Here is a 57671-nt window from a genome sequence, read left to right as displayed (position 1 = left end):
GCGCCCGCCCCGCCCCGACCGCCGAGTACGGCGACCACCCGGGCGGCGGTGTCCTGCTGCGGCGCACACTCGGCGAACCGGTCGACGAGCCAGGGTTCCGCCGTGGGCAGGGTCGCGACGTGCTCCGCGCCGATCAGCTCGGCGACCTCCCAACCGGGGTCGGCCGCACCGGTGCGGCCGACCAGCACCAGCCGGGCCCGACGTGGCAACCGGGCCCGCAGGCAGGGTTGCGCCTGGTCACCCCCGACGAGCACCAACGGCGCCGGCGACCACCGGGACCGGGCCGCCGCCGGGTCGGCTGCCACCTCCACCTCCGTACCGCCGGCTGCGGCGAGCCGAAGGAGGTCGTCGAGGAGGTCGACGTCCGCAGTGACGACCAGCGGGAGTCGTCGGTGCGGCCGGACATCGGTACGGGGTGGCATCGCGGCCTCCAGCAGTCAGGCTCGGGGGTGCTACCGAGAGACTGCGCCGACGGGTGCTCCTCCCGCCGGCCTGACCGCCGTACCTGTGGACAACCGGAGCGCTTGTGGACAACGCCCGTTCCCCCAGTCGATCTGTTATGGGGACGACTACCGAATCGTCTGTCCGCGCAGCCCCCGGCCGTGATCACGATTGGCTGCGACAAAGGGGCCATTGACGCATGCAAAGATCACGTCTGGATAATCGTGGACCCGTGCCGCCCTTTCCGGGGGCTGCACCCGAGCGGAGATCGGCCCCTCATGACTCGTGCGGCAGGATCCGGACCACAGGAGACCGGCGGGCGGCGGTTCCGCTCGTCCTGGTGGGCGTACTCGCTGGTCGCGGCGATGGTGGGAGCGGTGACCGTCACGGTGGTCTGGGCGCTCGGCACCGCCACCGACCCCGTACCCCGGCCGGTGGCCGACCCGTCGGTGCCGGCGATCCCGCTGCCCACCTTCGTCGGCACGACACCGAGGCCGGCGGCGGACCCGGCACGGGCCACCACGACCGCCTCCGCGACCGCCTCCCCGACCTCCGCCTCCCCGTCACCGGGCACCCCGACGCCGTCCCGTGACCGGAGCGTCACCGCGAGCCGGCCCGGCCCGGCCCCGACCCGTTCCGCCACACCGGACGTCGTGGAACTGGCCCCACTTGCCGCCGAGGAGGAACGTGGCCTCCGCTCGGTCGACGGCGGAGCGGACACCACCGTCGAGTTCGTCAACCGGCGGACCGGACAGGTGACCGTCTACTGGCTGAACCACTGGGGGTACCGGGTGCGCGTCGAGCGGCTGTCACCGGGCGAGTCCCACCGGCGGGACACGCAGGTCGGTCACCCCTGGGTGGTGACCGACGGCGACGGCCGGGCGTTGGCCGTCTACCAGCCGGTCGCCGCGCCGGCCCGCGCCGTCGTCCGGTAGCGGGACGGGCGGTTACGCACCCGGCCCGCTCCCCCGTCACCGTGGACGGCCCGGGTCGGCGGGTTCCTCACCCCTCGGCCAGGACCTCACGCAGCCGGACGGCGAACCGCTCCGGTTCGCCGACGAAGCCGATGTGGTCGCCGGGGAACATGGTGGGTGCCACGCCCAGCCCTGCGGCGAGCGCCCGCGAGGTCCGGTCGCAGAGCTGACCGGTGGACTCCTCGCCGATGCCGACCACGATCCGGGGCGCGCCGGCGCGCAGGGCCGCCAGGTCGGGCTGCCAGCGGGTGGTGGGGATCAGCATGTGCGCGTACTGGAAGTGCTCGTCCGCCACCGTCTGCGGGTCGCGTTCCCCGGCGAACATCGCCTCGGTCACCTCCTCGGGCATCTGGATGTTCGCCACGGCCAGGAACTGCCGCCACGCGCCCACCGGGTCACCGGCCAGGTACGTGGCGACCATCTCCTCGGTACGGGCCCGCAGCTCCTCCCGGTCGTCGAGCAGCTCGTCGAGGGGAGGTTCGTGCGCGACGACGGTGTGCACCTGTCCGGAATGGGCCTGCGCGAGCGCCAGCGCGCTGACCGCGCCGCCGCTGGAGCCGAGGACCGCCGCCGGCCCGGCGTCGAGGTGGGCCAGCAGCCGGGACAGGTCGTCGGCGCGCATCTCGGGGGTCGAGTCCCGGTCGGGGTCGTCGACCGGGCTGCGGTGGATGCCCCGGGGGTCGGTGGTGAGCACGGTGTGGTCGACGGCGAGCAGGTCGGCCAGCGGCGCGAACGACGTGGCGTCCATCGGCGCGCCGACCAGCACCACCAGCGGGCCCCGGCCACGCACCTCGTAGTGCAGGGTGGCGTCGGGAAGGCGCAGGGTTCCGACGGTGGGTGAGGCGGTCGCGGTGCGGTTCATCAGGTCCTCCGGTCGCACGGGCTCGTTCGGTCGGTCGAAGGGGTGACTCCCGCCGTGGGGCAGAATCGTCGCTCGTGGGGAACATTTCTCGAACCGCCCCGGACCAACCTGCGGACATGCCGACCGGCCCGGCCCCGGAGTGGCCCACCGACGTAGCTCCGGACCTGCCCACCGGCGTGGCGACGGATCCGGCCCTGGACCGGGCGCGGACCGGGGACGACGAGGCGTTCAACCAGCTCGTCGCGCCCCTGCGCCGGGAACTGCACGCCCACTGCTACCGGATGCTCGGTTCGACCCACGACGCCGACGACGCCCTCCAGGACGCCCTGCTGCGCGCCTGGCGGGGACTGGCCCGCTTCGAGGGACGCAGTTCGCTGCGCTCGTGGCTGTACGCGGTGGTGACCCGCGTCTGCCTGGACGCGGTGGCGGCCCGGGGCCGACGGGCCCTGCCGGTGGACCTCGGGCCGGCCAGCGACCGCGCCGTCCTCGGTGACGCGCCGCTGGGTCGGGTCGCCTGGCTCGGTCCGTACCCGGATCGGGAGCTGGCGGACGGCCCGGCGCATCCGGACGCCCGCTGCGAGCAGCGGGAGGCCGTCGAACTCGCCTTCGTCGCCGCCCTCCAGTTCCTACCGGGCAACCAGCGGGCCGCGCTGCTGCTGTTCGAGGTGCTCGGTTTCTCGGCCGCCGAGATCGCCACCATGATGAACACCTCGACCACGTCGGTGAACTCGGCGCTCGCGCGCGCCCGCCGGCTCGTCGCGGACCGGGTCGGCCCGGCCAGCCAGCAGCACACGCTGCGGAAAATCGGTGACGCGCGGCTGCGGCAGATCGTCGACGGGTACGCCACGGCGTTGGAGAACGCCGACGCGGACGCCCTGGTCGCCCTGCTGACCGAGGACGTCACCTGGTCCATGCCGCCGCTGCCCGCCTGGTACGCGGGCATCCGGGCGGTCACCGACTTCGCGGTACGGGTGCCGCTGACCGGGTGCGGGACGTGGCGCCACCTGCCCACGCACGCCAACGGGCAGCCCGCCGTGGCGAGCTACCTCGACGCCGACGGCACCGGTACCCACCTCGCCTGGTCGATCAACGTGCTGACCCTGCGCGGCGACCGCGTCGCGGCGATCACCTCGTTCCTGGACCCCGGGGTCTTTCCCCACTTCGGCCTTCCGACCAGCCTGCCCTGATCCGGCAACTCGCCGGTCCCCGCCAGGAGGCAGTCCCGGCGGCCCCGGGCGGTCCCGGCGGCCCCAGCGGTCGAGCCGGTGTCCGCCCTCGTGCCCGGAGTGCCGGTCAGTCCGCCAGGTATCCGGTGGCGGGGTCGATGCCGGCGAGGAAGTCGCGGATGTTCTGCTCCATCTCGATCCGGCTCATCACGGGGTCGGCCGGTCCGGAGAGCGTGAAGCCGTACTCGTGCGGCCCGCTGAGCCAGTCGAAGTCGTACACGCCGGGCTCCTCGGCACGCGTACGAACCCGGAAGTCCTGCCCGTCGACAGTGAGCAGGACCGGCTCACCCTGGTACCTGATGGCCCCCAGGTGCTCGGGTACGAGGCCCGGCTCCGCAGCGTCCCACATGGTTGCTCCTCTGCACAGCCAACGGGACGGGCCGCCCCCTCCGGGCTCGGCTTTCGGCCGTCCAGGGGTCATTGTGCCGGCCAGCGGGCCGTCGCTGACCGATCGCCGACTTTCTGCTCCGGCTGCACCGCTTCCGGACATGTTTCCGCTGGCCGGAATCTGTGACCGATTCTCCCGGAACCTCACACCCCGCTGGTGAGTGGGAGTTGTGGAGAGGGGGGTGACGGTGTCCGACGATAATCTGATCTCCGAGTTGTACGCAGGCTGTTTCCGGCGGTTGGTCGTCCAGTTGTATGCGGTGAGCGGGGACGTCAATGAGGCCCAGGAGGCAGTCCAGGAGGCCTTCGTCAGGGCGCTGGTCGCGCCGCGGCGGTTTGCCCGCCTGGAGAACCCGGAAGCGTGGCTGCGGCGGGTGGCGGTGAACGTCGTCCGCAGCCGACACCGCCGGCGCCAGGTGCTGAACAGGCTGATGCGCCGGATCGGCCCCTCACCCGTTGTCGTCGACCGATCCCCGGAGCACCTCGCGCTGCTGGCCGCCCTGCGCGAGCTGCCGGAGGGTCAGCGGCACGCGCTGGCTCTCCACTACCTGGTCGACCTGCCGGTGACCGAGGTCGCAGCCACCCTCGGCGTCTCCGTCGGCACGGTCAAGTCCCGCCTGTCACGGGGACGGCAGGCGCTGGCGGAACTTCTCACCGACTCCGATCCCGACCCCGACGTCAACCCCGACCCCGACGTCAACCCCGACCCCGACGTCAACCCCGACCCCGACGTCAACGACTACGCGAACAACGGGAGAGCCGATGTCCGATCGTGAAATCACCGGGTTCGACGTCGACACGGTCGCCGCCGCCGTCCGACAGCCGCCTCTCGACGACCTCTGGTCGGCGGCCCGGGCCCGGCGGCGACGGCGTACCGGCGGGGTGGCACTGGCACTCGTGGTGGTCTTCGCCGGCATGGCGGCCCTGCCGCTGGCCGCTGGCCCGCACCGGGCCGACCAGGCCGGTCCGACCCCGCTTCCGGAGGCCCGGGTGCGTGGCACCCAGCTCTTCATGACCGGTCCGGACTCCGCCGTCGGCGTCGACCAGGTCGACAACGGGTGCACGCTGCGGTTCGCACTCACCCGGGACGGCGGCCGGACCTGGAGCGACCTGGACGCGGCCAGCTACCGGGCGGCGACCTGCCCTCCGCTGGACCCGGCGGGGTATCCCCCGGTCTCCATCCGAGAGTTCTCCGTCCTCGGCGAGCGCTCCTACCTGGTCCTCGAAGGTGAGACGCTGCGCCTCTCCACCGACTACGGCCGGACCTGGCGGGATGCGGAGCAGGCGATGGTGACGGTGTCCGCGTTCCCGCCGCAGGCCCGTGTCGTCTTCTGTCAGGAAGGGTGTGGCGCACTGCGCCAGCCACTCGCCGTGGATCCCTCGGCCGGAACGGTGTACCGGCTCAACGGAGAACCGCCCTCGCCCCATCCGCCGTTCAGCATCTACCCGAGTGCGGACGGGACGATCTGGGTGACCTACTGGCCAGGTGACCTCGGCATCATGGTCGTCGCTCGTAGCGTCGACCGGGGTGCCACGTGGAACACCTGGCGGCCGGCCAAGGGGGCAAACGTCATCGCGGTGGCCGGGGTCAGCGAGCGGGAGGCCTACCTGTTGATCGAGCCTCCGCCGCCGCCGGGCGCCCAGCCGATGGAGGTCACCGGTCCGTCCCAGCTGCTGCGCACCACGGACGGCGGAACGACCTGGACGGACGTCGGCACGGACCTGCCCGCGACACCGGTGAACAGGCCGTTCACCATCGGCTCGGACGGCAGCCTGCTGGTCGCCCAGACGGGAACCACGTCGCCGGCACTCGTCGCGTCCCTGCTGGTGAGCCGGGACGGTGGCCGGCACTTCACCAAGGGACGCGAGTACCACGGTGGCGACGGATCGGTGGGGGCCGCGCCCGGTCACGCCTGGCTCTACGGCCGGGACGACACGTCGGCGATCGGTCCGGACCACGTCATGACCACCACGGACGGGTTTACCTGGACCAGGTTCCCCCTTCCCGACTGAGCCGGACCGGGACAGGGTGATGCGGTTGTGCTGTGCTGTGGCCTGCAAGGGTGCGCCGACCTGGAAAAAGGGACGACCCCCGTCGGGGGGAGACGGGGGTCGTCGGGGAGTTCGGCTCCGGGGGGGATTGAGCCGAACTCACTCAGCGGTTACGGGGGGTGCAACCGCCGAGAGCCGGTGTTGTACAGATGTGAAAAGTCGTCGTAAGTACAAGCATGCCGTAGCAGACCTGCTCACGTCGAGTGGCGTAACCTCCACTCCCTGCGAAATTCCGCCCAGATGATGTGACCGTGGTCACTCTCATCCGTCGCTCGGGAAGCATGCGCACAGGTGAGTGAGGTTCGCCACCCCCGGACACCCGCCGACCCTAGACCATCGGGCTAGACTTTCGCGCCGTGGGCCGAGGTGCCGCTTTCTTCGATCTGGACAAGACCGTCATCGCCAAGTCAAGCGCCCTGGCGTTCGGTCGGCCGTTCTACCGCGATGGCCTGATCACCCGACGGGACGTGGTCAAGTCCGCCTACGCGCAGCTCATGTTCCGGCTCGGCGGCACCGACGAGCAGACCATGGCCCGCACCCGGGACTATCTGGCCACCCTCTGCAAGGGCTGGCAGGTGGAACAGGTCCGTCAGATCGTCGCGGAGACCCTCCACGAGCTGATCAACCCCTACGTGTACGCCGAGGCCGCCGCCCTCATCGAGGAGCACCAGGCCGCCGGCCGGGACGTCGTCCTGGTCTCCGCCTCCGGCGAGGAGATGGTCCGTCCGATCGGGGAGCTGCTCGGCGTCACCGACGTCATCGCCACCCGGATGACGGTGCAGGACGGCCGGTACAGCGGCGAGGTGGAGTTCTACGCCGCGGGCCCGAGCAAGGTCGACGCGGTCGGCGAGCTGGCCGCCGAGCGCGGCTACGACCTGACCGAGTCGTACGCGTACTCCGACTCGTACAGCGACCGGCCGCTCCTGGAGTGCGTCGGCCACCCCACCGTGGTGAACCCCGACCGCCAGCTGCGCCGACTGGCCACCGAGAACTCCTGGCCGGTGCTGGAGTTCCGGCACCCGATCCCGCTGGGTCGCCGCCTGCGGGAACGCCCGGCGGTGCCGGTGGCCGCCGCCGCGCTCGGCGTCGGCGTGGGGGTCGCCATCGGCATCGCCTGGTACGGCCGGCACCGCCGCACCCGCACCGCCCCGGTCGCCTGACCGCCCCACTTCCGCTCCACCCCGCACGCCCGGTACGGCCCGCGTACCGGGCGTCGTCGTGTCCGGACCCGTCAGCCGCCCACCGGGACCGCGCTCTTGTCCGGCTGCCCGATCTCCCGTCTGCCCCCGCGCTGCCGCCGCGATGGACCACTGGACGCTCTTGAGCGATCGCTCAAACGCCTCTACGCTTGATTTGAGCAGATGCTCAAACGAGAGGACGGGGTCATGACGGAGCAGGCACCACCACCGCGCCGGACTGCGGCGAACTGGATACTCGCCGGACTGATCGGGGCCTTCGGGTTGGTGGTCTTCACCATCGCCGTCCACGACGGGCGGGCGGACAGCGCCCTGCTCTTCGTGGCGCTGCCGGTCCTGCTCGCCGCAGCCCTGGCCCTGACCCCGGGGCGCACCTCGCACGGCCGGGTCTTCGTCACCACCACCATCGCCCTCCTGCTGGCGGCGGTGGCCCTGCACGAGGGCGCGATCTGCGTGGTGCTGGCCGCGCCCCTGGTCTACGCGGTGGCACACGGCGCGATGGCCCTGATCAACCTGGTCCGGCGCTCGTCCCGCACCTACTCCGTGATCCTGGTGCCGCTGCTGCTCGTGCCCGGCCTGGAGGGCAGCGGGATCGGGCCGAGGATCGCCCCGGAGCAGTCGATCGAGGTGGTCCGGGTGGTGGCGCTCCCCGCCGACGTGGTGGCCGCCGGCCTGGCGGCCGGTCCCCGCCCCGCCCCGGTCCGGTCACCGGCGTTGCGGCTGCTGGGAGTGCCCGTCCCCGGGCACGTCACCGGAGCCGGCCTCGAGCCGGGCGACCGGTGGACGTTCGGCTACCACGGCAGCGCGCACGGGCCGGGCGGCCACCTCGTCGCCGAGGTCGCGACCACCGCACCGGGACACCTGGCCTTCCGCTTCGTCGAGGACACCTCCATCACCGGACGCTGGTTCACCTGGCAGCGGGCCGACCTGCGCTGGCAGGCGGTGGACGCCGGCCACACCGAGGTCCGGCTCACCGTCGCATACCGGCGGGGGCTCGACCCGTCCTGGTACTTCGGGCCCCTCCAGGATGTCCTGCTCGACCAGGGCGGCGGGCACCTGCTCGACATGCTGGCGCTGCGGTGACCGCCGCCCGGTACCTCTGCCTGGGACTGCCCCTGCTGGCGGTGCTGGCCGCCGCCCGGTGGGACCGTGAGCGGAACGCCCGCGCGGCGGCGCTGCTGGCCTTCGTGGCCGCCTTCGTCGGCGTCGCCGCCCTGCACGAGCTGGCCCGGAAGACCGGCTGGTACGCCTTCGCGCCGGTGGACGGGGCTTACCGGGGGCTGCCGGTGGACCTGTGGATCGGCTGGGCGGCGCTCTGGGGACCGCTGCCGGTGCTCCTGCGCCGGGTGCTGCCACTGCCGGTCGCCCTCGGCCTGCTGGGCTGGCTGGACGTGGTGACCATGCCCGCCCTGGAACCGCTGCTGCACCTCGGGTCGCACTGGCTGGCCGGGGAGGCGGTCGGGCTGCTCGGTGTGGCGTTGCCGGCGCAGTTGCTCGGTCGCTGGAGCGCCGACCGGCGGCACCTGTCCGCCCGGGTCCTGCTCCAACTCGGCCTCTTCGGCGTCCTGCTGCTGTGGCTCCTGCCCACCCTGGCCTTCACCCTCGGCGGCGGTTCCTGGGCGCGGCTCGCCGGGCTGCCGACGTCCCTGCTGCTGCTCGCCGCGCAGGTGGCCCTGCTGGTCGCCACTCCGGCGTTGGCGGCGGTACGCGAGTTCGCGGCCCGGGGCGGCGGTACGCCGTACCCGTGGGATCCGCCGGGCCGGTTCGTCACCACCGGCCCGTACGCCTATCTCGCCAACCCGATGCAGTTGGGCGCGGTGTGCCTGATGGTGCTCACCGCCCTGGTCGCCGGCAGCGCCCCGCTGGCGGTGGGGGCGGCGCTGGCGGTGGCCTTCAGCGTCGCGGTGGCCGGGCCACACGAGGACCACGACCTCGACGGCCGGTACGGACAGCGCTGGCGGGACCACCGTCGTCGGGTCCGGCCCTGGTGGCCCCGGTGGCGGCCGTACCTCCCCGGCGAGCCTGCGGTGCTCTGGCTGGACGACGACTGCGGGCCGTGCGCGGCGGTCCGGCGGTTCCTCGACCGTCGCCGCCCGGTGAACCTCACGATCATGCCCGCCGCGCGGCACCCGGCGGGGGTGCTGTGGCGGGCCGGGTACACGGGCGGCGACGGTCACCGGGAACGGGGGGTGGCCGCTGTCGCCCGCGCGCTCGAGCACGTGCACCTCGGCTGGGCCTGGGTGGGCTGGGTCCTGCGGCTACCCGGGATCACCTGGCTGGCACAACTCGTGACCGATGCGATGATCGCACCGCCCCACCCGTCGCAGCCGCAGGGAGAGCGATGTCCGACACCAAACGCCGCCTCGTCGACGGGGCGATGGCGGCCATCCGCCAGCACGGCATCGCCGGGGTCTCCGCACGCACCATCGCCGCCGCCGCCGGGGTGAACCAGGCGCTGGTGTTCTACCACTTCGGCAGCGTGGACGAGCTGCTGGCGGCGGCCTGCCGGGCCGGCACCGCCGAGCGGGTCGCGAGCTGGTCGGCCCGGCTCGCCGAGGTGGGCAGCCTGCGCGAGCTGCTGGAGGTCGGGCGGGCCCTGCACGCGGAGGAACGGACGCTGGGCAACGTCTCGTTCCTGGCCCAGATGCTGGCCGGCGCCCAGAGCGACGAGCGGCTCGCCGCACCGACCGCCGCCGCACTCCAGCTCTGGGTGGACGTGATCGAGGCCGTCCTGCGCCGACTCCTGGCCGGTTCACCCTTCGCCGAGGTCGCCGACGTCGCCGGTCTCGCCCGCGCCGTGTCCGCGGCGTTCATCGGGCTGGAACTCTACGACGGGGTGGACAGCGCCGGCGCGGAACAGGCGATGGCCGCGCTCGACCAGCTCGGTGTGCTCATCGAGGTCGTGGACGAACTCGGCCCCGTCACCCGGCAGATCCTGCAACGGAAGGTCAACAGGGCCGCCCGCCGGCCGTGACGGGCCGGGGGTAGAGGCACCGACCCGGCGGAGCGGGCCGGTCAAAGGCGGCGAGGCGGACCGGGAACCGGCGAGGCGACGCCTCAGGAGGCGGCGAGGATCTCGTCGCCGATGAGGGTGAGCTGCGTGGCGGCCAGCTCGGTGGCGGTCATGTAGTGGCGCAGCCACGAGCGCAGCCCGTCCGGGGTGCCGGTGGCGAAGGCTCCGGCCGAGCCGACGTACTCGGGCTCCCTCTCCTGGTGCCCGACGTCCATCGCGACCAGGCCGCGAGGGTCGAACCCGGTGGACAGCAGCACCAGCCGGGCGGCGGCACGGGCCACCACCCCGGACGGTCCGGCGAACGGCCGTAGCGCCAGCAGTTCCCCGTGCACCACGGCGGCGAGCACCAGCGGCGGAACCCTGGTGCCCCCGGCGACCAGCCCGGCCAGGCCGTCCAGTCGGGCACCGACCACCGGATCGGCCACCGGTCGGCCCAGCTCCGCCTCGGCCACCACGTCCCGGGCGGCGAGGACGTGCAACCTCGCCAGCACCTGCCGGGGTGCCCTCGACCAACGCTCGGTCAACCCCGGCAGCGCCCCGGCCACCCGCAGCGCCCCCTGGAGCACGGGGTCGGTGACCGTGCCGGCGCGGACGGCCTCACGCTCGTGGGCGTACCCCTCGAGGGCGGCACTGGCCACCGCGGACCGCAGGCTCACCTCGGCGGCGACCTGGCCGCCGTGCCGGCGCAGCGCACGGTGCCGCATCGCCTGGTCGACATGGTCGCGGGCCCGCTCGACGGCGGGAGCGATGTCGGCGAGCGCGAGAAGCGGGGCGAGCGGATCGGAGGTCACCCCGTCACGCTAGCGACCGGGGCCGACCCCCCGACGACGGCCCGTCGTGATGCGTCCCCACCCCCGCTGGCCCAGCAGGGACCCCTCCTACCACGCGCACCCCTCGCTCGAGCCAGTGAGCGCGCGAGGTGGGCCGCTGGGCGCGTCGGACTGACGATCGTGGTCGCGGGGGCTGGCCGACGAAGTTAACCTCTCTGCAACGAGACGCAGGTCATCCGAGCGACGAGGAGTCACGCCCATGAGCGAGGCCTTGGCCAATTTGCTGAACGAGACGCGGCAGTTCCCGCCGCCGGCCACGCTCGCCGCGAACGCCAACGTCAAGGCCGACGCGTACGCCGAGGCGGAGGCCGACCGGCTCGGTTTCTGGGAGCGACAGGCCCGACGGCTGGCCTGGACGAAGGAGTGGGACCAGGTGCTCGACTGGTCCAACCCGCCGTTCGCGAAGTGGTTCGTCGGCGGCCAGTTGAACGTGGCGTACAACTGCCTGGACCGGCACGTCGAGGCGGGTCTGGGTGACCGGGTCGCCATCCACTGGGAGGGCGAGCCGGGCGACACGCGCACCATCACCTACGCCGAGCTGCACAAACTCACCTGCCAGGCGGCGAACGCGCTGACCGACCTGGGTGTGGTGGCCGGTGACCGGGTGGCGATCTACCTGCCGATGGTGCCGGAGGCGGCGGTCGCGATGCTGGCCTGCGCCCGGATCGGGGCGACGCACAGCGTGGTCTTCGGCGGTTTCTCCGCCGACGCGCTGACCAACCGGATCCAGGACGCCAGCGCCAAGGTGGTGATCACCGCCGACGGTGGTTTCCGCCGGGGCAAGCCGTCGGCGCTGAAGCCGACTGTGGACGAGGCCCTGACGAACTGCCCGTCGGTGGAGCACGTGCTGGTGGTCCGCCGTACCGGCGAGGAGGTCGCCTGGTCGGAGAAGGACCGCTGGTGGCACGAGACGGTGGAGACCGCGTCGACCGAGCACACCGCCCAGTCGTTCGACGCCGAGCACCCGCTGTTCATCCTCTACACCTCGGGCACCACCGCCCGCCCGAAGGGCATCCTGCACACCACCGGCGGCTACCTCACCCAGACGGCGTACACCACGCACGCGGTGTTCGACCTGAAGCCGGAGACGGACGTCTACTGGTGCACCGCCGACATCGGCTGGGTGACCGGGCACTCCTACATCGTGTACGGCCCGCTGGCCAACGGCGCGACCCAGGTGATGTACGAGGGCACCCCGGACACCCCGCACAAGGGCCGGTTCTGGGAGATTGTCGACCGGTACAAGGTGACCATCCTCTACACCGCGCCGACGCTGATCCGCACCATGATGAAGTGGGGCGAGGACATCCCGGCACAGGCCGACCTGTCGTCGCTGCGGCTGCTCGGCAGCGTGGGCGAGCCGATCAACCCGGAGGCGTGGATCTGGTACCGCCAGCACGTCGGCCGGGGTGAGCTGCCCATCGTCGACACCTGGTGGCAGACCGAGACCGGGGCGATGATGATCTCCCCGCTGCCGGGGGTGACCGAGGCCAAGCCGGGCAGCGCGATGGCCCCGCTGCCGGGGATCAGCGCGGACGTGGTGGACGACCAGGGCCAGTCGGTGCCGAACGGCGGTGGCGGCTACCTGGTGCTGCGCGAGCCGTGGCCGTCGATGCTGCGCACCATCTGGGGCGACGACAACCGGTTCATCGAGACGTACTGGTCGCGGTTCGAGGGCATGTACTTCGCCGGGGACGGCGCGAAGCGCGACGACGACGGGCACATCTGGCTGCTCGGCCGGGTGGACGACGTCATGCTGGTCTCCGGGCACAACATCTCCACCACCGAGGTCGAGTCGGCGCTGGTGTCGCACCCGTCGGTGGCGGAGGCGGCGGTGGTCGGCGCGACCGACCCGACGACCGGGCAGGCGATCGTCGCGTTCGCCATCCCGCGCGGCACCGTGGACACCTCCGGTGACGCGGGCCAGCAGCTCATCGCGGACCTGCGCAACCACGTGGCCCGCACCCTGGGCCCGATCGCCAAGCCCCGGCAGATCATGCTGGTGGCGGAGCTGCCGAAGACCCGGTCCGGCAAGATCATGCGCCGGCTGCTGCGGGACGTGGCGGAGAACCGTTCCCTCGGCGACGTGACCACGCTCCAGGACTCCTCGGTGATGGAGCTGATCTCCTCCGGCATGAGCGGCGGAAAGTCCGACGAGGACTGACGCTCGGCGTAACCCTCTCGGTGGGTGACGGTCCGCGTGGGCCGTCACCCACCGTCGTTTCTGCTGCTGCGGTAACGCCTCACCGGTGGTTGCAGGGGTCCCCTGCTACGCAAAAAGCGATAACAGGGGACCCCTGCTACCACCCAAGCGCTGGGCGCGAACCAGGTGGATCATCCGCTTCGGACGGTCGGGGGAGCCGGAGGAGGCTGATCGGGTGGAGAGCGGCCGGGGATCTGTCCCCCGGTCGATTTCTGAATTACGTTCACGCCGTCGGAGCCGTTGACGTCCATCGTTGCACCGATGGCGGCGAGTCCGATCTTCTCTCCCTGTCCAGAAATGGAGTGGCATGCACCGAACTGGTCTGCAACGCGGGTCTCGACGACGCCTGCTCGTCGCGCTGCCCGCGATCGCGCTCGCCGCCTCGGCACTGATCGTGCCCGGCAACGCCTCGGCCGAGGAGGCCGAGGGGGTCCGCGCCGTGATCGGCACGGACGAGTTCTACATCAACTACGCCGAACCCGCGGTTCAGGCGGACACCCGGGGCCGGGAGGTCAAGGGTGCCGGCGGTATCCACGCGCCGGCGGTCGAGTCGGCCCGCGCGTACGACCGCAAGTACGCCCGGGGCAACCCGATCGCCGCCCGTGAGCTGGCGCGCAACGAGGCCCGGGCGATCCGTACCGGCAAGAGCCCACGCCAGTTCAAGAAGGCTCCGCAGACGCAGACCGCCAAGCTGCTGACCCTGCTGGTGGAGTTCAACAACCAGGCGAACGACGACTTCACCGGGACCATGGTGCCGAAGACGGTGTTCGGGGACCGAACCTGCGTTCCCGGAACCGTGCAGAACGGCCCCCTGCACAACAACATCCCGAACCCTGCCTCGTACGCCAACGAGGACAACAACTCGATGTGGGTGCCGGACTTCTCACCCACCCACTACAACAAGATGCTGTACAGCTCCACGGGTATCACCCAGCGGATCCGCACCGACCTGACCGGTCCGGACGGCAAGCCGGGCATCGACATCTCCGGCCGCAGCATGCGCAACATGTACCTGGAGATGTCGAAGGGGGCGTACACGGTCGACGGGCAGGCCAGCCCGTGGATCAAGCTGCCCCGCTCGGAGGGCTGGTACGCCGCGTCGCGCTGCTTCCAGGACGAGAACGGCAACTGGGTGGCCGGTCGCGAGCAGGCGATGAACGGGCACCCGGACAACCCGCTCGGCGCGGGCCGGCTCGCCACCGACGCGGTCGACGCGCTGGCCGCGATGGACCCCGACTTCCCGTGGGCCGACTACGACATCGAGGACCAGGGCGACCGGGACGGTGACGGCAACGTCAACGAGCCGGACGGCGTGATCGACCACCTGGTGCTGGTGCACGCCGGCCAGGGCAAGTCCCGGGGCGGTGGCGCGGAGGGCACCTACGCCATCTGGGCGCACTCCTCGGCGGTGGCCGGCGGCTACCGCATCCCCGGCACCGACCTCCAGGTCTCGAACTACATCGTGCAGCCGGAGGACGCCGGGGTCGGCGTCTTCGCCCACGAGTACGGCCACGACCTGGGCCTGCCGGACCTCTACGACACCTCCGGCAACGCCGAATCGGACATCGACTTCTGGGACCTGATGGGCTCGGGCTCGCACGCCGGTGAGGTGTTCCAGGCGCTGCCCACCCACATGGGCATCTGGGACAAGTGGGTGCTCGGTTGGGCCGACCCGCTGGAGATCCCGGTCGGTGCGGACCCGCGCACGGTGCTGCTCGGGCAGACCTCCCGCACCCCGCGCGGCACCAAGGACGGCATCAAGATCAACCTGCCGGACAAGGTGATCAACCTGGCCACCCCGCACAGCGGGGCGAACATGTGGCACAGCGGCAACGACCAGGACTGGGCTGACGTCAAGCTCAGCCGCGAGGTGGCCGTGCCGGCCGCCGCGGACGCGAAGTTCTGGATGTGGAACAACTACACCATCGAGGAGGACTGGGACTACGGCTTCGTCGAGGTCTCCACGAACGGTGGGTCCACCTGGACCGAACTGAAGGTCTACGACGAGGCCGGCAACCTGGTCAGCACCAACGACGGCTACGCCGACCCGAACGGCCGGATGGCCGACTACGGCGGCAAGAAGTACGGCCTGCACGGCGACTCGCACGGCTGGCGACACGACTACGTCGACCTGTCCGCGTACGCGGGCAGCACCGTGCGGTTGCGGCTGCGCTACGCCACCGACGCCGCGTTCGCGGACCGGGGTTGGTTCGCCGACGACTTCTCGGTCACCGGAGGCGGGGCCACCACCTGGAGCGACGACGTCGAGGGCGGTGCGAACGGCTGGACCCAGACCGGCGGCTCGTTCACCGACACCACCGGCGCCGGCTGGCGGACCGACTCGGGCACCCGGGTCCAGGCGCACTACTACCTGGCCGAGTGGCGCAACTTCGACGGCTTCGACAAGGGTCTGAAGTACACCTACGACACGGTGTACTCCAACGACGCCTGGAAGGTCGACCGGATCTCGTACAACGCGCCGGGCATGCTGGTCTGGTACCGGGACACCATGCTCGGCGACGTCAACCACGTGACCGCGCAGATGACCGCGCTGCCCAGCTACGGGGCCAAGGGCGGACTGCTCATCGTCGACTCGCACTTCGACCCGCTGCGCCGCACCGGCGAGGCGGCCGTGAAGGATCCGTCGACGCTGGACAACCTGCCGAGCCGTCCGCAGTCGTCGAACGCGGCGTTCGGGCTGCGCCCGACGTACCCGTTCGACGAGTGCCTGGAGGCGACCGGCGAGCCGTTCAGCGAGTACTGCACCAGCTTCCCGGCGCAGCCGGCCGTGAAGGCCTTCACCGACGCCAAGGGTTGGTACCCGGGCATCGAGGTGCGCGACGGCTCGCAGTTGTTCGCCCGGGACAACGACGCGTCGGTGGTCGTCCCGTCGCGGGACGGCGCGCCGTACACGACCCGGGTGGTCAACCCGGACGGCACCCCGGCGACCGGACTGTACGGACAGGATCTCGGCTTCACCATCCTGGGCACGGGTAATCCCGGTGACCAGGGCGTGAGCTACGGCGTCTCGATCACCATCAAACGCACCGCACGGGACAACGCGTACGCCTCGGTGTACGTGACCCCGGCCCGGCGCTGAATTCCGGCCGGGACGCTTTCCCACCCGGGAAGCGTCCCGGCCCACCGCGCGGATCCGTAACGCTGACACACCGCGCGGAACCGCGACCGATACACCGTCTCGACTTGTGACGCTGTCGCATCGCCGTCACAAGCTTGTGCAACAAATCGACGTCAGCGTCTTCCCACCAGTCACGGCAGTGTCTATGTTCACCACAGGTCCCTCGTCTGGGATCTCTTCCTCCGACCCCCAACCCCGAACGGGGTCGGTTTTTCCTTCACACCGGAGGTACCACGTGCGGAAAGTCGCAGTGGGTCTGCTCGGTTTGACGCTGACGGCCACCGGCCTGACGGTTGGTGCGACCGCCAGCGCCGCGCCCCCGGCCACCACGCCGGGATCGGCCAAGCCGGCTGCCGAACACACTCACGCCGAGCACGACCTGCCCAACCCGTTGGAGAGCAAGCGGCGCGCGCTGCGTCAGGAGGGCCTCAGCGAGGTCCTGTCCGGACGGGCGAAGGCCGAGCGGATCAACGGCAGCACCGTGGTCAAGGTCGGCAAGACCCAGGGCGCGAGCGGGCCGACCGCCCGTTCCGCCAAGGGCGGCAGCCAGACCAAGGACCAGTACGTCGAGCTGGCCCGTGAGCAGACCGACCGGATCTTCGTGATCCTCGCCGAGTTCGGCAACGAGCGGCACCCGAACTACCCGGACCAGGACACCGACCCGAACACCGAGGGTCCGGCCCGGTTCGACGGTCCGCTGCGCAACGAGATCCCCCAGCCGAACCGCGCGGTGGACAACTCCACCGTCTGGCAGGAGGACTACAGCGCGGACTACTTCCGCAAGCTCTACTTCGGCACCGGTAAGGGCGACGAGTCGGTCAAGCAGTACTACGAGGCCCAGTCCTCGGGTCGGTACAGCGTCGACGGCACCGTCACCGACTGGGTCAAGGTGCAGTACAACGAGGCCCGGTACGGCCGCTCCAACGGCTACCCGTGCCCGGACACCACCTGCAGCAACGTCTGGGCGCTGGTCCGGGACGCCGCGAACCAGTGGGTCGCCGACCAGAAGGCCGCCGGCCGCACCGACGCGCAGATCGCCGCCGACATGAAGTCCTTCGACAAGTGGGACCGGTACGACCACGACGGCGACGGCAACTTCAACGAGCCGGACGGCTACATCGACCACTTCCAGATCGTGCACGCCGGTGGCGACCAGGCCGACGGCGACCCGTGGCAGGGTGAGGACGCCATCTGGAGCCACCGCTGGTACGCCTACGCCAGCGACCAGGGTGTGACCGGTCCGCCGAACTTCCCGGCCGGCGGCACCCAGATCGGCAGCACCGGCATCTGGGTCGGTGACTACACCATCCAGCCGGAGAACGGCGGCCGGAGCGTCTTCTACCACGAGTACGCTCACGACCTGGGCCTGCCGGACGACTACAACCTGTACAACGGCGGCGACAACAACAACGAGCACTGGACCCTCATGGCCCAGAGCCGGCTCGGCGCCAAGGGCGACGCGGGCATCGGCGAGCGCGGTGGCGACCTCGGCGCGTGGAACAAGCTCCAGCTCGGCTGGCTCGACTACGAGGTGGTCGTGGCCGGGCAGAAGCGCACCATGACCCTCGGCCCGCAGGAGTACAACTCCGACAAGCCGCAGGCCGCCGTGGTGGTCCTCCCGCAGCGCGAGTACTCGTTCGACAACGGCAAGCCGTTCGAGGGCACCAAGCAGTTCTTCTCGGGCAACGACGACGACCTGAACAACACGATGACCCGGACGATCGACCTGACCGGGAAGTCGTCGGCGTCGCTGTCGATGAAGGGCCGCTACAACATCGAGGCCGGGTACGACTACCTCTTCTTCGAGGCGTCCGTGGACGGTGGACAGACCTGGTCCGCCCTGCCGGGCACCGTGGACGGCGAGCCGCTCGCCGAGATCACCCCGGGTCGCCCCGCGCTGGACGGCTCCAGCGACGACCAGTGGGTCGACATCGCGATCCCGCTGGACTTCGCCGCCGGCAAGACGGTGCAGTTCCGGCTCCGCTACCAGACCGACGGCGGTGTCTCCTCGGGTGGCTTCTTCGGTGACGCGATCACCGTGACCGCCGACGGTTCGACCGTCTTCTCCGACGGCGCCGAGAACGGCACGGGCGACTGGACCGTCGCCGGCTGGTCGGTCGTCGAGGAGACCTACACCCGGCTCTTCGACAACTACTACATCGCCGGTCACCGCTCGTACGTCCAGTACGACAAGTACCTGAAGACCGGCCCGTACTACTTCGGCTACGCGAACACCCGCCCGGACTACGTGGACCACTACGCGTACCAGGAGGGTCTGCTGATCTCGTACTGGAACCTGCGGTGGCCGGACAACGACACGTTCGAGCACCCGGGTGAGGGTCGCAACATGATCATCGACGCGCACCCGCGGCCGATCTACAACCTGACCGGGCAGCCCTGGCGGGCCCGCGTCCAGGTCTACGACGCGCCGTTCAGCCTGAAGAAGGCGGACTCGTTCACGCTGCACCACAACAGCCAGCCGCAGTACATCCGCGGCCAGGCGGCGCAGCCGCTGTTCGACGACACCAAGCAGTACTGGTACCCGGAGCTGCCGAACCACGGCGTCAAGCTCCCCGCGACCGGCACCAAGATCAAGGTGTTGGAGCAGGACGGGACCTCCATCAAGGTCCGCTTCTCCTGATCCGACCGGTCATCCGACGGCGCCCGGGGCACCCGCCCCGGGCGCCGTCCCCGTTTCTCCCCGCTGCCGGTCCGGCGACCCGCACGAGCAGGCTGGATGTCTCCGGGTCCTAGGCTGTGGACATGACCGACCAGCATGACGGGCCGATCGACGAGTCCTGTGTCCTGACCGACGGGCCGTGGACGCACCGGTTCGTCGGGGCGAACGGCAGCCGGTTCCACGTGGTCGAGGCCGGCACCGGCCCGATGGTCCTCTTCCTGCACGGGTTCCCCGAGTTCTGGTGGGCCTGGCACGAGATGCTGCCCGCCGTCGCGGACGCCGGCTTCCGGGCCGTCGCGGTGGACCTACGCGGCTACGGCGCGACCGACAAGCCACCCCGTGGGTACGACGGCTACACCCTCGCCGCCGACGTCGCCGGCCTGATCCGGGCGCTCGGCGAACGCTCCGCGACCCTGGTCGGTTCCGGGGCCGGCGGGCTGCTCGGCTGGACCGCCGCCTCGTTCCACCCGAGGCTGGTCCGGCGGCTGGTGGTGCTCGGCGCGCCGCATCCGTTGCGGCTACGGGCCGGCATCTTCGCCGACCCCCGGGGCCAGTTCAGCGCCGCCACCCCGACCCTCAAGTTCCAGCTCCCCCGCTACGAGCACGTGCTCACCCGGGACGACGCGGTCCGGGTCGAGGAGATGCTGCGCCGGTGGGGCGGGCGGCGCTGGGTGGAAAGCCCCGCCTTCGCCCCGTACGCGGCCCGGTGCCGGGAGGCGATGCGGATCCCGCAGGCCGCCTTCTGCGCCCTGGAGACGTACCGGTGGGCGTTCCGTTCGGTGCTGCGGCTGCACGGCTACCGCTTCGTCAAGCTGATGCAGAAGCCGCTGATCACCCCGACCCTGCAACTGCACGGCGCGGAGGACGTCGCCTCGCTGCCGCGCACCGCCCAGGGCTCCGGCCGTTACGTGATCGCCCCATACGAGTGGCGGCTGCTCGACGGTGTCGGGCACTTTCCGCACCTGGAGGCCCCGGACGTGGTGCTCGGCGAGATCCTCCGCTGGGCGAAGTCCTGACCGACCCGGCGGGGCACCGGGAGACGCCGGGTCAGATGCGGTGCTCGCGCAGGTCCACGACCTCGCTGGCCGGGGCCCAGCCCTGGTAGACGCCGAAGTCGAAGACCTCCAGCCCCATCGCCTGCGCGACCGGCCAGCGCCCACCGGTGTACTCCACCCGGAGCCAGCCGTCGTGCTCGGCGAGCACGATGAACGGCTGCCCCTGCCAGGTGCAGGTGGTCCGGATGTACGCCACCTCGTCCACCTCGTCCACCGGCAGCACCCGCACGTAGCGGCCGGAACGGACCTCCTCGAAGCCGTCGCCCGGTTCCGGCTGGTAGATCCGGACCTCGCTGCCGTCCGGACTGGCCTGGTACTCCCGCCCGCGCCAGCGGGCCACGTAGCCGTCGCGCATCACCGCTCCCCGGCCTGGCGCCAGAGCAGGGCGTCGGTGTCCAGGGTTGCGACCACCCGCTCGCTGCCGTCCGCGCCGATCCGCCAGAGCTGCGTCCCGTGCGGCAGTCGGGCGCTGTCCACCTTGAACTCGGCCACCACGTCGCTGCTCTCGCCCGGGGCGAACCCGTTGCCCCGGAACGGTGGCCGTTCGATCACCCAGCCCTCCATGGCCCGCATCGCGCTCTCGTGCTGCCCGCCGTAGGGAATCCGGTAGAGACTCGGCCGGTACGCGGGCCAACGCAGCACGTAGATCTCGTCCGCGTCCGGCGAGAACGGGGAGTCGGGATAGCCGAGTCCGAGCGCCGCGTGCAGCTTCGCCGGGGTGTTCAGGTGGCCGACCTCGCCGGCCCGGTGCACGAAGCCGGAGACCCGGTCGTAGCCCCGTTCCAGGTAGTAGGCGAGCTGGCTGGGGGCGACCGCCTTCTGCATCATCGGCGGGCAGTTCGGATCCTCCGGCGTCGTGGCGTACCGGGCGGAACCGGCTGGCTCCTCGGCCGGCGGGGCGGCGACCGGCTCCACCGGCTCCGGCTCGACGTCGTCGCCCAGCCCGACCTCGGCGGCCCAGTTGGCCAGCGCGACGATCTGTTCCCCGGGCAGCTTCGCGCCCACCGGGGTGCCCGGGTTGACGGCGAACGACCACTGTTCGTCCGGCCACCGCCGGATGAGCTGCACGAACTTGACCTTGACCGTCTCGACCGGGGTGTCGACGTGGTCGGCCAGCCGTTCCGGCGAGGTGTAGACGATCACGTACGTCTCGCCGTCGAGCTGCTCGGTCCGCCAGACGAAGCCGCTCTCGCCGGGGCGGGCGCCCGGCGTGGCGTCCGGGGCGACGGGCAGCAGCACGCGGGCCAGGAGAAGCGTGGACAGGAACGTGTCGGTGCTGCCGGTGCCGGCGGCGGCGAGCAGTTCCTCCTCGACGTCGTTGGCGGCCCGGAAGTCGAGCGCCGGGGATGCCGGCGGCGGCGACCCGGCCGCGTCGCCCCCGGGCTCGTCCGCCGGTTCCGACTCGGCCACGTCCGTCCGGTACGCCGGTTCGGTGGGCTCGAACAACGAGCTGGCGGTTTCGTATCCGGCAGGCTCGTGCGCCGGGCCGGTCGCCAGATCCGGTTGGTGGGGCGTGCCCGGCGGGTACCCGGCACCGGCGTCCGGCCCCGCCGGGTATGTCGGCGCAGGGTCGGCGAGTTCGTGGGACTCGACGACGGTTCCCTCGATGACCAGCGGCGACGGCGACGGCGACCGGGCCGGCTCGGGCTCGGCGTACCCCGCCGCGTCGGTGGTCCGCTCGGCCTCGGCGTAACCGGCCGGCGCGGCACCGTCGGCGTAACCGGCCGGCGCGGCGCCGTCGGCGTCGGCGTAACCCGTCGGCGCGGCGCTGTCGGCGTAACCGGCCGGCGCGGCCTGGTCGGCCTCGGCGTGACCCGTCGGGACGGCGCCGTCGGCGTCGGCGTAACCGGCCGACATGGTCTGATCGGTGTGGGCGGGCGGCTCGGCCGGCGGGGCGTCGGTGGGGTTCACCGGTCCGGCGGGCTGCGGGATCGGCTGCGTCGGCTCCTGGCCTACCGGCTCGCTGCCGCCCGACGGCATCTGCCAGGGCAACGGTTGGGTGGGCTCGCCCGGAAGCTGGGTGGGCTCGCCAGCCGGCTGGGGCGGCATCCGGCGGGGCAGGGCCTGCGTCGGTTCGCTGACCGCCGGTTCCGGTCGCGGCTGGCGCCGGGGCAGAGCCTGCGTCTGGTCGGCGGCCGGTGCCCCCGCCGCGACCCGGTTCTGCGGTGGAGCGGGCTCTCCGGCGGGAGTCGGGTCGGTGAACCGGAACGCCCGGGTGGGCTCGTCCCCGGCCTGGTCCGGCCGGTAGGGCCGCCGCCGGGGGAAGGCACGGCCCGGTTCACCCAGCCGGGACGGGGGAACGGCCCGGTCCTGGGCCCGCAGCGGAGAGATCGGTGCCGGACCGGTGCCGCGGCCCGACGGTGCCGGCTCGAAGAAGGAGTTCCGGCCGGCCGGCTGGCCGTTGGGCGGGGTGGCTCCAGGGTCGGGGTGCGCCGAATCCGGGCGGAGTTGGCGGCGCGGGTTGGTCAACCAGCTCGATCCCGGCTCGGCACCCCCGTTCGACGGGGGCTCGGCCGCGCCGCGCGGGTCGGGCTGACCCACCCGGAGCGCCTCGGTGGCCTCGGCGGACTGGTCGGGCAGGCCCCGGCGGGGTGGCGTCGCGACGGGCGGCCGGTTGGTTCCGTACGGCGGTGCCGGCGGCGATCCCCGGGACGGCTCCGGCGGGGGCGGCTCACCGCCGGCCGCCCGGTTACGGGCGAGCTGTTCCACCTGCTCCAGACGCGCCCGCGCGCCCAGCGTGCGGCCGGGCAGCCGGACGTCGCCCCGGGAGAGCTGCGACACGAACCAGGCCGGCAGGTAGCCCTCGATGGGCAGGCCGGGGTTGACCGCCAGCCACCACTCGTGGTTGGGCCAGCCCGCCGCCAGGTCGTGGTACGCGCAGCGCCGGCTCGACCCGCCGTTGGCACCCAGACAGGCCCGGAGCGCGACGTCGGAGGTGAAGGCCAGCACGTGCGTCCGGCCGTTGGTGGTCCAGGTGCCCCAGCCCATCGGGGCCTGACCCGCCAGGGCCTCGGCGGAGACCGGTAGCAGCAGGTCCGTCCGAGCCAGGATCCGGAAGTAGAGTTCCTGGTCGTTGGCGCGGAGCGCGTCCCGCATCGCCGCCTCGGCCTCGGTAGCCGGCTCCCAGTCGGTCACGGCCACCTCTCCTCCCGCGAACAGGCCATAGGCATCGCGTACAACCTACAAGGTAGTAACAAGATCACAATGTCTGACCGGCGCGATCCGCATCGATGACTTCGAGTCGATAACATGCCGTCCCGGAGCCGACACGATACGGAGGCGACGAATGCCGCGACCGACTCCACGCCCGGTCGCCGCCGCGCTGGCCGCCCTCCTCACGGCCGCGCTCCCGGCCGTGCCGGCCTCGGCCGCCCCGGGCTGCGCCGCCCCGCTCGCGCCGACCCGACCGGTCGCCGAGGCACCCTGGCCACAGGTACGGTACGCCCCCGACCGGCTGGCCCCGTTGGCGACCGGCGCGGGAACGGTCGTCGCGGTGATCGACTCGGGAGTGGACCGCCGGCACCCGCAGCTCGCCGGCCGGGTCCTCGACGGGACGGACTATCTCGACCCGGGCGACGACGGCAGCCGGGACTGCGCCGGACACGGGACCGGGGTGGCGAGCGTCATCGCCGCCGCCCCACGGACCGGGGTCGCCTTCCGCGGGTTGGCCCCCGACGCCCGCATCCTGCCGGTACGCGTCAGCGAACAGCAGGTCGTCGACGGCCGGGAGTCGGGGCGTACGGTCAGCGCGGCGGTCTTCGCCCGGGCGATCCGGTGGGCCGTCGACCGGGGCGCGGACGTGCTCAACCTCTCCGTCGTGCTGTACGCCGACGACCCGGCCGTCCGGGCGGCCGTCGCGTACGCGGTGGACCGGGACGTCGTGGTGGTGGCCGCCGCCGGCAACCTGCACGCCGAGGGGGACCCCCGCTCGTACCCGGCCGCCTACGACGGGGTGATCGGGGTCGGTGCGATCGCCGGGAACGGGGTCCGCGCCGACTTCTCCCAGGTCGGCGGGTACGTCGACGTGGTGGCCCCGGGCAGTGACGTGCTGGTGGCCGCGCCGGACCGGGGTCACCGGCGGGCGGAGGGGACGAGCTACGCCACCCCGTTCGTGGCGGCCACCGCCGCCCTGCTGCGCGGCTACCGGCCGGAGCTGACCGCCGTCCAGATCACGGAGCGGATCGTGGCCACCGCCGACCCCGCCCCCGGGTGGGGGGCCGGGTACGGCGCCGGGGTGCTCAACCCGTACCGGGCGGTCACCGCGACCGGGGTCGGTACGGCCGGCACGTCCCGACGGGCGGACGGGCTCCCGGCCCGGTGGGTCGACCCGGCGCGGGCGGCACAGGACGCCCGGCGGGCCGACGCCCGGGACCGGGCGCTGCTGGTCGCCGCCGTGACCACGGCTCTGGCCGTCACCGCCCTGCTGCTGGCGGTGATCGTGCCGCGCGGTTCCCGCCGCCGCTGGCGTCCGGGCTGACCGGGGTCGCGTCACCGGTGGGCGCGGTCCCGGCGGGGCTGCCCACCGGGACCGGCCGGTTCTCACTGGAAGAGGTTGACGTTGCGCTTCTCGGTGTCGAGGTAGTCGGTGGCGGAGTCGTCCACGGCCAGCTTGATGTCGCGCAGCATCGCCTGGAGGTCCTGCGAGGCGGAACGCCAGCGCGTCTGACGCACCGCGTACGCCTCCCGGGCCTCACCTGTCCAGCTCGCGACCAGTGGGGCGGCGTCCCGTTCCAACTGGCCGAGCTGCGAGTCGAGCGTGTTCAGCGCCCGCTGGATGTCCGCGCCCGCCTGCTGGAGCGCTGCGAAGTTGACGACCAGCACACCGTTGTTCATCGGATCTTCCCCTCGGTCACGGATCGGTCAGAGCGGCAGCTGGATGCCACGGTTGGCGCTGGCCACCCGGCTGGCCGCCTCGGCGTCCGAGGCGTCGTACTGCGTGCCGGCGGTGCGGATCGCCTGGGCGGTCTCCCGCAGGGCCCGTTGCAACGCCGCCTGGTCCTGCGACCACTGCTGCCGGACCTGCTCGAACGACCGGCCACCGGCCCCGCGCCAGGCCTGCTGCAACACCTCCAGCTCGGCCATGAGCTGGGTCAGCATCGTCTGCAACGACTGGTCGACCTGCTCGAACTTCGCGGCGGTCTGCTGCATCACCGCGGCTTCTGCCTGCGTCTGGGACACCCGGACGTCACCTCGTCTCGTGTGGTCGTGGCTGCCCGCCGACGCTCGGTGCGGACGCGTCGGCCGCCCGCCGGGTCGGCGAGCCGCAGCGGGTCAGCGGAACTCGTCGCTGACGGTAGCGGTCGGCATCTGCTTCTGCTACCCCGCCCCCGTCTCCTGTGGACAGACGCCCCGCCCTCCCGGACGGCCGAGCCCCTACCATGGGCCGTTGCACCAACTGCTCGTGACGGCGGAGGAGGCGCACGGTGACGGTGGCGACGGACGGGCGGCCGGCCCCGGCTACCGGGGATCCGGCCCCGACCGGGCTTCCGGACCGGAGCGAGATCCCCACCACCGGGTCCGCGTCCCGGCCACCGCCGCCGGCCCGGTGGACCGTGCGCCGTCGCCCGGTGCACGGTGTACGGGCCGGCCAGGTCGTCGCCGCCCAGGTGGCGCTCGCCCTGGTCGGCGCGGCCCTGGGCCGGGGCGTCCCGGCCACCGCCGGTGCGACGCTGGTCGCGGTGCTGCTGCTGGCGGTCGCCTGGCTGCGGATCCGCCGGCGGTGGCTCTTCGAGTGGCTGGGCACCGCCACCGGTCACCTGACCCGGCGGCGGGTCCTGCCGCCGGCCGCCGCCCCGGCCGCCCTGCTCGCCCTGGTCGCACCGGACGCCTCGGTCCACGGTGCCGAGCTGGCCGGTGACCCGGCCGCCGTCATCGGCGATCCCGAGGGACTGACCGCCCTGCTCGAACTGACCGATCCGGGCGGGCTGCTCGGGGACGGGGAGCGGAACCTGCCCACCCCGGCGGCGCTGCTCCCCCCGGCCGGCCCGGACACGCCGCCGTTGCGGATCCAGTTGCTGCTCGCCGGCACGCCCGCCCCCGCGCCGGGAGCGGGCGGCAGCCAGGTGGCGATCTCGTACCGCCAGCTCACCGAGGGGCGGGTGCCCGGGTACGAACGGGCGGTGCTGGCCGTCCGGGCGCTGCGGGTCGAGGGCTGGTCCGACGAGGAGCTACGGCGTGCCCTCTCCGGCGCGGTACGCAAGGTGGTCCGCCGTCTCGCGCCGGTCAATGCCCGCCCGCTGGGCGGGGAGGCCGCGCTGCGGGTGCTGGGTGAGCTGGCCCACCACGACGGCGGCCAGCCGGGGCGGGAGAGCTGGCAGGTGCTCCGACTGGGGAGTCTGTTCCAGTCCACCCACCGGCTGCGGCGCTGGCCCGACCCCCACACCGAGGGGGGCCGGCAGTTGGTGCCACGACTGCTGGGACTGCCCGCCTCGGCGATCACCGTCTCGCTCTGCGCCGACCCGCGCGGCGAAGCCCCCGCACCGGTGCCGGTCGAGCTGTCGGTACGACTGGCCGCCGGCACCCCCGGCGACCTCTCCGTGGCCGAGCAGGCGTTGCGCCGGCTGGTCGGCGGCCTGGGCGGGGAGGTACGCCGGCTCGACGGCGACCAGCTTCCCGGGCTCACCGCCACGCTGCCGCTGGCCGGCGCCGGAGTCGGGGGGCCCACCTCCGGCGGACCGCCCGCCGGGGCGGGGCTGCCGCTCGGCGGCGCCGGCCTGATGATCGGCGCGAACCGGCACGGTCGTCCGGTCACCCTGCGGATGTTCCGCCCGGAGGCCACCCGGATCGTCCTGGTCGGCGGGGTACGCGCCGCCCAGTTGGTCGCCCTGCGGGCGATGGCGCTCGGCGCCCGGGTCGTGGTGCAGACCGCACGCCCCCGGACGTGGGAGCCGTTCGTCCGTGGCGTGGGCGTGCCCGGCGGCGCGATCACGATGCTCCCGCCCGGCCGGCCACCGGGCGGGGCGGCCGGCACGCCGCTGCACCCGCTGCTCCTGGTGGTGGACGCCGGCCCGGTGACCGCCGACCCGGCACCCGCTCCGGGCTGGCAGGCCACCCTCGTCGTCCGGGACGAGCTCACCCCGTCCGACGGTGACGCCCTCGGCCGCGCCGACCTGGCCGTGCTGCAACCACTGGACCCTGCGGAGGCCGCCGTCGCCGGTGCCGCGCTCGGGTTGGGCGGCTCCGCCGAGTGGCTGACCCGCATCCGGGAGGACATGGTGGCGGTGGTGAACCGGCGGGCGCTGCGCTGGGCGCTGGTCGCCCCGACCCCGATCGAGGCGCAGCTCATCGGCGCGCCCACCCGCCGCTGACCCGCACCGGCGGGTTCCGCCGGTTGGCCGGGCATGGCACCATCGCCGCCATGACCTCTCTGCTGATCCGGCTGGGAAGCACGGTGGTGGCCCTCTGGCTGGCCACCCTCCTGATTCCCGGGATCGCCCTCAATTCCGACTCGACCACCGAGACGGTCACCACGCTGGTCCTGGTCTCGGTGATCTTCGGCGTGGTCAACGCCGTCCTCCAGCCGATCATCAAGACCGTGGGCTGCGGTTTCTACCTGCTGACGCTCGGCCTCATCGCGTTGGTCGTGAACGGACTGCTCTTCCTGCTCACCAGCTGGATCGCCGGCCAGGCGGGGCTGCCGTTCGAGGTGGACGGCTTCTGGCCTGCGGCGGTGCTCGGCGCGCTCCTGGTCAGCGTGGTCACCTGGCTCCTCGGCGCCCTGCTCGACCGGGACTGACCCTCCGGGCCACCGGGTGGCGCGAGCCGCATCCCGGGAAGTGGCTGTTCAGCACCCCCGGTGGCCGGGGTTAGCCTGCGCTCGTGCTGAACCTGACCCGCGCCGACGGCTACCGGATCTCCACCGACCCGACCCGCATCGACCTGGACCGCGTCCACCACTGGCTCTCCACCGACACGTACTGGGCGATGGGCCGGGACCGGGAGACGGTGGACCGCGCATTCGCCAACTCCCTGCCCTTCGGGGTGTACCGGCCGGGTGACGGCGGCCAGGTGGCGGTGGCCCGGGTGGTCACCGACCGGGCCACCTTCGCCTGGCTCGCCGACGTCTACGTCGACCCGGCCGAGCGGGGTCGCGGGCTGGGAACCTGGCTGGCCGGCACGGTCCGTGACCACGTCGCCGGGCTCGGCGTACGCCGGATCGTGCTGGCCACGAACGACGCGCACGGGGTGTACGCGAAGGTCGGCTTCGCCCCGATGGACCACCCGGACCGCTGGATGCAGCTCGACCGACGCGACCTGTCATGACACCGCTGCGGCTGGGCTACCTGTACGCCTTCGGGGCGTACCTGGTGTGGGGCTTCTTCCCGCTCTACCTGCGCCTGCTGCGCCCGACCGGGCCGGTCGAGGTGCTCGCCCACCGGATCGTCTGGTCGGTGGCCGTGGTCGCGTTGCTGCTGGCCGCGCTGCGCCGGATCACCGTCCTGCGGGACCTGCTGCGCCGTCCCCGCACGCTCGCCGGGATCACGCTCGCGGCCGCGCTGATCGGGGTGAACTGGGGCGTCTACGTCTACGGGGTCGACACCGACCAGGTGGTGGAGACCGCGCTCGGATACTTCGTCAACCCGCTGGTGTCGGTGCTGCTCGGCGTGACCGTGCTGCGGGAGCGGATGCGTCCGGCGCAGTGGGCGGCGGTGGGCGTCGGCGGGCTGGCCGTGGCCGTCCTCACCGTCGACTACGGCCGCCCGCCGTACCTGGCGCTGATCCTGGCGCTCAGCTTCGGCGGGTACGGCCTGGTCAAGAAGCGGCTCGGGCTGCCCGCCGCCGAGGGCCTGTTCGTGGAGTCGGCGGTGCTGCTCCTGCCCGCCGTCGGCTACCTGGCCTGGCTCTGGTCCGACGGTGGGCTGACCTTCGGCCGGATCTCCGCCGGCCACACCGCGCTGCTGGTGCTGCTCGGTGCGGCGACCGCCGTCCCGCTGCTCTGCTTCGCGGGGGCCGCCAACCGGCTGCCGCTGACCGCGCTGGGCATCATGCAGTACCTCACCCCGACCCTCCAGCTCGCCTGCGGGGTGCTGATCCTGCACGAGCCGATGCCGCCGGCCCGGCTGGCCGGCTTCGGGCTGGTCTGGGCGGCGCTGGTGGTGTTCACCGTGGACGCGCTCCGGCACGCCCGCCGCCGCGCCGCCACGGCGCCGACCGCCCCCGATCCCGTTGCCGTGGACCACGCCGGGTCCGACCCGGACGCCGGGGACGGGGCCGCCGGCGCCCCGGACGGCGGGTCCCGTGGGGCGCCGCCCCGGCCGGCTCAGCGGACGTCGTAGCCGAGCACGGGGGTGCCGTCGGCGCGGAGCAGTTCCAGCCGGACCAACTCCGCGTCGGTGAACCGGGTGGCCCCGGTGAACCGGACCTCGTCGCCGGGGGCGGCCCGCCAGGACCCGACCTGTTCCGACGCGCCGTCCGGGCCGTACGCCACCAGCCGGAAGACGTACGCCTTGACGTAGTCGGGGCGCGGATCGTACCCGCAGCGCATGGTGATCTCGGTGCCCCACTCGGTGCCGGTCAAGCCGATCTCGGCACGCACCGGGGCAGCCCCGGCGACCGGTCGCATCGCCACCATCCGAACCCCGTCGTCGGGCTGCCCGACGGAGCGCAGGGCGGCCACGCCGAAGCCCACCACCAGCGTGAACACGGCGGCGGTCAGCACGGTCACGGCGTACCGCCAGCGGGCCCGCCGCCGTTCGTGCCGGTGCCGCCGGTCGGCGGCGGCGAGCAGCGCCGGTACCCGGGGCTGCTCCGGCGCCGGCACCAGGTGCTCCACCTCGGCCGGATCGAGCCGGCCGAGCAGGCCGGGCAGGGCGGCGACCTCGGTGACCGCGGCCCGGCAGGCCGAGCAGCCGGCCAGATGCCGCTCGTACGCGGCCCGCTCGGCCGGAGCGAGGGCACCGAGCACGTACGCACCGTCGTCGTACGCGAACTCGCAGCCCGTCACTGCGTCACCCCCATCTCGGCCAGCACCAACCGTAGTGACCGCAACGCGTAGTGGGTGCGGGACTTGACGGTGCCCGGCGGCACCCCGAGCCGGGCCGCCGCCTCGGCGACCGACCGCCCCCGGTAGAAGCACTCCACCAGCACCTCCCGGTGGGTCGGGCTGAGCCGGGACAGCGCCTCGGCGATCGTCCACGCCTCCACCGCCCGCTCGGTCTCGTCCACCGTCGGTGGTGGCTCGGGCAGCTCGTCGGTGACCACCTCACCGACCCGGGTGGACCGCCGCCGCCAGGCGTCGATGGCCAGGTTGCGGGCGGTGGTGAAGAGCCAGGCACGCACCGATCCGCGTTCCGGGTCCAGGGACGCGGGACTGCGCCAGGCCCGGAGCAGGGTCTCCTGCACCAGGTCCTCGGCCCGTTGCCGGTCACCGCCCACCAGGCGCAGGGCGTACGCGTGGAGCGCGTCGGCGTGCTCGTCGTGCAGGGCCCGGAGCAGGTGGGCGTCGTGGTCGCTGATGGCGGTCTCCTCGCAGTCGCCGCAGCGGGGCGTACGCCGCAAGATACGTGCCACGCGCCGGATCGGTTCACTGAGCTGGAGGTGTTCACGTCCGGTTAACGCCGAGGCCGACGCCCGCTCAACCTGCCCTCCTAGCGTCCGGCAGAACGCGCGTCCAGACGTGTCCTGCGCGCACCCACCCTCCAGGAGGCTCCTCCCCATGAGCGACCGACGCCGGCTGCTTCCCCTGCTGGGCGCGAACCGCCACGGCAGCCGCGACTCGATGACCTGCCTGTACCGCTGCGGCAACGCCTGCGACCACCCGGTACCCAACACCTCTGACAACCCGTACCTCGGTGACATCGTCAGCGCCGAGGTGTCCCGGCGCGGCGTCGTCCGGGCCGGCGCGGTCGGCGCGCTCGTCCTCGGGGTCGGCGGCTCGCTCGCCGGAGCCGGCATGGCCTCCGCCGCCCCGGCCGGTGCCGCCGCCCCGGCGCTGCCCGAGGTGGCGGACTTCGCCGCCCGCCAGCGGGCCGGCAACGGCGCGCTGACCTTCCGGGCCATCCCGCCGAACAAGCTGGACACCTTCGTCGTGCCGAACGGCTACGACCACGCGGTGGTCATCCGCTGGGGCGACGAGGTCGTGCCGGGCGCGCCCGACCTGGACGTGCACAACCAGACCGGGGCCCGCCAGTCGAAGCAGTTCGGCTACAACAACGACTTCGTCGGGGTGCTCCCGCTGGACCGGCGTGGCAAGCGCGCACTGCTCGTGGTCAACCACGAGTACACCAACGAGGACCTGATGTTCCCCGGCTTCACCAGCCAGGACGCGCTCACCGAGGAGCAGGTGCGGGCCGCGATGGCCGCGCACGGGCTTTCCGTCGTCGAGATCGAGCGGGTCGGCGACACCGGCGAGTGGCGCCCGGTGGCGCGGGGCGCACGCCCATACAACCGGCGGATCACCGCGCTGGCGACCAAGTTCGACGTGACCGGCCCGGCGGCCGGCTCGGCGTGGCTGAAGACCGCCGCCGACCCGAAGGGCCGGACCGTCGTCGGCACGCTGAACAACTGCGCCGGCGGGATCACCCCGTGGGGCACCGTGCTCTCCGGCGAGGAGAACTTCAACCAGTACTTCGTCGGCGGCGACGCCGTGCCGGCGGACGTGAAGTCGAAGCTCGCCCGCTACGGCATCGACACCGCCAAGCGGTACCCGTCGGGCAGCCGCAAGTGGGAGCGGGCCGACGAGCGCTTCGACCTGGCCAAGCACCCCAACGAGGCGAACCGGCACGGCTGGATCGTCGAGGTCGACCCGTTCGACCCCGACGGCCGGCCGCGCAAGCACACCGCGCTGGGCCGGTTCAAGCACGAGGGCGCGAACGTCATCGTCGCCAAGAGCGACCACGTGGTGGCGTACATGGGCGACGACGAGCGGTTCGACTACCTCTACAAGTTCGTGTCGGACAAGAAGTACCTCAAGGGCAACTCCTGGCACGCCCGCCGGCACAACCTGACCCTGCTGGAGTCGGGCACGCTCTACGTGGCGAAGCTCGACGAGACCAGCGCCGGCGAGATCGACGGTTCGGGCAAGCTCCCCTCCGACGGCGCGTTCAACGGCCGTGGCCGGTGGATCAAGCTGGTCAGCGGCAACCGCTCGTACGTCGACGGGATGACCGCCGCCGAGGTGCTCACCTTCACCCGGCTCGCCGGGGACAAGGTCGGCGCCACCAAGATGGACCGGCCGGAGGACGTCGAGCCGAGCCTCGCCACCGGCAAGGTGTACGTGGCGCTGACCAACAACACCAACCGGGGTGTGGGCAGCAACCCGAAGGCGGACGAGGCCAACCCGCGCAACGCCAACAAGCACGGGCACATCCTGGAGCTGGTCGAGGACTCCGGCGACAACACCGCCGGGACGTTCGCCTGGTCGCTGCCGATCGTCTGCGGCGACCCGACCGACCCGTCGACCTACTTCGCCGGGTACGACAAGGCGAAGGTCTCCCCGATCTCCTGCCCGGACAACGTCGCCTTCGACAGCACCGGCAACCTCTGGATCTCCACCGACGGCAACGCGCTGGGCAGCAACGACGGCCTCTTCGCCGCGCCGATCGAGGGCCCGGAGCGGGGTCACCTCAAGCAGTTCCTCACCGTGCCGCTCGGCGCGGAGGCCTGCGGCCCGTTCATCACCACCGACGACCGCTCGGTCTTCGTGGCCGTGCAGCACCCCGGTGAGGTCAGCGGTGCCTCGCTGGAGAACCCGGCCTCGAACTGGCCGGACGGCGACTTCGCCAAGCCCGGCGTGGTCGTCACCTGGCGCCTCGACGGCGGCCACATCGGCGCCTGAGGTGTTTGCAGGGGTCCCTTGTTACGCAAGAAGCGGTAACAAGGGACCCCTGCTACCACCTGGGCCGGCGGCGCAGTGCTCGACGCAGCGCTCAGGGTTCGCGCGGCGCTTGGTGCTCGGTGGCTCAGGCTTCGGCGGTGAGGCCCTCGGCGACGGTCCGGGCCACGGTGAGCAGTTTGGCCCGGACCACCCGGGCAGAGGTCATCAGCTCGCCGGCGGGCATGGCACAGGCGAGCACCACCCGGCGTTCGATGTCCTTGTCCGGCGCGACGAGCACCGCCGCGCAGGCCACCCCCTGCCGGAACTGGCCCAGTTCCATCTGCATGCCGCGCCGGTCACCGGCGGCCAGGTCGGCCTCGAACGCCTCGGCCGTGGTCAGCGTGGTGGCGGTGAACGGACGCATGCCGTACTCCCGCAGGTACCGGAAGCGCTGCTCGGCGGTGAGCGTGGCCAGCATGGCCTTGCCGAGCGCCGTGGCGTGGGCGGCCTCGTCGAAGCCGGGCATCAGGTCCTCCAGGTACGGCGAGCGCGCACCCTCGACCACCGCCGTGATCGCCACCTGGCCTCCCACGAACCGACCCAGGAAGTGGCTGTACCCACTGTCCATGGCCGCCCGGCGTAACGTCTCGCCGACCACGGCGGGCCCGCGGAAGGCGGTCACCAGCTCCCGGTACCGGTCGGCGATCTCCAGCCCGACGATGTACGTGCCGTCCTCCCGCCGGATCACGTATCCCTCGTAGGCGAGGGTCCGGACGAGGTGGTAGGTGGTGGCCACCGTCAACTCGCAGCGTCGGGCGATCTGCTTGACGGTCAGGCCCTTCGGGGCGCGACCGACCGCCTCGAGCACTCGTAGCGCGCGGGACACGCTCCGGATGAGATCGGAAGGTTCCGCCAAGGGGTCGCGCACAACCACCTCCGCCGCCGGGGTCTACACCATATGAAAAACAGGCCTCGTAGGAAATGCCTGCCCGATCGAGGATGCCAGATATCCATCGACTGTGTGTGCACCGACAGACACAGTGGGTTGATCGACTGTGATCCGTGCCCGAATTCATCGCGAGTTGATCCGCGCTGGGTAGGTTGGCCGCACCATGACCGACACCGCCTCCGCCACCGTCCTCCGCCCTGCCCCGGCCCGTCCGGTACGCGTCGGCGTCGGCGCGGTCACCACCACCGTCGCCTGCGTGCTGCCCGTCTTCCTGGTCGGTGGCATGGCCGTGCAGATGGGCGCGGAGCTGGGCTTCTCCGCCACCGGACTGGGCGTGGCCGTCGCCGTCTACTTCGGGGTGAGCGCGCTCGCCTCGGTCCCCTCCGGGGCGCTGGTGGAGCGGTACGGCCCCGCCCGGACAGCCCGTCTCGGCATCCTGCTGGCCGCCGGGTCGCTGCTCGCCGTGGCGACGGTCGCGCGATCGTACCCGGTTCTGGTGGTCCTGCTGGCGGTCGGCGCCGCCGCGAACGCGCTCGGGCAGCTCGCCAGCAACACCACGCTGGCCCGGCACGTGCCCGCCCACCGGCAGGGGCTGTCGTTCGGCGTGAAGCAGGCCGCGATCCCGGTCGCCACCCTGCTGGCCGGTGCCGCCGTACCGGCGGTCGCGCTGACCGCCGGCTGGCGCTGGGCGTTCGGCATCGCGGCTTGCGCGGCCGTGGCGGCGCTGTGCGCCGTACCCGGCGAAGAGGCCGGCCCGGTCCGGCGTGGTGGCGCCGGCCAGCGGGGGCGGCCCCCGGCGCCGCTGGTGCTGATCGGGATGGCCGCGACGCTCGCCGCCGCCGCCGCGAACGCGCTCGGCACCTTTCTGGTCGACTCCGCCGCCACCCGTGGGCTGGATCCGGGGCTGGCCGGTCTGACGCTGACCCTGGGCAGCGCGGTCTGCGTACTGGCCCGGGTGTCGGCCGGCTGGTTGGCCGACCGGCGCACCGGTAGCCACGTGGTGGTCGTCGCCGGGATGCTGGGGGTGGGCGCGCTGGGGCTGGTGCTGCTCGCCGTGGCCGGGACAGTTCCGCTGGTGGTCGGCGTGGTGCTCGGCTTCGGTCTGGGCTGGGCGTGGCCCGGCGTGATGACCTTCGCCGTGGTCCGGCTCTACCCGCAGGCCCCGGCCGCCGCCACCTCGATCACCCAGACCGGCGTGTACGCGGGCGGCTGCCTCGGCCCGCTGGCGCTCGGCCTGCTGGCCGACCGGTTCGGCTACCCCACCATGTGGGCCACCGGCGCCGCAGCGATGCTGTTGGCCGCCGCCCTCATGCTCACCGCCACCCGTACCCTGCCCCGCTGACCACGCCGCCGCCCCTGAGCGGCCCTCCCGACCGTGAACCGGGGTGGGGTGGTGGGTCAGCTGGTGCGGTCGGCCACGAAGTCGCAGAGGGACTCGAGGGCCCGGCGGGCGGGGCCGTCGGGGAGCGGTGAGAGCTGCTCCCGGGCCTCCTCGGCATAGCTGCGCACCGTCTCCCGGGCCCGCTTCAGCGCCGGACTCTCCCGCAGCAGGCCGAGCGCCTCCGCGTGCAGGTCGTCGTCGGTGAGCGGACCGGTGGCCAGGATCTCCCGCAGCCGCACCGACGCGGCGTCCGCGTCGTCCGAGGCCAGCGCGTAGAGCACCGGCAGGGTGGGGACGCCCTCGCGCAGGTCCGTACCCGGGGTCTTGCCCGACTGCACCGACTCCGACGAGATGTCGAGCAGGTCGTCGGAGAGCTGGAAGGCCAGGCCGATGGTCTCGCCGTACCCGGCGAGCGCCTCGATGTGGGCGGCCGGGGCAGCACCGAACATGCCACCGAAGCGGGCCGAGGTCGCGATCAGCGAACCGGTCTTCTCGGCGATCACGTGCAGGTAGTGCTGGACCGGGTCGTCCCCGGCGCGCGGGCCCACCGTCTCGGCGATCTGGCCGTGCACCAGGCGGGCGAAGGTGCGCGCCTGGAGGCGGACCGCCTCGGTGCCCAGGTCGGCCGCGATGTCCGCGGCGCGGGCGAAGAGGTAGTCGCCGACCAGGATCGCGACCGAGTTGGTCCACCGGGAGTTGGCGCTGGGCGCACCCCGGCGCACCGACGCCTCGTCCATCACGTCGTCGTGGTAGAGGGTCGCCAGGTGGGTGAGTTCCATCACCACCGCCGCCGGCACCACCTGCGGACCGGTCGGGTCGCCGAACTGGGCGCCGAGCGCCACCAGCAGCGGCCGGAACCGCTTGCCGCCGGCCTCCACCAGATGCCGGGCGGCCTGGGTGACGAGCGGATCCGCGCTCGCCACGCTCGACCTCAGGTCGGCCTCGACGGTCTCCAGCAGTCCGAGAACGGAGGCTTCGAGCCGGGCGTCGGCGAGGTAGAGACCGAGCGAGTCGAATTGCCCCGTTCCCGGCCGGGTCCGACGACCGCCGGAGCCGGGGGCACCTGTTCGCTGGCCAGCCGCTGTCTCCACGCCCTCAACCATGCCACACCCGCTCGACCTGTTCCGGTCGGGGCGGGCCCGGCGGCACCCGCCCGACCACCGAAACGGCCGGCCCCGACCACTGCCGTGGCGTCCGGTGGGCCGGAGGCGACGACGGTGGCCGGGGCCGGCCGATCGGCTGGGTCATCGAATGAACTGCGAGGCCCCGTCTGCCAGGTCGAGCAGCGGCGCCGGGGCCACCCCCAGGAGCACGGTGGCGGCCACGCCGATCATCAGGGCGGCGGCGGTCAGCCCACCCGGCACGGTGACCGTCGGGGTGGAGTCCCCCGGCTCGGAGAGCCACATCATCACCACGACCCGCAGGTACGGGAAGGCCAGCACCATGCTGGTCAGCACACCGGCGATCACCAGCCACGCCTGCCCGCCGTCCAGGGCCGGACCGAAGACCGCGACCTTGCTCATGAAGCCGCTGGTCAGCGGAATACCGGCGAAGGCCAGCAGGATGAGGGTGAACAGCGCGGCGTAGAACGGCGACCGCCGGCCCAGACCCGCCCAGCGGGACAGGTGGGTCGCCTCGCCGTCGGCGTCGCGTACCAGGGTCACCACGGCGAACGCGGCGAGCACCGAGAAGCCGTACGCGACCAGGTAGAACATCGTGCCGGCGACGCCGTCCTTGCCGGGGGCGAGCACACCGACCAGCAGGTACCCGGCGTTCGCGATCGACGAGTACGCCAGCAGCCGCTTGATGTCGGTCTGGGTGACCGCCAGCACCGCGCCGACCAGCATGGTGAGCACCGCCACCCCGCCGAGCACCGGGGTGAAGTCCCAGGCGGCCCCGCCGAAGGCGACGTGGAAGATCCGCAGCAGGGCGCCGAAGGCGGCGACCTTGGTGCAGGCGGCCATGAAGCCGGTGATCGGGGTCGGCGCGCCCTGGTAGACGTCCGGGGTCCAGACGTGGAAGGGAGCCGCCGCGGCCTTGAAGAGCAGGCCGATGGAGATCAGCGCGATACCGGCGAAGAGCAGCACCCGGCTGGAGGTCGACTCACCCACCGCCGCGGCGACCGTGTTCAGGTCGACGCCGGCGTCCCGGCCCGGCGTGCCGGAGGTGAAGCCGTAGATCAGCGCCACGCCGAAGAGGAAGAACGCCGAGGCGTACGCGCCGAGCATGAAGTACTTCAGCGCGGCTTCCTGGCTCAGCAGCCGACGCCGCCGGGCCAGCGCGCAGAGCAGGTAGAGCGGCAGCGAGAAGACCTCGAGGGCGATGAACATGGTGAGCAGGTCGTTCGCCGCCACGAAGATCAGCATGCCGGCGATGGCGAAGGTGGTCAGCGGGTAGACCTCGGTCGCCCCGTTCTGCCCCTCGGCCTGCCGGCGGTCCTCGGTCGACTCGGCCCGGACCGCGGCCTGGGCCACGAACGCGCCGCCCCGCTCGACCGTCCGCTCACCGATCAGCAGCAGCGCCACCGCGGCGAGGAGCAGGATGCCGCCCTGGAGGAACAGGGTCGGCCCGTCCACCGTGATCGCCCCACCGATGGTGATACCCCGCCGGTCGTTGGCGGCCACCACCGCCACGAAGGCGGCCACCACCGCCGCCAGGGCGAGCATGAGCTGGACCGGGTGGCGACCCCGGCGCGGCACGAACGCCTCGACCAGGACGCCGAGCAGGGCCGCGCCCAGCATGATCAGGACCGGTAGGAGCGCCAGGTAGTCGATCGAGGGCAACTCGAGCTGCTCGGTCACTTTGCTGCCTCCTGGACGCTGCCGACCGTCGGAGCGGGGTCGGTCTTGCCGACGTCCTGCATGGTCGCCTGGACGGCGGGGTTGATGACATCGGTGAGCGGCTTGGGATAGAAGCCGAGCAGCACGATCAGCGCGATCAACGGGGCGACCACGACCTTCTCGCGCAGGTTCAGGTCACGCTTCATGCCCTCGACCTCGGTCAGCGCCGGGTTGAGGGTGCCCTGCGTGGTGCGCTGCACCATCCAGAGCACGTACGCCGCCGCCAGGATGATGCCGAGCGTGGCGATCACCGCGACCGGCTTGTTCACCGTGAAGGTGCCGATCAGCACCAGGAACTCGGAGATGAACGGCGCGGTGCCGGGCAGTGCCAGTGAGGCGAGACCGGCAAAGAAGAGCACCCCGGCCAGGACCGGAACCAGCTTGCCCGCACCGCCGAAGTCGCTGATCAGCGCCGAGCCGCGCCGCGCGATCAGCATGCCCACCACCAGGAAGAGCAGGCCGGTGGCGAGGCCGTGGTTGACCATGTAGAGGACCGCGCCGGTGCCGGCCTGGGTGGTGAAGGCGAAGATGCCGACGCCGATGAAGCCGAAGTGCGCGATCGACGTGTACGACACCAGCCGCTTCAGGTCGTTCTGCCCGACCGCCAGCAGCGCGGCGTAGATGATGCCGATCACGCCCAGCGCCAGCGCCCAGGGCGCGAACCACTTCGACGCCTCCGGGAACATCGGCAGGCAGTAGCGCAGGATGCCGAAGGTGCCGACCTTGTCCATGACGCCGACGAGCAGCGCGGCGGAGCCGGCCGGGGCCGCGCCACCGGCGTCCGGGAGCCAGGTGTGGAACGGGAAGAACGGCGCCTTGATCGCGAAGGCGATGAAGAAGCCGAGGAAGAGCCAGCGCTCGGTGCCGGCGGAGATGTCCGCCTGCACCAGCGCCTGCCAGTCGAAGGTCTTCCCGCCGACGACCCAGAGGCCGATCACCGCGGCCAGCATGAACAGACCGCCGACCAGCGAGTAGAGGAAGAACTTCACTGCGGCGTACTGGCGCTGGTGACCGCCGTAGCTGCCGATGATGAAGTACATCGGCACCAGCATGACCTCGAAGAACACGTAGAAGAGGAAGACGTCGGCGGCGGCGAAGACGCCGATCATCGTGCTCTCGAGCACCAGCAGCAGCGCGAAGTAGGCCGGCACGGACCGCTTCGACTGCTCGGCGTCGTGCCAGGAGGCCAGGATCACCAGCGGCACCAACACCGCGATCAGCATCAGCATCACCAGGGCGATGCCGTCGGCGGCGAAGGTGAACCGGGCGTCCCACTGCGGGATCCAGGTGTAGGACTCGCGGAACTGGAACCGCTCGCCACCGGTCTTGAATGCCACCCACATGACCACGGTCAGCGCCAGCACCGCCAGCGACCAGACCAGGGCCACCTGCTTGGCGAACTCCGGCCGGCTGCGCGGCAGGAAGGCCACGATCAGGGCGCCGACCAGCGGCGCCACGGTCAGCACCGAGAGGAAGGGGAAGTCGGACATTATGCGGCCTTACCTCCGTCGTGACTGCGCGGTCCGCCGGCAGCGGCGGCCGCCGGGAAGAGGTCGATCACGCCAACCACCCCGCCTGTACGGCCAGGAACGCGGCGACCACCAGCAGCGCGCCGGTCAGGATCGACGTCGCGTACGACCGGACGAAACCGGTCTGGAGCCGCCGGAGCCGGCCGGAGCCCCCGCCGACCGCTGCGGCGAGACCGTTGACCAGCCCGTCGACGCCCCGGTTGTCCAGGTAGACGAGCGCCCGGGTGAGGAAGATGCCCGGCTTCTCGAAGACCGCCTCGTTGAACGCGTCGGTGTAGAGGTTGCGCCGGGCGGCGGTGACCAGCACCCCGGCCGGCTGCGGCGCGGTGGCGGTGCCGTTGCGGAACAGCATCCAGGCCAGCCCGACACCGAGCACGGTGACCAGCAGAGAAAGCACCGTGATGACGGTGTGCGACAGGACCGCCTCGTGGTGCCCTTCCTCGCCGCCCAGGCCGGCGGTGGCGGTCAGCCAGTCCGGCACGGAGGTGGAGAGGAGGAAACCGGCACCGACCGAGCCGACGGCCAGCAGGATCAGCGGAATCGTCATCAGGGCCGGCGACTCGTGCGGGTGCTCGATCTCCTCGGTCCACCGCTTCGGGCCGTGGAAGGTGAGCACGAAGAGCCGGGTCATGTAGAAGGCGGTCAACCCGGCACCGGCCAGCGCCGCCCCGCCGAACAGCCACGCCGTCCAGTCGTCCCGCTCGAAGGCGGCCACGATGATCGGCTCCTTGGAGAAGAAGCCGGAGAACGGGAACATGCCGATGATGGCGAGCCAGCCCATCATGAAGGTGATCCAGGTGATCTTCATGTGCTTCGACAGCCCGCCGAAGCGCCGGATGTCCACCTGGTCCTTCATGCCGTGCATGACCGAGCCGGCCCCGAGGAACATGTTGGCCTTGAAGAAGCCGTGCGCCAGCAGGTGCACGATGGCCAGCGCGTACGCCGCGCCGCCGAGCCCCACGCCGAGGAACATGTAGCCGATCTGGCTCACCGTCGACCAGGCGAGCACCCGCTTGATGTCGTCCTTGGCCGCGCCGATGACACAGCCGATCAGCAGGGTGAGCGCACCGACGCTGACCACCACGAGCTGGAGCGTCTCGTTGGCCGAGTAGATCGGGTTGGACCGGGCGATCAGGTAGACGCCCGCGGTGACCATCGTGGCCGCGTGGATGAGCGCCGACACCGGGGTCGGACCCTCCATCGCGTCCGGAAGCCACGCCTGGAGCGGGAACTGGCCGGACTTGCCGGTCGCGCCGAGCAGCAGCAGCAGGCCGAGCACCAGGACGGTGCCGCCGGCCAGGCCGCTCACCCCGTTGAACACCTCGTCGTACTGGGTGGTGCCCAGGGTGGCGAACATGATGAAGATGCCGATGGCCAGGCCGGCGTCGCCGACCCGGTTCATCAGGAACGCCTTCTTGCCGGCGGTGGCCGCGCTCGGCCGGTCGGACCAGAAGGAGATCAGCAGGTACGACGCCAGACCGACGCCCTCCCAGCCGAAGTAGAGCATCACGTAGTTGTTGCCGAGCACCAGCAGGAGCATGGCGGCGACGAACAGGTTGAAGTACGCGAAGAAGCGTCGCCGCCCCGCGTCGTGGGCCATGTACTCCACCGCGTACAGGTGGATCAGGAAGCCCACGCCGGTGATCAGCAGGACGAAGACCGCCGCCAGCGGGTCGAAGAGCAGGCCGAAGTCCACCCGGAAGTCACCGACGGCGATGAAGTCCCAGAGGCTCCGCTCGACCGACTTGTTCTCCAGGCCACGCAGCTGGAAGAAGTAGGTGAGGCCGAGGACGAAGGCGGCACCGATGGCGGCCACGCCGAGCCAGTGTCCCCACCGGTCGGCCCGCCGGCCCAGCAGCAGCAGGATCGCCGCGCTGACCAGGGGGATGGCCACCAGCAGCCAGACGCTGCCGAGCAAACCCGTGGCCTCTGCGTAACGCACAGTTTCTTCCACTGCGTCGGCCCCTCTAGTACTTGAGCAGGTTGGCGTCGTCGACGCTCGCCGAGCGTCGAGTCCGGAAGATCGACATGATGATCGCGAGCCCGACCACGACCTCGGCGGCGGCCACCACCATCACGAAGAAGGCCATGATCTGCCCGTTCAGGTCACCGTTGATCCGGGCGAACGTGACCAGGGTCAGGTTCGCCGCGTTGAGCATCAGCTCGATGCACATGAACAGCACGATCGCGTTGCGGCGGATGAGCACCCCGACCGCGCCGATGGTGAACAGCACCGCGGCCAGGATCAGGTAGTAGTCGGGGGTCATCCCTGAACCAGCCTTTCGTTCGCGACTGCGGGGCTCCGCTCCGCTGCACTCCTCGCGCTCACCGGTCGGTCCCCTTCAGCGTCGTCTCCTCCGCCGACAGCTCCCGGACCGGCATGATCTCGGGGATGCTGCGCTCGGTCAGCCGGCCGTCGGGCAGCCGCGCCGGGGTGGCCACCGAGGAGGAGGTGGCGAAGACACCCGGGCCGGGCTTCGGACCGGGGTAGTTGCCGGGGGCGAAGCGGGCCTTCATGGTCGCGATCTGGTCGACCTTGTCCTCCCGGCGCCGCTCGATGTGCGCCAGCACCATCGCCCCGACCGCGGCGGTGATCAGCAGCGCCGAGGTCAGCTCGAAGGCGAAGACGTACTTGGTGAAGAGCAGCCGGGCGATGCCCTGCACGTTCCCCTCGGCGTTGGCCTCGTCCAGACCCACCGGCGTGGTGCCGTCGAGCGCCCGGGCGAGACCACCGCCGACCAGGCCGGCGAAGCCGAGTCCGAGCAGGACCGCCGCCACGCGCTGGCCGCGCAGCGTCTCGATCAGCGAGTCGGACGAGTCCCGGCCGACCAGCATCAGCACGAACAGGAACAGCATCATGATCGCGCCGGTGTAGACGATGATCTGCACCATGCCGATGAACGGACCCGCCTGGAGCACGTAGAAGACGCCCAGGCAGAGCATGGTCAGCACCAGCCAGAGCGCCGAGTGCACCGCGTTGCGCGCCCAGAGCATGCCGATCGCGCCGAGCAGCGCCAGCGGGGCGAGGATCCAGAAGGTGATCTCCTCGCCGCCGGACACCTCGCCCGCCGCGGCCAGCACCGTAGACGTGGTCATGCCCTGTCTCCCTTGTTGCCCTTGGCCGCCTCGGCCCGCTGGGCCGCCTGCTCGGCGCCGGGGAAGGTCACGCCCGGGGTCTCGTCGAGCGAATACCGGCCGGGGCCCATCGGGGAGCGCTCGGCCCCGGCCGAGGTGCCCGGGTTCTCCAGCGCGCCGACGTAGTAGTCCTTCTCGCTGTCGCCCAGTCGCATCGGGTGCGGCGGCTGCTCCATCCCCTCGAGCAGCGGCGCGAGCAACTGCTCCTTGGTGAAGATGAGGTCCTGCCGGTTGTCCCGGGCCAGCTCGTACTCGTTGCTCATGGTCAGCGAACGGGTCGGGCAGGCCTCGATGCAGAGCCCGCAGAAGATGCAGCGGGCGTAGTTGATCTGGTAGGTGCTGGCGTACCGCTCACCCGGCGAGAAGCGCTGCTCGTCGGTGTTGTCGCCGCCCTCGACGTAGATCGCGTCCGCCGGGCAGGCCCAGGCGCACAGCTCACAGCCGATGCACTTCTCCAGCCCGTCCGGGTGCCGGTTGAGGATGTGCCGCCCGTGGTAGCGCGGCGCCGGGGTCGGCGGCTTGAACGGGTAGTCGGTCGTGACGACCTTCCTGAACATGTGCGAGAAGGTGACGCCGAAGCCCTTGAACGTTCCGGTGATCCCGCCCACGTCACACCTCCTTCGAGTCCGGGCCGGCGCCGATGTTGGCCGGCTCCCGCTCGGCCACCACCCGCTTGGTGCGCGGGCTTGGTGGCACCTGCAGGTCCATGGGGGGCACCGGGAAGCTGCCGTGCGGGCGCTTGTCGACCTGTTCCTGCGGGGTGAGCTTCCGTTCCGGCCGGCGGCTCGGCCAGAGCAGTACGGCCAGCAGCAGCAGACCGGCCAGCACGCCGATGCCGGTCAGCCGGCCCCGGCTGTCCCAGTCCTCGATCGAGCGCAGCCAGGCCAGGACCAGGATCCAGACCAGGTTGATCGGGAGCAGGACCTTCCAGCCCAGCCGCATGAACTGGTCGTACCGGAGCCGGGGCAGGGTGCCCCGCAGCCAGACGAAGACGAAGACCAGCATGACGACCTTGCCGAAGAACCACAGCATCGGCCACCAGCCGGAGTTCGCGCCCTCCCAGAAGGTGGTGATCGGCGCGGGGGCCCGCCAGCCACCGAGGAACAGCGTCACGGTGAAGGCCGACATGGTCACCATCGCGACGTACTCGGAGAGCATGAAGAGCGCGAACTTCAGCGAGCTGTACTCGGTCATGAAGCCTGCGACCAGCTCCGACTCCGCCTCCGGCAGGTCGAACGGCGCCCGGTTGGTCTCACCGACGGTGGCGATGAAGAAGATGATGAAGCTCGGCAGGAGCAGGATCGCGTACCAGCCCGGGGCGGAGAACTCCTGCCCGAAGACGTTGAGCTGGGTGCCGTGCGCCTGGGCCGCGACGATTCCGCTGGTGGACATCGTGCCGGCGGTCATGAAGACGGCGACGATGCTCAGCCCGAGCGCGACCTCGTACGAGATCATCTGGGCGCTGGAGCGGAGACCACCGAGCAGCGGGTACGTCGAGCCGGAAGCCCAGCCGCCGAGCACGATGCCGTAGACCGCCATCGAGGAGCAGGCCAGCACCACCAGCACCGCCACCGACACGTCGGTGACCTGGAGCGGCGTCCGGTGGCCGAAGATGCTCACCATCGGGCCGAACGGGATCACCGACAGCGCGGTGACCGCACAGATCACCGAGACGGCCGGGGCGAAGAAGTAGACGACCTTGTCCGCCGCCTTCGGGAGGATGTCCTCCTTGAAGGCCATCTTGAGACCGTCGGCGAGGGTCTGGAGCAGGCCGAACGGACCGATCTGGTTCGGGCCCGGCCGGACCTGCATGTAACCCACCACGCGCCGCTCGAACCAGACGCCGAGCAGGGTGGCGAGCAGGCCGAAGGCGAAGGCGAAGACGATCTTGATCAGGACCAGCCACCACGGGTCCTTGCCGAAGTCGGCCAGCGTCGGGTCCTGCGCGAGGTAGACCGCGTTCACTGGGATACACCCCCGGTGTTGAGGAGCGGGCCCGGGCGGTCGGCGGCGTCCGCGGCGACGCGTTCGGTCGCGGTGGCCGGCTCCGTCGCGGCGGAGACGCGTACCACCGTGCCGGACGTCGCGCCGAGGCTGCGCCGGACGGTCGAACCGGGTGAATTGGTCGGCAGCCAGACGACGCCGTCCGGCATCTCGGTGATGGCCGCCGGCAGGGTCAGCGCCCCCCGGTCGGTCCCCACCGTCACCGCGTCACCGTCGGCGACGCCGAGCGCCTCGGCGGTGCCCTTGCCCAGCCGCACCACCGGCGTCCGGGCGGTGCCGCCCAGGTGTTCGTCACCGTCGATGAGGCTGCCCAGGTCGATGAGCTGGTGCCAGGTGGCGAGGACCGCCTCGCCGTCGCCCGTGCGCGGCGCCGGCTGCGGCTCCACGGACGGAACGGACGGGCGGTCGGTCCGGGTCGCCGGCAGGGAGCCCAGTTCGCGGCGGACGCTGAGCACGTCACCGGTGCCGAGCCGGACGCCCAGCCGGTCGGCGATCGCGTCGAGCACCCGGCCGTCGGACATCGCCGGGGTCTGGAGCACGGCGTCGAACGGCCGGAGCCGTCCCTCCCAGTCCAGGAAGCTGCCGGCCTTCTCGACCACCGGGGCGACCGGGAAGACCACGTCCGCCCGGCGGGCCACCGCGCTCATCCGCAGCTCCAGGCTGACCAGGAACGGCACCTCGTCGAGGGCCTGCTCGGCCAGGCGCGGGTCGGCCAGGTCGGCCGGGTCGACCCCGGCCACCACCAGCGCGCCAAGCTTGCCGGCCGCCGCTGCCGCGACGATGCCGTCGGTGTCCCGGCCGGCCTGGCTGGGGATCACCCCGGCCGCGATGTCCCACGCCTCGCCCAGCTCGGCGCGGGCCCCCGGCTCGGTGACCAGGCGTCCGCCGGGGAGCAGGTTCGGCAGGCAGCCGGTGTCGACCGCGCCCCGGTCACCCGCGCGCCGCGGCACCCAGGCCAGCTTCGCACCGGTACGTCGGGCCACGTCGGCGGCGGCGGAGAGGCCACCGGGGACGCTGGCCAGCCGCTCGCCGACGACCAGGATCGCGCCCTCGGCGCTGAGCGCCTCGCGGACCGTGTCGTGCTCGGCGAGCAGCAGCGCCTCCTCGCCCGGCACCACCCGGGCGAGCTTCGCGCCGAGCTTCTCCAGGCCCCGGGTGGCGAACGGCGCCAGCGCGTACACCTTGAGCTTCTTCTTCAGGTACGCCTTGCGCAGCCGCAGGAAGAGGATCGGGCACTCCTCCTCCGGTTCCAGGCCGGCCAGCACGACGGCCGAGGCGTTCTCGACGTCGGCGTAGGTGACCTCGGTGATCCCGGCAACGTTGCTGGCCAGGAACTCCGTCTCCTCACGGGAGACCGGGCGGGCCCGGAAGTCGATGTCGTTGGTGTTCAGCGCGACCCGGGCGAACTTCGCGTACGCGTAGGCGTCCTCGACGGTCAGTCGGCCACCGGTGAGCACCGCGGTGCCCTGTCCACCGTCCCGCGCGGCGGCCAGCCCCTCGGCGGCCACGGTGAGCGCCTCGCTCCAGGACGCCTCGCGCAGCTCGCCGGTCTTCGCGTCCCGCACCAGCGGGGTGGTGATCCGGTCGAAGGCGCGGGCGTACTGGAAGCCCCAGCGACCCTTGTCGCAGTTCCACTCCTCGTTGACCTGCGGGTCGTCACCGGCGAGCCGGCGCAGCACCTTGCCCCGCCGCCAGTCGGTGCGCTGGGAGCACCCGGCCGAGCAGTGCTCGCAGACGCTCGGGGTGGAGACCAGGTCGAACGGGCGGGCGCGGAAGCGGTACTGGGCGCCGGTCAGCGCGCCGACCGGGCAGATCTGCACGGTGTTGCCGGAGAAGTACGAGTTGAACGGCACGTCGCCGGCGTCCTCGCCCTCCTCCACCCCGTACGTCTCGTCCCGGTAGATGTTGATCTCCTCGGCGGAGGAACGGCCCATCAGGTCGATGAACTTGTCCCCGGCGATCTCCTCGGAGAAGCGGGTGCACCGCTGGCAGAGCACGCAGCGCTCCCGGTCCAGCAGCACCTGGGTGGAGATGTTCAGCGGCTTCTCGTACTCCCGCTTGTGCTCGTGGAAGCGGGAGTCGGTGCGGCCGGTGGACATCGCCTGGTTCTGCAGGGGGCACTCGCCGCCCTTGTCGCACATCGGGCAGTCGAGCGGGTGGTTCATCAGCAGCAGTTCCATCACCCCCTCCTGCGCCTTCTTGGCCACCGGGGAGGTGAGCTGGGTCCGGACCACCATGCCCTCGGCCACCGTCTGGGTGCAGGAGGCGACCGGCTTGCGCTGCCCCTCCACGTCGACGAGGCACTGCCGGCACGCGCCGGCCGGGGCCAGCAGCGGGTGGTCGCAGAACCGGGGGATCGCGATCCCCATCTGCTCGGCGACCCGGATCAGCAGCGCCCCCTTCGGGGCGGTGACCTCGATGCCGTCGATGGTGAGGGTGACCGTCTCGGTCTGCTTCGCTACGTCGGTCATCAGTGCGCCCCTACCAGGGTCTTCTCCGACAACTTGGGAGCAGTACGTCCCTCGATGTAGTCGAGGTAGTCCTGCTTGAAGTACTTCAGTGACGAGGTCACCGAGCTGGTCGCCCCGTCACCCAGACCACAGAACGAGCGACCGAGGATGTTGTCGCAGGTGTCGAGCAGGGTGTCCAGGTCCTCGTGGGTGCCCCGGCCGGCGAGGATCCGCCGGTACACCCGGACCATCCAGTAGTTGCCCTCCCGGCACGGGGTGCACTTGCCGCACGACTCGTGGTGGTAGAACTCCAGCCACCGGTACGTCGCGTAGACCGGGCAGTCCTGGTCGGAGAAGATCTGCGTGGCCGTGGTGCCCAGGATCGAGCCGGCCCCGGCGACGCCCTCGAAGTCCAGTGGCACGTCGAGGTGCTCGGCGGTGAGCAGCGGCGTCGACGATCCACCCGGCGTCCAGAACCGCAGGTTGTGGCCGGGCTGCATGCCCCCGGCCAGCTCCAGCAGCTCGCGCAGGGTGATGCCCATCGAGCACTCGTACTGGCCCGGGTTGGCGATCCGCCCGGAGAGCGAGTAGATCATCGGCCCGGAGGACTTCTCCGTGCCCATGCTCTTCCACCAGTCGGCCCCGCCCAGCACGATGTACGGCACGCTGGCGATGGTGCCGACGTTGTTGACCACCGTCGGGCTGGCGTAGAGGCCGTGCGTCGCCGGGAACGGCGGACGCAGCCGGGGCTGACCCCGGAAGCCCTCCAGCGAGTCCAGCAGGGCGGTCTCCTCGCCGCAGATGTACGCGCCCGCGCCGGAGTGCACCACCAGGTCCAGGTCGAACCCGGAGCCCTGGATGTTCCGGCCGAGGTAACCCCGGTCGTACGCCTCCCGCACCGCGCTGCGCAACCGGCGTGCGGCGTGCACGGCCTCGCCGCGGATGTAGATGTACGCCCGGTTGGCCCGGATGGCGTACGACGCGATGATCACGCCCTCGACCAGCGAGTGCGGGTCGTGCGTCATCAACGGCAGGTCCTTGCAGGTGCCCGGCTCACCCTCGTCGGCGTTGACCACGAGGTAGTGCGGCTTGCCGTCACCCTGCGGGATGAAGCCCCACTTCAGGCCGGTCGGGAAGCCGGCGCCACCGCGACCGCGCAGCCCGGAGTCCTTGATCAGCTGGATCAGGTCGTCGGGGTGTGCCCTGAGCGCCTTGCGCAGGGCGGCGTAGCCGTCCAGCTTCTGATAGGTGTCGATCCGCCAGGCGTCCGGCGAGAGCCACCGCTTGGTGAGCACCGGGGTCAGCTTGGCCAGCGTCTCCGGCCGAGGCGTGGTCACTTGTTGGCCTCCGCTTCCTTGAGCGAGCGCTCCTGCGCAGCGGCGTCGTCACCGGCGGGCTTGCCGTCGCCGGCCGGCGTGTTGGCCGCCGCGCCCTCGGCCTCGGCGGCCCGCGCGTCGCGCGGGGCCGGCGGCGCGCCGTCGACCGGGACCTTGGTGCCCGGCGAGTCCGGGACGGCGGTCTTCGCGTCCGGCTGCCGGGTCTCGGCGGCCCGTACCTCGGGCGACTTGGCGTCCGGGGCCTTCACGTCCGGCGCGGTGCTGCCGGTGGCCGCCTTCGGCGTCGCCGGCTCGGGTGCCGGGGCCGGCTTCGCGGCCTCGGCCCGGGCCTTCGCCTCGGCGGCGGCCTTGTCGGCCTCGGCCTTGCTCCGGATCGGGGTGTTCGGGTCGAAGCCCGGCACCGAGATGCCGTGCTGCTGTGCCAGGCGCAGCCCGCGCAGCGTCGGCTCGCCCGGTCCGCCGTCGGCCACCGCGCCCTCCCGCTCGTCGGCGAAGCCGGCGAGCTGGACCGACATCTCCTTCAGGGTGCAGAGCCGGGCACCCCGGGTCGGCATCGGCCGGCCCCCGGAGCGCAGGTCCTCGACCACGCCGAGGGCGGTCTGCGGGTCGACCCCGTCGAAGAAGTCGTAGTTGACCGTCATCACCGGGCCGTAGTCGCAGGCCGCGAGGCACTCGGCGTGCTCCAGGGTGATCTTCCCGTCGGCGGTCGTCTCGTCGTGCCCCACGCCCAGGTGCTCGGCGAGGGTGTCGTAGACGTCCTGTCCGCCGAGCACGTTGCACATCGTGTTGGTGCAGACGCTGACCAGGTAGTCACCGGTCGGCCGGCGCTTGTACATGGTGTAGAAGGTGGCGACCGCGCCGACCTGGGCCTTGTTCAGGCCGAGCACCTCGGCGCAGAACTCGACCCCGGCCGGGGAGACGTAGCCCTCCTCGGACTGCACCAGGTGCAGCAGCGGGAGCAGCGCGGAACGCGACCGGTCGGCCGGGTAACGGGCGACGATCTCCCGCGCGCGGGCCCGGGTCTCTTCGGTGAAAACACTCATCGGTCACAACCACCCATCACGGGGTCCAGCGAGGCACCACCGGCGATCACGTCGGCGATCAGGCCACCCTCGGCCATCGCCGGGAGCGCCTGGAGGTTGACGAAGCTCGGCTCCCGGTAGTGCACCCGGTACGGCCGGGTGCCGCCGTCGGAGACCGCGTGCACGCCCAGCTCGCCACGGGGTGCCTCGATCGCCACGTAGACCTGGCCCGCCGGGACCCGGAACCCCTCGGTGACGAGCTTGAAGTGGTGGATCAGCGACTCCATCGACTGACCCATGATCTTCGCGACGTGCTCCAGCGAGTTGCCCATGCCGTCGACGCCGATGGCGAGCTGCGCCGGCCAGGCGATCTTCTTGTCGGCGACCATCACCGGGCCCGGCTTCAGCCGGTCCAACGCCTGCTCGACGAGCTTGAGCGACTCCCGGATCTCGGCCAGCCGGACCTGGTAGCGGCCCCAGACGTCACCGTCCGGGTGGGTCGGCACATCGAACTCGTACGTCTCGTAGCCGCAGTATGGCGCGGTCTTGCGCAGGTCCCAGGCGAGCCCGGCGGAGCGGAGCACCGGACCGGTCACGCCGAGCGCCACGCATCCGGTCACGTCGAGCACGGCGACGTTCTTCGTCCGCTCGACCCAGATCGGCTGCCCGGAGAGGAGGTCCTCGTACTCCTTGAGCTTCTTCGGCATCTCCTTGAGGAACTTGCGGATCTTGACGATCGCGTCGTCCGGCACGTCCTGGGCGACCCCGCCCGGTCGGACGTACGCGTGGTTCATCCGCAGGCCGGTGATGAGCTCGAAGATCTCGAGGATGTACTCCCGCTCCCGGAAGCCGTAGAGCATGATCGAGATCGCGCCCAGCTCCATGCCGGTGGTGGCCAGCCAGACCAGGTGCGAGGAGATCCGGTTCAGCTCCATCATCAGGACCCGGATCGTGGTGGCCCGCTCGGTGACCTGCTCCTCGATGCCGAGCAGCTTCTCCACCGCCAGCGAGTACGCCGTCTCGTTGAAGATGGGGGCGAGGTAGTCCATCCGGGTGACGAAGGTCGACCCCTGCACCCAGTTGCGGTACTCGAGGTTCTTCTCGATACCGGTGTGCAGGTAGCCGACGACCGTACGCATCTCGCGGACGGTCTCGCCCTCCAGATCCAGGATCAGTCGCAGCACGCCGTGCGTGGACGGGTGCTGCGGACCCATGTTGACGACGATCCGCTCGTCGTTGATCGGGTCGGTGCCGGAGACGACCTGGTCCCAGTCCCCGCCGGTGACGGTGAAGACCCGGCCCTCGGTCGTCTCACGCTCGGTGGCGTAGCTCGGGGTGCTCACTGGTAGGACCTCCGCTGGTCTGGCGGTGGGATCTCGGCGCCCTTGTACTCGACGGGGACGCCGCCGAGCGGGTAGTCCTTGCGCTGCGGGTGGCCCTCCCAGTCGTCCGGCATGAGGATCCGGGTCAGGTTGGGGTGACCGTCGAAGACGACGCCGAACATGTCGTACGCCTCCCGCTCCTGCCAGTCGGCGGTCGGGTAGACGGCGGTCACGCTCGGCAGGTGCGGGTTCTCGGCCGCGACGGCGGCCTCCAGCCGCACCCGGCGGCGGTAGGTCATCGAGGTGAGGTGGTAGACCACGTGCAGCCGGCGCTCGTCCGCGCCGAGGTAGTCCACCCCGGAGACCGAGGAGCAGAGCTCGAAGCGGAGGGCGAGGTCGTCCCGCATCACCTGGCAGACCTCGGCGATCTTCTCCGGGCGGACGTGCAGGGTCAGCTCGCCCCGGTCGACGACGACCTTCTCGATCGCCTCGTTGAAGGCCGGGTACGCCTCCTCCAGCGCGTCGCGGACCTCGTCGAAGTAGCTGCCGTACGGCCGGGCCGCCTCCTCGATCGGCTGACGCGGCCGGACCAGGCCACCGAAGCCGGAGGTGTCACCGGAACCCTGGATGCCGAACATGCCCCGACCAGCCGGACTGGCCGGCGGGTACTCGGCGGGCGCGGTGGTGCTCGCGCCGGCCGGCGTCACCGGTACCGGAACGCCCCCGTCGTTCGGCTTGTCGTTCGGAGCCGTCATTTGATGCCCCCGTACGGGTGGAGGTGGTTCTGGGCGTTCATCCAGTTCTCGATCCGGAGTTGCTCCTCGCGCCCCTCCTTGACCGCCTGGGTCCACTCGGCGCGCCGGGCCTTGTCCTCCCGGTACGACGACGGCATCGAGCCGTACGGGACCACGGGCACGTCACCGCGGGCATTGCGGGCCTCGAGCATCTTGCGGCCGTTCGGGCCGAGCGGCTCGTGCCCGATCTTCTCGCGGAGCTTGAGGATCGCGTCGATCAGCATCTCCGGCCGGGGCGGGCAGCCGGGGAGGTACATGTCGACCGGGACGACGTGGTCGACGCCCTGGACGATGGCGTAGTTGTTGAACATCCCGCCGCTACTGGCGCAGACGCCCATCGAGAGCACCCAGCGGGGCTCGGCCATCTGGTCGTAGATCTGCCGCAGGACCGGGGCCATCTTCTGGCTCACCCGACCGGCGACGATCATCAGATCGGCCTGGCGGGGCGAGGCGCGGAAGACCTCCATGCCCCAGCGACCCAGGTCGTAGTGCGGTGTACCGGCGGCCATCATCTCGATCGCGCAGCAGGCCAGGCCGAAGGTGGCGCCCCAGACCGACGACTTCCGCGACCAGTTGACGAGCTTCTCCACCGAGGTCAGCAGGATGCCGGCGGGAAGCTTCTCCTCGATTCCCATGTGCGGTTCCTCCCTCAGTCCCAGTCCAGGCCGCCACGCCGCCAGACATAGGCGTACGCGACGAAGACCGCGACGATGAACAGGACCATCTCCACGAAGCCGAAGATCGGCAGGGCGTCGAACGAGACCGCCCAGGGGTAGAGGAAGATGATCTCGATGTCGAAGACGATGAAGAGCATCGCCGTCAGGTAGAACTTGATCGGGAACCGGCCACCGCCGACCGGCTGCGGGCTCGGCTCGATGCCGCACTCGTACGCCTCGAGTTTGGCCTTGTTGTAGCGGCGCGGGCCGGCGAGGCGGGCGGACGCGATCGAAAAGAGCGCGAACGCCGCAGCGAGGGCGAACAGCCCGATGATGGGTGCGTAAGGCGAGAGCGTCATTGTGGTCTCCTGCTCGTCCTTCCCTGCCCTCGGTGGTTGGCGAAATCACACTATTAACTTCACCTCCGGCAACCTGCGCCGGGGGTGCGGTCAGACCGCTGGGGCCGCCTTCGTCATCGCGTTGATGACCCGGTCCATCGCGTCCCCGCCGCGCGGGTCGGTCAGGTTGGCCAGCAGCTTCAGCACGAAGCGCATGAGCATCGGGTGCGGCATGCCGTGCTTGGTGGCGATCCGCATGATCTCCGGTCGGCCGATCAGCTTCACGAAGATCCCGCCGAGGCGGTAGTAGCCGCCGAACCGCGCCTTCAGCTCGTTCGGGTACGCCGTCAACGCCCGCTCGCGCTCCGCGCCCGCCGGACGGGCCAGCGCCTGCACCGCGATCTCTGCGGCCAGCTCGCCGGACTCCATCGCGTACGCGATGCCCTCGCCGTTGAAGGGGTTGACCATGCCGCCCGAGTCGCCGACCAGCAGCACGCCCCGGGTGTAGTGCGGCACCCGGTTGAAGCCCATCGGCAGCGCCGCGCCGAGGATCGGCCCCTCGGCGTTCGCCTCGTCGGTCATGCCCCAGTCGGCCGGCGTGTTGGCCAGCCAGTCGGTGAGCAGTCGCCGGTAGTTCGTCTTACCGAAGGCGGAGGAGGAGTTCAGCACGCCCAGGCCGACGTTGACCCGGCCGTCGCCGAGGCCGAAGATCCAGCCGTACCCGGGCAGCAGGGCGTCGCTGCCCTTGCTGCGCAGTTCGAGCCAGGACTCGAGGTAGTTGTCGTCGTGCTTGGCCGGGGAGCGGTAGTACCGCCGGACCGCCACACCGATCGGGCGGTCCTCCCGCTTGGCCAGGCCGAGCGCGAGGGGGAACCGGCCGGAGACACCGTCGGCGGCGACCACCAGCGGGGCGTGGAAGGTGGCCGGGGCCTTGTCCGGGCCGACCTCGGCCTCGACGCCGGTGACCCGGCCGGTGGGGTCGAGCACCGGGCCCAGGACGTTCACGCCGGTGCGCAGCTCGGCACCGGCCTCGACGGCGCGCCGGGCGAGCAGGTCGTCGAAGTCCAGCCGGGTGCGCACGAGCCCGTAGTTGGGGAAGCTGGCCAGGTCGGGCCAGTCCAGCTCCAGCCGGAGGCCGCCGCCGATCACCCGCAGGCCCCGGTTCTGGAGCCAGCCGGCCTCGGGCGAGGTGTCCACGCCCATCCGGATGAGCTGCCGGACCGCGCGCGGGGTCAGCCCGTCACCGCAGACCTTCTCCCGGGGGAACTCGGTCTTCTCGAGCAGCAGCACCCGGGCCCCGTGCCGCGCCAGGTGGTACGCGGTCGCCGAGCCGCCGGGTCCGGCGCCCACGACGATCACGTCGGCGTCGTGTTCCACCGTCGTCATCCGGGCCTCCTCCCCATACGCTCGTGAAACGCTTCACAAGCCAGTCGGGGAGGAGTCTATGACCGTCATTACCCCCGCCCAGGGTTAGGTGACCCTAACTTGCCTGGAGGGGGGTCTCGGAGAGCTGAGCGAGCACTCAGGGATGACCGGGAGTGACCCTGTCCAGGCCCACGTCGAGCCGGATCGCCTCGGGCAACTGGTCGCGCAGTGCCCCGCCGGCCACCCGGTCCAGCGCCGCCAGCACCTCCGCCACCACCTGCCGGACGGTGGCCGGATCGGCGCCGGCGAGCTGCCGGAGCTGGGCGACGAGTTCGCGCGTGTCGTCCTCGTCGGCGGTGACCCGGTACGCCTCGTCTGCTCCCGTCATGGCGGACAGCATACGGGGGCAAAGGCCACCAAAAAGGGATAACAGGGAACGTGAGGGTGACTAGTCGCGGACCGCCCGGTGCAGCGCCGCGATGCCGCCGGTCAGGTTGCGCCACGCCACCCGGCCCCACCCCGCCCCGCCGATCCGCGTGGCCAACGCCGGCTGGTCGGGCCAGGCCCGGATCGACTCGGCGAGGTAGACGTAGGCGTCCGGGTTGCTGGACACCGACCGGGCCACCGTGGGCAGGGACCGCATGAGGTACGACAGGTAGACCGTACGGAACGCGGGGTTGGTGGGCGTGCTGAACTCGCAGACGACCAGCCGCCCGCCGGGACGGGTGACCCGGGCCAGCTCGCGCAGGGCCGCGTCCGGATCCGACACGTTGCGCAGCGCGAAGGAGATGGTCACCGCGTCGAAGGTCGCGTCGGCGAAGGGCAGGCGCAGCGCGTCCCCGGCGAGCAGCGGCACCTCCGGCCGTACCCGCCGCCCGGCGGCGAGCATGCCCAGGCTCAGGTCGGCACCGACGGCGTACGCCCCGCTGCGGGCCAGCTCCTCGGTGGAGACTCCGGTGCCGGCGCCCACGTCCAGCACCCGCTCGCCGGGTTCCAGGGCCAGTGCGGCCCGGGTCGCCCGACGCCACCGACGGTCCTGACCGAAGGAGAGCACGGTGTTGGTCAGGTCGTATCGGGCAGCCACGCCGTCGAACATCGCGGCGACCTCGTGCGGCTGCTTGTCCAGACTGGCGCGCTGGCCCTGCGGGGTACGGCTCACTCCCCCACTCTGCCAGCCCCACGCACGACGGGGCCGGGCGGGATGGTCGCCCATCCCGCCCGGCCCCGGGCGTTTTCGCCGGACGTCAGTCGGTGGACCTCTCGTCGGCCGGGGTCACCAGCACCACCCGACGGCGACGGGAGAGCAGCAGCAGCGCACCCCCGACGAGCAGGACGGAGCCGCCGACACCACCGATCAGGCCGGCCTGGACACCGGTCACCGGCAGCCCGCCGTCGCCACCGCCACCGCCGGCCACCGGCGGGACGCTCGGCGAGACGGACGGCGAGGCGCTCGGGCCCGGCGTCGGGGCGGTCAGGTCGACGAAGACGTCGAAGACATCGCTGTTGTCGGTGTCGTCGACCTCGTTGAACGCCCGGCGCTGGGCCGGTCCGGCGACCTCCGGCTCCTCCTCCGGCTCGCCGGCGAGGGCCCGGTCCAGGCCGGTGGCGTAGATGACGCCGATCCGCAGCACCGGCTCGGTGACCTCCTTGGCCACCGTCACCCGCACGGTGTCGGTGTAGTACTCACCCGGCTTCAGCACCACCGCCGGGTCCTCGCAGAGCGCCTGCGCGATCCCGAGGAAGTGCTCCTGGACGCAGTTCTCCGGCAGCTCGGCGAAGCTGACTCCGGCCGGCAGGGAGATGAGGTAGAACAGCCCGGTCGCCCGCCGGCTGCCGCCGTTGTAGACGGCCCAGTCCAGCGGAGCGGTCTCACCCGGGAGGACCGGCCGCAGGCCGGTCTCCTCGTCACCGTCGACCACCACGTCGGCGTAGACGTCCTGGGCCCAGGTGACCAGGTCGTAGCCGGGCCTGGTCACGGTGAGGTCGACCTCGACGGCGTTGTTCTCCGGGTCCGCGTCGGCGGTCTCGGAGGTGATGGTGACCACCAGGGTGCCGGCGGCACCACGCGTACCGGTGCTGAACAGCGGGATGCCGAATTCCTCGCTGGTCCCGGCGGTCAGGTCGCCGAGGACGCAGGAGTAGACGGCCTTCCCCTGCTGCTGGCAGCCTTCGGGAACGAAGAAGCCGACCTTCTTGTGGTTGACCTTCCGGGCGTCCACCTTGACGGTGACGTTGCGGGCGTCCACCGTGCTCAAGGTGTTGTCCACGGTGAACTTGAAGGGCTTGGCCTTGGCCTCGGAGACGCCCCTGGCGACCTGGCCGCTGAGCGGAATGAGACTCAGGTCGACCTGGTCGGCCGCCTGGGCCGGCACGCCGACCGCGACCAGCCCGGCCGTGAGCAGGGTCACGGCGCCGGTTCGGGCCAGCGCCGCGCGGGTGAACAGGTTCATACGGTCCCTCGGAGTTGGGAGCGAGAGCTGAGGGCGGCCCGGGTCGGACCGCGCCTGGAGACGGTGGAGGCGGGACGGTCACCCATCCCGCCTCCATCGCGGTGCGTTATGTAGACGGCCCGCACGGGCCGGTTGAGGACGACCGTCAGACGGTCGACGTCTCGTCGCCCGGGGTCACCAGGACCACCCGGCGACGACGGGCGGCCAGGAACATGGCGCCTCCGGCGAGCAGCACGGCACCGCCGATGCCGCCGATCAGACCGGCCTGCGGACCGGTCACCGGCAGGCCGCCGCCGTCGCCGCCACCGGAACCACCCTCGGCCGCCACGATGACCCCGTAGCCGTCGGTGTTGTCGCTGGCGTCCACGTCGGCGCCCTGGATGCCGGTGACGTTCTCCGGCAGCTTGGTGGCCTCCAGGGCGAGGCCCCGCAGTGCCGGCGTCGTCACGATCGGCTCGACGGTCACGCTGCCGCCGGTGAGGCTGCCGGCCTTGACGTCCGCGTCGACCGAGAGCAGGTGGTAGAAGTCACCGGCGGAGAAGACGTCGTCGTTCTCGTCGGTGTCCTCGTCGACCGGAACCAGCGGAAGCTGGCGGTAGGTGCAGACGGCCTCGGTGTTGGCCGGGTTGTACTCGCAGTCCGGCTCCACCTCGGTGAAGGTCACGCCCTTGGGGAGCTTGACCGTGACGGTGAGCCCTCCGGCCGCCCGGTCACCCTGGTTGACCACGAAGTACTGGAGCAGGCCGGTCTCACCGGCGTGCAGGTCGCCGACGATGCTGAGGTCGCCGTCCTCGCCGACCTTCACGGCCTGCTTGACGTCACCGGCGAGCACGAGCAGGTCCGGGCCGCTCTCGTCGGTGAACTCGATCGTGGCGGACTTGCTGTTGTTGCTGTCGTCGGTGTCGTCGGGCGAGTCGAGGGTGAAGCCGACCACCGCCTTGTACGTACCCTCCAGGCCTTCCTGCTTGAAGAGCACCACCGGCAGCTCGACCGTCTCGCCCGGGCCCGGCAGCAACTCCGTCGGCACGGTGCAGGTCCAGCCGTCCGCGTTCGGGTCGCAGCCGGGGTTGACCGGAACGGGGGTCGCCTTGTCGGTGTCCACCTGCGACAGGTCCACCCGGATCGACACGTCGGTCGGGGTGTTCTTGCCCCGGTTGGTGACCTTGGCGAAGGCGACCTTTCCGTCGGCGCCGGCGGCGACCCGGGTGCCGACCACGTCGAGCGAGAGGTCGGTCTCGGTGCCGGCGGCGTGAGCCGGAACGCCGAGCGCGGTGAACACGCCGGACG

General features: G+C 71.8%; 50 protein-coding genes (2 of these 50 only partly in view). 19 read left to right on the top strand and 31 right to left on the bottom strand.

What is annotated here, in order from left to right; genetic code table 11:
* A protein-coding gene (gene ssd / locus ACIBJE_RS11005; protein WP_396746317.1) for a septum site-determining protein Ssd crosses the window boundary here: on the bottom strand, positions 1–422 show its beginning. 676 nt of this gene lie to the left of the window's left edge; only the first 422 of its 1098 coding nucleotides appear in the window; its start codon is at positions 420–422; the stop codon falls past the left edge of the window.
* 297 nt (positions 423–719) lie between these two features.
* On the opposite strand from ssd, the gene ACIBJE_RS11000 reads away from it, so the two are divergent.
* Positions 720–1376 carry a hypothetical protein gene (locus tag ACIBJE_RS11000; RefSeq protein ID WP_396746314.1) on the top strand — a complete coding sequence of 219 codons (657 nt, stop codon included), beginning with the start codon at positions 720–722 and terminating at the stop codon, positions 1374–1376.
* A gap of 67 nt (positions 1377–1443) precedes the next feature.
* On the opposite strand, the gene ACIBJE_RS10995 is transcribed toward ACIBJE_RS11000, so the two are convergent.
* Complete coding sequence (locus tag ACIBJE_RS10995; protein ID WP_396746311.1) at positions 1444–2277, bottom strand: alpha/beta fold hydrolase; 834 nt, start codon at positions 2275–2277, stop codon at positions 1444–1446.
* A 116-nt stretch (positions 2278–2393) separates the two neighbouring features.
* Between ACIBJE_RS10995 and ACIBJE_RS10990 the strand changes: the two genes are divergently transcribed.
* A complete protein-coding gene (locus tag ACIBJE_RS10990; RefSeq protein ID WP_396746308.1) occupies positions 2394–3464 on the top strand; it encodes a sigma-70 family RNA polymerase sigma factor in 1071 nt (356 codons plus the stop codon).
* Between the two features lie 106 nt (positions 3465–3570).
* Here ACIBJE_RS10990 and ACIBJE_RS10985 read toward each other — a convergent pair whose 3' ends face one another.
* Positions 3571–3852: a hypothetical protein gene (locus ACIBJE_RS10985; RefSeq protein ID WP_396746305.1), complete on the bottom strand. Its 282-nt coding sequence runs from the start codon at positions 3850–3852 to the stop codon at positions 3571–3573.
* A 220-nt stretch (positions 3853–4072) separates the two neighbouring features.
* On the opposite strand from ACIBJE_RS10985, the gene ACIBJE_RS10980 reads away from it, so the two are divergent.
* The 6 genes from ACIBJE_RS10980 (at position 4073) to ACIBJE_RS10955 (ending at position 10112) form a co-directional block, all read left to right on the top strand.
* A complete protein-coding gene (locus ACIBJE_RS10980; RefSeq protein WP_396746302.1) occupies positions 4073–4666 on the top strand; it encodes an RNA polymerase sigma factor in 594 nt (197 codons plus the stop codon).
* Complete coding sequence (locus ACIBJE_RS10975; protein ID WP_396746299.1) at positions 4653–5903, top strand: hypothetical protein; 1251 nt, start codon at positions 4653–4655, stop codon at positions 5901–5903. Before ACIBJE_RS10980 ends, ACIBJE_RS10975 begins: the two co-directional genes overlap by 14 nt.
* Before the next feature lie 395 nt (positions 5904–6298).
* Positions 6299–7102: an HAD family hydrolase gene (locus ACIBJE_RS10970; RefSeq protein WP_396746296.1), complete on the top strand. Its 804-nt coding sequence runs from the start codon at positions 6299–6301 to the stop codon at positions 7100–7102.
* Between the two features lie 225 nt (positions 7103–7327).
* Positions 7328–8221 carry a hypothetical protein gene (locus tag ACIBJE_RS10965; protein WP_396746293.1) on the top strand — a complete coding sequence of 298 codons (894 nt, stop codon included), beginning with the start codon at positions 7328–7330 and terminating at the stop codon, positions 8219–8221.
* On the top strand, positions 8218–9585 hold the full coding sequence (locus ACIBJE_RS10960; RefSeq protein ID WP_396746290.1) for a methyltransferase: 1368 nt from the start codon (positions 8218–8220) through the stop codon (positions 9583–9585). The genes ACIBJE_RS10965 and ACIBJE_RS10960 overlap by 4 nt, the downstream gene beginning before the upstream one ends.
* Positions 9480–10112, top strand: a complete 633-nt coding sequence (locus ACIBJE_RS10955; RefSeq protein WP_396746287.1) for a TetR/AcrR family transcriptional regulator — start codon at positions 9480–9482, stop codon at positions 10110–10112. Before ACIBJE_RS10960 ends, ACIBJE_RS10955 begins: the two co-directional genes overlap by 106 nt.
* Before the next feature lie 83 nt (positions 10113–10195).
* Here ACIBJE_RS10955 and ACIBJE_RS10950 read toward each other — a convergent pair whose 3' ends face one another.
* Positions 10196–10942 (bottom strand): oxidoreductase, encoded by a 747-nt coding sequence (locus ACIBJE_RS10950; RefSeq protein WP_396746284.1) that lies wholly within the window; start codon positions 10940–10942, stop codon positions 10196–10198.
* A 238-nt stretch (positions 10943–11180) separates the two neighbouring features.
* Between ACIBJE_RS10950 and acs the strand changes: the two genes are divergently transcribed.
* The 4 genes from acs to ACIBJE_RS10930 all read left to right on the top strand — a co-directional run bounded on the left by acs (position 11181) and on the right by ACIBJE_RS10930 (position 20019).
* Positions 11181–13145 carry an acetate--CoA ligase gene (gene acs, locus ACIBJE_RS10945; protein WP_396746281.1) on the top strand — a complete coding sequence of 655 codons (1965 nt, stop codon included), beginning with the start codon at positions 11181–11183 and terminating at the stop codon, positions 13143–13145.
* A gap of 346 nt (positions 13146–13491) precedes the next feature.
* Complete coding sequence (locus ACIBJE_RS10940; protein WP_396746278.1) at positions 13492–16284, top strand: immune inhibitor A domain-containing protein; 2793 nt, start codon at positions 13492–13494, stop codon at positions 16282–16284.
* Between the two features lie 289 nt (positions 16285–16573).
* Positions 16574–18964, top strand: coding sequence for an immune inhibitor A domain-containing protein (locus ACIBJE_RS10935; protein ID WP_396746698.1), 2391 nt, complete (start codon positions 16574–16576; stop codon positions 18962–18964).
* A gap of 122 nt (positions 18965–19086) precedes the next feature.
* On the top strand, positions 19087–20019 hold the full coding sequence (locus ACIBJE_RS10930; RefSeq protein WP_396746275.1) for an alpha/beta fold hydrolase: 933 nt from the start codon (positions 19087–19089) through the stop codon (positions 20017–20019).
* Positions 20020–20050: 31 nt separating this feature from the next.
* Here ACIBJE_RS10930 and ACIBJE_RS10925 read toward each other — a convergent pair whose 3' ends face one another.
* Positions 20051–20416: a hypothetical protein gene (locus tag ACIBJE_RS10925; RefSeq protein ID WP_396746272.1), complete on the bottom strand. Its 366-nt coding sequence runs from the start codon at positions 20414–20416 to the stop codon at positions 20051–20053.
* The gene (locus ACIBJE_RS10920; protein ID WP_396746269.1) at positions 20413–23193 is read right to left on the bottom strand and encodes an SseB family protein; all 2781 of its coding nucleotides are present in this window, start codon (positions 23191–23193) and stop codon (positions 20413–20415) included. The genes ACIBJE_RS10925 and ACIBJE_RS10920 overlap by 4 nt, the downstream gene beginning before the upstream one ends.
* Before the next feature lie 151 nt (positions 23194–23344).
* Here ACIBJE_RS10920 and mycP point away from each other — a divergent pair, with 151 nt between their 5' ends.
* On the top strand, positions 23345–24535 hold the full coding sequence (mycP, locus tag ACIBJE_RS10915) for a type VII secretion-associated serine protease mycosin (RefSeq protein ID WP_396746266.1): 1191 nt from the start codon (positions 23345–23347) through the stop codon (positions 24533–24535).
* A 62-nt stretch (positions 24536–24597) separates the two neighbouring features.
* Here mycP and ACIBJE_RS10910 read toward each other — a convergent pair whose 3' ends face one another.
* Together ACIBJE_RS10910 and ACIBJE_RS10905 are read right to left on the bottom strand one after the other, a co-directional pair.
* Complete coding sequence (locus ACIBJE_RS10910; protein WP_396746263.1) at positions 24598–24891, bottom strand: WXG100 family type VII secretion target; 294 nt, start codon at positions 24889–24891, stop codon at positions 24598–24600.
* 27 nt (positions 24892–24918) lie between these two features.
* Complete coding sequence (locus tag ACIBJE_RS10905) at positions 24919–25236, bottom strand: WXG100 family type VII secretion target (protein ID WP_396746260.1); 318 nt, start codon at positions 25234–25236, stop codon at positions 24919–24921.
* A gap of 245 nt (positions 25237–25481) precedes the next feature.
* Here ACIBJE_RS10905 and eccE point away from each other — a divergent pair, with 245 nt between their 5' ends.
* The 4 genes from eccE to rarD all read left to right on the top strand — a co-directional run bounded on the left by eccE (position 25482) and on the right by rarD (position 29333).
* Positions 25482–27365, top strand: a complete 1884-nt coding sequence (gene eccE, locus ACIBJE_RS10900) for a type VII secretion protein EccE (RefSeq protein ID WP_396746257.1) — start codon at positions 25482–25484, stop codon at positions 27363–27365.
* Positions 27366–27415: 50 nt separating this feature from the next.
* Positions 27416–27793 carry a phage holin family protein gene (locus ACIBJE_RS10895; RefSeq protein ID WP_396746254.1) on the top strand — a complete coding sequence of 126 codons (378 nt, stop codon included), beginning with the start codon at positions 27416–27418 and terminating at the stop codon, positions 27791–27793.
* An 83-nt stretch (positions 27794–27876) separates the two neighbouring features.
* A complete protein-coding gene (locus ACIBJE_RS10890) occupies positions 27877–28320 on the top strand; it encodes a GNAT family N-acetyltransferase (protein WP_396746251.1) in 444 nt (147 codons plus the stop codon).
* Positions 28317–29333, top strand: coding sequence for an EamA family transporter RarD (gene rarD, locus ACIBJE_RS10885; protein ID WP_396746248.1), 1017 nt, complete (start codon positions 28317–28319; stop codon positions 29331–29333). Before ACIBJE_RS10890 ends, rarD begins: the two co-directional genes overlap by 4 nt.
* Here rarD and ACIBJE_RS10880 read toward each other — a convergent pair.
* On the bottom strand, positions 29318–30001 hold the full coding sequence (locus ACIBJE_RS10880) for an anti-sigma factor family protein (RefSeq protein WP_396746245.1): 684 nt from the start codon (positions 29999–30001) through the stop codon (positions 29318–29320). The genes rarD and ACIBJE_RS10880 overlap by 16 nt on opposite strands.
* Complete coding sequence (locus ACIBJE_RS10875) at positions 29998–30492, bottom strand: sigma-70 family RNA polymerase sigma factor (RefSeq protein ID WP_396746695.1); 495 nt, start codon at positions 30490–30492, stop codon at positions 29998–30000. Before ACIBJE_RS10875 ends, ACIBJE_RS10880 begins: the two co-directional genes overlap by 4 nt.
* Before the next feature lie 220 nt (positions 30493–30712).
* On the opposite strand from ACIBJE_RS10875, the gene ACIBJE_RS10870 reads away from it, so the two are divergent.
* Positions 30713–32833 carry a PhoX family protein gene (locus ACIBJE_RS10870; protein ID WP_396746242.1) on the top strand — a complete coding sequence of 707 codons (2121 nt, stop codon included), beginning with the start codon at positions 30713–30715 and terminating at the stop codon, positions 32831–32833.
* Positions 32834–32957: 124 nt separating this feature from the next.
* Here the strand turns inward: ACIBJE_RS10870 and ACIBJE_RS10865 are convergent, their stop codons facing one another.
* A complete protein-coding gene (locus tag ACIBJE_RS10865; protein WP_396746239.1) occupies positions 32958–33740 on the bottom strand; it encodes an IclR family transcriptional regulator in 783 nt (260 codons plus the stop codon).
* A 184-nt stretch (positions 33741–33924) separates the two neighbouring features.
* On the opposite strand from ACIBJE_RS10865, the gene ACIBJE_RS10860 reads away from it, so the two are divergent.
* Complete coding sequence (locus ACIBJE_RS10860; RefSeq protein ID WP_396746236.1) at positions 33925–35103, top strand: MFS transporter; 1179 nt, start codon at positions 33925–33927, stop codon at positions 35101–35103.
* Positions 35104–35159: 56 nt separating this feature from the next.
* On the opposite strand, the gene ACIBJE_RS10855 is transcribed toward ACIBJE_RS10860, so the two are convergent.
* From ACIBJE_RS10855 to ACIBJE_RS10760, 20 genes are all read right to left on the bottom strand, one after another.
* Positions 35160–36245, bottom strand: coding sequence for a polyprenyl synthetase family protein (locus ACIBJE_RS10855; RefSeq protein WP_396746233.1), 1086 nt, complete (start codon positions 36243–36245; stop codon positions 35160–35162).
* A 141-nt stretch (positions 36246–36386) separates the two neighbouring features.
* Positions 36387–37943: an NADH-quinone oxidoreductase subunit NuoN gene (gene nuoN / locus ACIBJE_RS10850; RefSeq protein ID WP_396746230.1), complete on the bottom strand. Its 1557-nt coding sequence runs from the start codon at positions 37941–37943 to the stop codon at positions 36387–36389.
* A complete protein-coding gene (locus ACIBJE_RS10845) occupies positions 37940–39472 on the bottom strand; it encodes an NADH-quinone oxidoreductase subunit M (RefSeq protein WP_396746227.1) in 1533 nt (510 codons plus the stop codon). Before ACIBJE_RS10845 ends, nuoN begins: the two co-directional genes overlap by 4 nt.
* Before the next feature lie 67 nt (positions 39473–39539).
* Complete coding sequence (nuoL, locus tag ACIBJE_RS10840) at positions 39540–41465, bottom strand: NADH-quinone oxidoreductase subunit L (RefSeq protein WP_396746224.1); 1926 nt, start codon at positions 41463–41465, stop codon at positions 39540–39542.
* A 13-nt stretch (positions 41466–41478) separates the two neighbouring features.
* Entirely contained in the window at positions 41479–41778 is a 300-nt protein-coding gene (nuoK, locus tag ACIBJE_RS10835; protein ID WP_088981076.1) for an NADH-quinone oxidoreductase subunit NuoK, read from the bottom strand.
* A gap of 58 nt (positions 41779–41836) precedes the next feature.
* Positions 41837–42607 carry an NADH-quinone oxidoreductase subunit J gene (locus ACIBJE_RS10830; protein ID WP_145834508.1) on the bottom strand — a complete coding sequence of 257 codons (771 nt, stop codon included), beginning with the start codon at positions 42605–42607 and terminating at the stop codon, positions 41837–41839.
* Positions 42604–43254, bottom strand: a complete 651-nt coding sequence (nuoI, locus tag ACIBJE_RS10825; RefSeq protein ID WP_396746219.1) for an NADH-quinone oxidoreductase subunit NuoI — start codon at positions 43252–43254, stop codon at positions 42604–42606. Before nuoI ends, ACIBJE_RS10830 begins: the two co-directional genes overlap by 4 nt.
* A 1-nt stretch (position 43255) precedes the next feature.
* A complete protein-coding gene (nuoH, locus tag ACIBJE_RS10820) occupies positions 43256–44611 on the bottom strand; it encodes an NADH-quinone oxidoreductase subunit NuoH (RefSeq protein WP_396746216.1) in 1356 nt (451 codons plus the stop codon).
* Positions 44608–47121: an NADH-quinone oxidoreductase subunit G gene (locus tag ACIBJE_RS10815; RefSeq protein WP_396746213.1), complete on the bottom strand. Its 2514-nt coding sequence runs from the start codon at positions 47119–47121 to the stop codon at positions 44608–44610. The genes nuoH and ACIBJE_RS10815 overlap by 4 nt, the downstream gene beginning before the upstream one ends.
* Positions 47121–48437, bottom strand: a complete 1317-nt coding sequence (gene nuoF / locus ACIBJE_RS10810; protein ID WP_396746211.1) for an NADH-quinone oxidoreductase subunit NuoF — start codon at positions 48435–48437, stop codon at positions 47121–47123. Before nuoF ends, ACIBJE_RS10815 begins: the two co-directional genes overlap by 1 nt.
* On the bottom strand, positions 48434–49480 hold the full coding sequence (nuoE, locus tag ACIBJE_RS10805; RefSeq protein WP_396746208.1) for an NADH-quinone oxidoreductase subunit NuoE: 1047 nt from the start codon (positions 49478–49480) through the stop codon (positions 48434–48436). The genes nuoF and nuoE overlap by 4 nt, the downstream gene beginning before the upstream one ends.
* On the bottom strand, positions 49477–50802 hold the full coding sequence (locus tag ACIBJE_RS10800; protein ID WP_396746205.1) for an NADH-quinone oxidoreductase subunit D: 1326 nt from the start codon (positions 50800–50802) through the stop codon (positions 49477–49479). Before ACIBJE_RS10800 ends, nuoE begins: the two co-directional genes overlap by 4 nt.
* Positions 50799–51536 (bottom strand): NADH-quinone oxidoreductase subunit C, encoded by a 738-nt coding sequence (locus tag ACIBJE_RS10795; protein ID WP_396746202.1) that lies wholly within the window; start codon positions 51534–51536, stop codon positions 50799–50801. The genes ACIBJE_RS10800 and ACIBJE_RS10795 overlap by 4 nt, the downstream gene beginning before the upstream one ends.
* The gene (locus ACIBJE_RS10790; protein ID WP_396746200.1) at positions 51533–52210 is read right to left on the bottom strand and encodes a NuoB/complex I 20 kDa subunit family protein; all 678 of its coding nucleotides are present in this window, start codon (positions 52208–52210) and stop codon (positions 51533–51535) included. The genes ACIBJE_RS10795 and ACIBJE_RS10790 overlap by 4 nt, the downstream gene beginning before the upstream one ends.
* Positions 52211–52224: 14 nt before the next feature.
* Positions 52225–52590, bottom strand: a complete 366-nt coding sequence (locus ACIBJE_RS10785; RefSeq protein ID WP_145820687.1) for an NADH-quinone oxidoreductase subunit A — start codon at positions 52588–52590, stop codon at positions 52225–52227.
* A 90-nt stretch (positions 52591–52680) separates the two neighbouring features.
* Positions 52681–53955 carry a geranylgeranyl reductase family protein gene (locus tag ACIBJE_RS10780; RefSeq protein WP_396746198.1) on the bottom strand — a complete coding sequence of 425 codons (1275 nt, stop codon included), beginning with the start codon at positions 53953–53955 and terminating at the stop codon, positions 52681–52683.
* A 136-nt stretch (positions 53956–54091) separates the two neighbouring features.
* Entirely contained in the window at positions 54092–54322 is a 231-nt protein-coding gene (locus ACIBJE_RS10775) for a hypothetical protein (protein ID WP_396746196.1), read from the bottom strand.
* Positions 54323–54382: 60 nt separating this feature from the next.
* Entirely contained in the window at positions 54383–55093 is a 711-nt protein-coding gene (locus ACIBJE_RS10770; RefSeq protein ID WP_396746193.1) for a demethylmenaquinone methyltransferase, read from the bottom strand.
* An 85-nt stretch (positions 55094–55178) separates the two neighbouring features.
* Positions 55179–56384: a cell wall anchor protein gene (locus tag ACIBJE_RS10765; protein ID WP_396746190.1), complete on the bottom strand. Its 1206-nt coding sequence runs from the start codon at positions 56382–56384 to the stop codon at positions 55179–55181.
* A gap of 145 nt (positions 56385–56529) precedes the next feature.
* Positions 56530–57671 carry the 3' portion of an LPXTG cell wall anchor domain-containing protein gene (locus ACIBJE_RS10760; RefSeq protein ID WP_396746187.1) on the bottom strand. It continues 55 nt past the right edge of the window, so the window shows 1142 of its 1197 coding nt (coding positions 56–1197); its start codon lies off the right edge, out of view; its stop codon occupies positions 56530–56532.

The organism is Micromonospora sp. NPDC050187 (assembly GCF_044459745.1).
In the GTDB taxonomy this organism is placed as follows: Bacteria; Actinomycetota; Actinomycetes; order Mycobacteriales; family Micromonosporaceae; genus Micromonospora.
The sequence above is the reverse complement of the archived record's forward strand: the minus strand, read 5'-3'. Positions and strand labels throughout refer to the sequence as shown.

What these genes read in the sequence shown, in the direction of transcription:
- ACIBJE_RS10955 (WP_396746287.1), top strand. Translation starts at nt 9,480, where the DNA reads ATGTCCGACACCAAACGCCGCCTCGTCGACGGGGCGATGGCGGCCATC.
- acs (WP_396746281.1), top strand. Translation starts at nt 11,181, where the DNA reads ATGAGCGAGGCCTTGGCCAATTTGCTGAACGAGACGCGGCAGTTCCCG.
- ACIBJE_RS10830 (WP_145834508.1), bottom strand. Translation starts at nt 42,607, where the DNA reads ATGACCACGTCTACGGTGCTGGCCGCGGCGGGCGAGGTGTCCGGCGGC.
- ACIBJE_RS10855 (WP_396746233.1), bottom strand. Translation starts at nt 36,245, where the DNA reads ATGGTTGAGGGCGTGGAGACAGCGGCTGGCCAGCGAACAGGTGCCCCC.
- ACIBJE_RS10990 (WP_396746308.1), top strand. Translation starts at nt 2,394, where the DNA reads ATGCCGACCGGCCCGGCCCCGGAGTGGCCCACCGACGTAGCTCCGGAC.
- ACIBJE_RS10965 (WP_396746293.1), top strand. Translation starts at nt 7,328, where the DNA reads ATGACGGAGCAGGCACCACCACCGCGCCGGACTGCGGCGAACTGGATA.
- ACIBJE_RS10910 (WP_396746263.1), bottom strand. Translation starts at nt 24,891, where the DNA reads ATGAACAACGGTGTGCTGGTCGTCAACTTCGCAGCGCTCCAGCAGGCG.
- ACIBJE_RS10815 (WP_396746213.1), bottom strand. Translation starts at nt 47,121, where the DNA reads ATGACCGACGTAGCGAAGCAGACCGAGACGGTCACCCTCACCATCGAC.
- ACIBJE_RS10940 (WP_396746278.1), top strand. Translation starts at nt 13,492, where the DNA reads ATGCACCGAACTGGTCTGCAACGCGGGTCTCGACGACGCCTGCTCGTC.
- ACIBJE_RS10795 (WP_396746202.1), bottom strand. Translation starts at nt 51,536, where the DNA reads ATGACGGCTCCGAACGACAAGCCGAACGACGGGGGCGTTCCGGTACCG.
- nuoE (WP_396746208.1), bottom strand. Translation starts at nt 49,480, where the DNA reads ATGAGTGTTTTCACCGAAGAGACCCGGGCCCGCGCGCGGGAGATCGTC.
- ACIBJE_RS10790 (WP_396746200.1), bottom strand. Translation starts at nt 52,210, where the DNA reads ATGGGAATCGAGGAGAAGCTTCCCGCCGGCATCCTGCTGACCTCGGTG.
- ACIBJE_RS10785 (WP_145820687.1), bottom strand. Translation starts at nt 52,590, where the DNA reads ATGACGCTCTCGCCTTACGCACCCATCATCGGGCTGTTCGCCCTCGCT.
- ACIBJE_RS10765 (WP_396746190.1), bottom strand. Translation starts at nt 56,384, where the DNA reads ATGAACCTGTTCACCCGCGCGGCGCTGGCCCGAACCGGCGCCGTGACC.
- rarD (WP_396746248.1), top strand. Translation starts at nt 28,317, where the DNA reads ATGACACCGCTGCGGCTGGGCTACCTGTACGCCTTCGGGGCGTACCTG.
- ACIBJE_RS10870 (WP_396746242.1), top strand. Translation starts at nt 30,713, where the DNA reads ATGAGCGACCGACGCCGGCTGCTTCCCCTGCTGGGCGCGAACCGCCAC.
- ACIBJE_RS10845 (WP_396746227.1), bottom strand. Translation starts at nt 39,472, where the DNA reads ATGTCCGACTTCCCCTTCCTCTCGGTGCTGACCGTGGCGCCGCTGGTC.
- ACIBJE_RS10975 (WP_396746299.1), top strand. Translation starts at nt 4,653, where the DNA reads ATGTCCGATCGTGAAATCACCGGGTTCGACGTCGACACGGTCGCCGCC.
- ACIBJE_RS10985 (WP_396746305.1), bottom strand. Translation starts at nt 3,852, where the DNA reads ATGTGGGACGCTGCGGAGCCGGGCCTCGTACCCGAGCACCTGGGGGCC.
- ACIBJE_RS10995 (WP_396746311.1), bottom strand. Translation starts at nt 2,277, where the DNA reads ATGAACCGCACCGCGACCGCCTCACCCACCGTCGGAACCCTGCGCCTT.
- mycP (WP_396746266.1), top strand. Translation starts at nt 23,345, where the DNA reads ATGCCGCGACCGACTCCACGCCCGGTCGCCGCCGCGCTGGCCGCCCTC.
- ACIBJE_RS10895 (WP_396746254.1), top strand. Translation starts at nt 27,416, where the DNA reads ATGACCTCTCTGCTGATCCGGCTGGGAAGCACGGTGGTGGCCCTCTGG.
- ACIBJE_RS10930 (WP_396746275.1), top strand. Translation starts at nt 19,087, where the DNA reads ATGACCGACCAGCATGACGGGCCGATCGACGAGTCCTGTGTCCTGACC.
- ACIBJE_RS11000 (WP_396746314.1), top strand. Translation starts at nt 720, where the DNA reads ATGACTCGTGCGGCAGGATCCGGACCACAGGAGACCGGCGGGCGGCGG.
- ACIBJE_RS10780 (WP_396746198.1), bottom strand. Translation starts at nt 53,955, where the DNA reads ATGACGACGGTGGAACACGACGCCGACGTGATCGTCGTGGGCGCCGGA.
- nuoK (WP_088981076.1), bottom strand. Translation starts at nt 41,778, where the DNA reads ATGACCCCCGACTACTACCTGATCCTGGCCGCGGTGCTGTTCACCATC.
- ACIBJE_RS10860 (WP_396746236.1), top strand. Translation starts at nt 33,925, where the DNA reads ATGACCGACACCGCCTCCGCCACCGTCCTCCGCCCTGCCCCGGCCCGT.
- ACIBJE_RS10775 (WP_396746196.1), bottom strand. Translation starts at nt 54,322, where the DNA reads ATGACGGGAGCAGACGAGGCGTACCGGGTCACCGCCGACGAGGACGAC.